Annotated in this window: 47 protein-coding genes, 1 tRNA gene and 1 pseudogene (1 of these 49 running past the window's edge); 33 read left to right on the top strand and 16 right to left on the bottom strand. The window is 70.4% G+C overall.

From position 1 onward, the window contains the following. Positions 1–806, bottom strand: partial view of a transglycosylase domain-containing protein gene (locus ACWCP8_RS35915; protein WP_352268729.1) — the beginning only. 1,441 nt of this gene lie to the left of the window's left edge; the window shows 806 of its 2,247 coding nt (coding positions 1–806); its start codon is at positions 804–806; its stop codon lies beyond the left edge, outside the window. Positions 807–1,204: 398 nt separating this feature from the next. On the opposite strand from ACWCP8_RS35915, the gene ACWCP8_RS35910 reads away from it, so the two are divergent. Further along, positions 1,205–1,555 (top strand): WhiB family transcriptional regulator, encoded by a 351-nt coding sequence (locus ACWCP8_RS35910; RefSeq protein WP_451120515.1) that lies wholly within the window; start codon positions 1,205–1,207, stop codon positions 1,553–1,555. A gap of 30 nt (positions 1,556–1,585) precedes the next feature. On the opposite strand, the gene ACWCP8_RS35905 is transcribed toward ACWCP8_RS35910, so the two are convergent. Both ACWCP8_RS35905 and ACWCP8_RS35900 read right to left on the bottom strand, forming a co-directional pair. Beyond that, complete coding sequence (locus ACWCP8_RS35905; protein ID WP_451120513.1) at positions 1,586–2,971, bottom strand: ArsA family ATPase; 1,386 nt, start codon at positions 2,969–2,971, stop codon at positions 1,586–1,588. Next, a complete protein-coding gene (locus tag ACWCP8_RS35900; protein WP_352268727.1) occupies positions 2,968–3,954 on the bottom strand; it encodes an ArsA family ATPase in 987 nt (328 codons plus the stop codon). The genes ACWCP8_RS35905 and ACWCP8_RS35900 overlap by 4 nt, the downstream gene beginning before the upstream one ends. Before the next feature lie 71 nt (positions 3,955–4,025). On the opposite strand from ACWCP8_RS35900, the gene ACWCP8_RS35895 reads away from it, so the two are divergent. From ACWCP8_RS35895 to ACWCP8_RS35880, 4 genes are all read left to right on the top strand, one after another. Next, positions 4,026–4,184 (top strand): DUF4177 domain-containing protein, encoded by a 159-nt coding sequence (locus ACWCP8_RS35895; RefSeq protein ID WP_003967454.1) that lies wholly within the window; start codon positions 4,026–4,028, stop codon positions 4,182–4,184. Then, positions 4,184–4,654, top strand: coding sequence for a RidA family protein (locus ACWCP8_RS35890; RefSeq protein ID WP_030925105.1), 471 nt, complete (start codon positions 4,184–4,186; stop codon positions 4,652–4,654). The genes ACWCP8_RS35895 and ACWCP8_RS35890 overlap by 1 nt, the downstream gene beginning before the upstream one ends. Positions 4,655–4,860: 206 nt before the next feature. Beyond that, a complete protein-coding gene (locus ACWCP8_RS35885) occupies positions 4,861–5,751 on the top strand; it encodes an NUDIX hydrolase (protein WP_352268725.1) in 891 nt (296 codons plus the stop codon). Further along, positions 5,748–6,578 carry an MBL fold metallo-hydrolase gene (locus ACWCP8_RS35880; RefSeq protein ID WP_352268723.1) on the top strand — a complete coding sequence of 277 codons (831 nt, stop codon included), beginning with the start codon at positions 5,748–5,750 and terminating at the stop codon, positions 6,576–6,578. Before ACWCP8_RS35885 ends, ACWCP8_RS35880 begins: the two co-directional genes overlap by 4 nt. A gap of 108 nt (positions 6,579–6,686) precedes the next feature. On the opposite strand, the gene ACWCP8_RS35875 is transcribed toward ACWCP8_RS35880, so the two are convergent. Next, positions 6,687–7,361 (bottom strand): Crp/Fnr family transcriptional regulator, encoded by a 675-nt coding sequence (locus ACWCP8_RS35875; protein ID WP_030925113.1) that lies wholly within the window; start codon positions 7,359–7,361, stop codon positions 6,687–6,689. A 331-nt stretch (positions 7,362–7,692) separates the two neighbouring features. Between ACWCP8_RS35875 and nth the strand changes: the two genes are divergently transcribed. From nth to ACWCP8_RS35860, 3 genes are all read left to right on the top strand, one after another. Continuing rightward, positions 7,693–8,517, top strand: a complete 825-nt coding sequence (gene nth / locus ACWCP8_RS35870; RefSeq protein ID WP_352268824.1) for an endonuclease III — start codon at positions 7,693–7,695, stop codon at positions 8,515–8,517. Between the two features lie 84 nt (positions 8,518–8,601). Next, complete coding sequence (locus ACWCP8_RS35865; protein WP_382837871.1) at positions 8,602–9,375, top strand: NUDIX hydrolase; 774 nt, start codon at positions 8,602–8,604, stop codon at positions 9,373–9,375. A gap of 89 nt (positions 9,376–9,464) precedes the next feature. After that, the gene (locus ACWCP8_RS35860; protein ID WP_352268720.1) at positions 9,465–10,670 is read left to right on the top strand and encodes a MarP family serine protease; all 1,206 of its coding nucleotides are present in this window, start codon (positions 9,465–9,467) and stop codon (positions 10,668–10,670) included. Positions 10,671–10,756: 86 nt separating this feature from the next. Here ACWCP8_RS35860 and ACWCP8_RS35855 read toward each other — a convergent pair whose 3' ends face one another. From ACWCP8_RS35855 to ACWCP8_RS35825, 7 genes are all read right to left on the bottom strand, one after another. Next, positions 10,757–10,957 carry a hypothetical protein gene (locus tag ACWCP8_RS35855; protein WP_352268719.1) on the bottom strand — a complete coding sequence of 67 codons (201 nt, stop codon included), beginning with the start codon at positions 10,955–10,957 and terminating at the stop codon, positions 10,757–10,759. Between the two features lie 172 nt (positions 10,958–11,129). Next, the gene (locus ACWCP8_RS35850) at positions 11,130–12,092 is read right to left on the bottom strand and encodes an alpha/beta fold hydrolase (RefSeq protein ID WP_352268717.1); all 963 of its coding nucleotides are present in this window, start codon (positions 12,090–12,092) and stop codon (positions 11,130–11,132) included. Next, positions 12,089–12,628, bottom strand: coding sequence for a phage holin family protein (locus tag ACWCP8_RS35845; RefSeq protein WP_356001231.1), 540 nt, complete (start codon positions 12,626–12,628; stop codon positions 12,089–12,091). Before ACWCP8_RS35845 ends, ACWCP8_RS35850 begins: the two co-directional genes overlap by 4 nt. Positions 12,629–12,673: 45 nt before the next feature. Beyond that, complete coding sequence (nhaA, locus tag ACWCP8_RS35840; protein ID WP_352268715.1) at positions 12,674–14,083, bottom strand: Na+/H+ antiporter NhaA; 1,410 nt, start codon at positions 14,081–14,083, stop codon at positions 12,674–12,676. Between the two features lie 227 nt (positions 14,084–14,310). Beyond that, entirely contained in the window at positions 14,311–16,308 is a 1,998-nt protein-coding gene (gene acs, locus ACWCP8_RS35835; RefSeq protein ID WP_352268714.1) for an acetate--CoA ligase, read from the bottom strand. Positions 16,309–16,436: 128 nt separating this feature from the next. Then, the gene (locus ACWCP8_RS35830; RefSeq protein ID WP_451120507.1) at positions 16,437–19,142 is read right to left on the bottom strand and encodes a bifunctional SulP family inorganic anion transporter/carbonic anhydrase; all 2,706 of its coding nucleotides are present in this window, start codon (positions 19,140–19,142) and stop codon (positions 16,437–16,439) included. Positions 19,143–19,843: 701 nt separating this feature from the next. Beyond that, positions 19,844–20,839 carry an ATP-binding protein gene (locus tag ACWCP8_RS35825; protein WP_352268711.1) on the bottom strand — a complete coding sequence of 332 codons (996 nt, stop codon included), beginning with the start codon at positions 20,837–20,839 and terminating at the stop codon, positions 19,844–19,846. 102 nt (positions 20,840–20,941) lie between these two features. On the opposite strand from ACWCP8_RS35825, the gene ACWCP8_RS35820 reads away from it, so the two are divergent. Further along, a complete protein-coding gene (locus ACWCP8_RS35820) occupies positions 20,942–21,766 on the top strand; it encodes an oxidoreductase (protein ID WP_451120505.1) in 825 nt (274 codons plus the stop codon). Between the two features lie 565 nt (positions 21,767–22,331). Here the strand turns inward: ACWCP8_RS35820 and ACWCP8_RS35815 are convergent. Further along, positions 22,332–23,171: an HAD family hydrolase gene (locus ACWCP8_RS35815; protein WP_326604532.1), complete on the bottom strand. Its 840-nt coding sequence runs from the start codon at positions 23,169–23,171 to the stop codon at positions 22,332–22,334. Positions 23,172–23,740: 569 nt separating this feature from the next. Here ACWCP8_RS35815 and ssd point away from each other — a divergent pair. The 7 genes and pseudogenes from ssd to ACWCP8_RS35780 all read left to right on the top strand — a co-directional run. Next, complete coding sequence (gene ssd, locus ACWCP8_RS35810) at positions 23,741–24,790, top strand: septum site-determining protein Ssd (protein WP_451120522.1); 1,050 nt, start codon at positions 23,741–23,743, stop codon at positions 24,788–24,790. Then, positions 24,787–25,935: a TadA family conjugal transfer-associated ATPase gene (locus ACWCP8_RS35805; protein WP_383924879.1), complete on the top strand. Its 1,149-nt coding sequence runs from the start codon at positions 24,787–24,789 to the stop codon at positions 25,933–25,935. Before ssd ends, ACWCP8_RS35805 begins: the two co-directional genes overlap by 4 nt. After that, positions 25,932–26,813: a type II secretion system F family protein gene (locus ACWCP8_RS35800; RefSeq protein WP_451120503.1), complete on the top strand. Its 882-nt coding sequence runs from the start codon at positions 25,932–25,934 to the stop codon at positions 26,811–26,813. Before ACWCP8_RS35805 ends, ACWCP8_RS35800 begins: the two co-directional genes overlap by 4 nt. Continuing rightward, positions 26,810–27,613, top strand: a complete 804-nt coding sequence (locus ACWCP8_RS35795; RefSeq protein WP_352268817.1) for a type II secretion system F family protein — start codon at positions 26,810–26,812, stop codon at positions 27,611–27,613. Before ACWCP8_RS35800 ends, ACWCP8_RS35795 begins: the two co-directional genes overlap by 4 nt. A 58-nt stretch (positions 27,614–27,671) precedes the next feature. Beyond that, positions 27,672–27,872: a DUF4244 domain-containing protein gene (locus tag ACWCP8_RS35790; protein ID WP_267004449.1), complete on the top strand. Its 201-nt coding sequence runs from the start codon at positions 27,672–27,674 to the stop codon at positions 27,870–27,872. Further along, positions 27,859–28,269, top strand: coding sequence for a TadE family type IV pilus minor pilin (locus ACWCP8_RS35785; RefSeq protein WP_352268818.1), 411 nt, complete (start codon positions 27,859–27,861; stop codon positions 28,267–28,269). The genes ACWCP8_RS35790 and ACWCP8_RS35785 overlap by 14 nt, the downstream gene beginning before the upstream one ends. Positions 28,270–28,310: 41 nt before the next feature. Further along, positions 28,311–28,637: pseudogene (locus ACWCP8_RS35780) on the top strand (Rv3654c family TadE-like protein); the annotation flags it as partial. Positions 28,638–28,677: 40 nt separating this feature from the next. Here ACWCP8_RS35780 and ACWCP8_RS35775 read toward each other — a convergent pair. Further along, positions 28,678–31,236 carry a DEAD/DEAH box helicase gene (locus ACWCP8_RS35775; RefSeq protein ID WP_352268819.1) on the bottom strand — a complete coding sequence of 853 codons (2,559 nt, stop codon included), beginning with the start codon at positions 31,234–31,236 and terminating at the stop codon, positions 28,678–28,680. Between the two features lie 78 nt (positions 31,237–31,314). Between ACWCP8_RS35775 and ACWCP8_RS35770 the strand changes: the two genes are divergently transcribed. The 15 genes from ACWCP8_RS35770 (at position 31,315) to ACWCP8_RS35700 (ending at position 51,800) form a co-directional block, all read left to right on the top strand. Next, a complete protein-coding gene (locus tag ACWCP8_RS35770; protein ID WP_003967428.1) occupies positions 31,315–31,668 on the top strand; it encodes an STAS domain-containing protein in 354 nt (117 codons plus the stop codon). Between the two features lie 259 nt (positions 31,669–31,927). Next, the gene (locus tag ACWCP8_RS35765; RefSeq protein WP_328627252.1) at positions 31,928–32,401 is read left to right on the top strand and encodes an ATP-binding protein; all 474 of its coding nucleotides are present in this window, start codon (positions 31,928–31,930) and stop codon (positions 32,399–32,401) included. Positions 32,402–32,685: 284 nt separating this feature from the next. Continuing rightward, the gene (locus tag ACWCP8_RS35760; RefSeq protein WP_352268820.1) at positions 32,686–35,130 is read left to right on the top strand and encodes a sodium-translocating pyrophosphatase; all 2,445 of its coding nucleotides are present in this window, start codon (positions 32,686–32,688) and stop codon (positions 35,128–35,130) included. Between the two features lie 312 nt (positions 35,131–35,442). Next, positions 35,443–36,048 carry a small secreted protein gene (locus ACWCP8_RS35755; RefSeq protein ID WP_352268416.1) on the top strand — a complete coding sequence of 202 codons (606 nt, stop codon included), beginning with the start codon at positions 35,443–35,445 and terminating at the stop codon, positions 36,046–36,048. An 82-nt stretch (positions 36,049–36,130) separates the two neighbouring features. Then, complete coding sequence (locus ACWCP8_RS35750) at positions 36,131–37,639, top strand: DUF7059 domain-containing protein (protein WP_451120499.1); 1,509 nt, start codon at positions 36,131–36,133, stop codon at positions 37,637–37,639. 60 nt (positions 37,640–37,699) lie between these two features. Continuing rightward, positions 37,700–38,707 carry an ArsR/SmtB family transcription factor gene (locus ACWCP8_RS35745; RefSeq protein WP_352268419.1) on the top strand — a complete coding sequence of 336 codons (1,008 nt, stop codon included), beginning with the start codon at positions 37,700–37,702 and terminating at the stop codon, positions 38,705–38,707. Between the two features lie 80 nt (positions 38,708–38,787). Beyond that, positions 38,788–39,873, top strand: coding sequence for an ATP-binding cassette domain-containing protein (locus ACWCP8_RS35740; protein WP_451120497.1), 1,086 nt, complete (start codon positions 38,788–38,790; stop codon positions 39,871–39,873). Further along, the gene (locus ACWCP8_RS35735) at positions 39,870–40,661 is read left to right on the top strand and encodes an ABC transporter permease (RefSeq protein ID WP_352268421.1); all 792 of its coding nucleotides are present in this window, start codon (positions 39,870–39,872) and stop codon (positions 40,659–40,661) included. The genes ACWCP8_RS35740 and ACWCP8_RS35735 overlap by 4 nt, the downstream gene beginning before the upstream one ends. A gap of 19 nt (positions 40,662–40,680) precedes the next feature. After that, positions 40,681–41,496, top strand: a complete 816-nt coding sequence (locus tag ACWCP8_RS35730; RefSeq protein ID WP_451120495.1) for an ABC transporter permease — start codon at positions 40,681–40,683, stop codon at positions 41,494–41,496. Positions 41,497–41,754: 258 nt separating this feature from the next. Then, positions 41,755–41,952 (top strand): hypothetical protein, encoded by a 198-nt coding sequence (locus tag ACWCP8_RS35725; RefSeq protein WP_267004460.1) that lies wholly within the window; start codon positions 41,755–41,757, stop codon positions 41,950–41,952. Positions 41,953–42,298: 346 nt separating this feature from the next. Continuing rightward, the gene (topA, locus tag ACWCP8_RS35720) at positions 42,299–45,214 is read left to right on the top strand and encodes a type I DNA topoisomerase (RefSeq protein WP_451120493.1); all 2,916 of its coding nucleotides are present in this window, start codon (positions 42,299–42,301) and stop codon (positions 45,212–45,214) included. Positions 45,215–45,460: 246 nt separating this feature from the next. Beyond that, positions 45,461–48,592 carry a dTMP kinase gene (gene tmk / locus ACWCP8_RS35715; protein WP_451120491.1) on the top strand — a complete coding sequence of 1,044 codons (3,132 nt, stop codon included), beginning with the start codon at positions 45,461–45,463 and terminating at the stop codon, positions 48,590–48,592. Positions 48,593–48,754: 162 nt separating this feature from the next. Then, positions 48,755–49,960 carry a DNA polymerase III subunit delta' gene (locus ACWCP8_RS35710; RefSeq protein WP_352268427.1) on the top strand — a complete coding sequence of 402 codons (1,206 nt, stop codon included), beginning with the start codon at positions 48,755–48,757 and terminating at the stop codon, positions 49,958–49,960. 109 nt (positions 49,961–50,069) lie between these two features. After that, complete coding sequence (locus ACWCP8_RS35705; protein WP_451120489.1) at positions 50,070–51,599, top strand: alpha/beta hydrolase; 1,530 nt, start codon at positions 50,070–50,072, stop codon at positions 51,597–51,599. 127 nt (positions 51,600–51,726) lie between these two features. Beyond that, positions 51,727–51,800: transfer RNA gene (locus ACWCP8_RS35700), tRNA-Thr, on the top strand. Between the two features lie 343 nt (positions 51,801–52,143). On the opposite strand, the gene ACWCP8_RS35695 is transcribed toward ACWCP8_RS35700, so the two are convergent. After that, on the bottom strand, positions 52,144–52,491 hold the full coding sequence (locus ACWCP8_RS35695; RefSeq protein ID WP_352268456.1) for a YidH family protein: 348 nt from the start codon (positions 52,489–52,491) through the stop codon (positions 52,144–52,146). 108 nt (positions 52,492–52,599) lie between these two features. On the opposite strand from ACWCP8_RS35695, the gene ACWCP8_RS35690 reads away from it, so the two are divergent. Continuing rightward, positions 52,600–53,685 carry a sulfite oxidase gene (locus ACWCP8_RS35690; protein ID WP_451120487.1) on the top strand — a complete coding sequence of 362 codons (1,086 nt, stop codon included), beginning with the start codon at positions 52,600–52,602 and terminating at the stop codon, positions 53,683–53,685. A gap of 762 nt (positions 53,686–54,447) precedes the next feature. On the opposite strand, the gene ACWCP8_RS35685 is transcribed toward ACWCP8_RS35690, so the two are convergent. Then, positions 54,448–55,146 carry a phosphotransferase gene (locus tag ACWCP8_RS35685; protein ID WP_451120485.1) on the bottom strand — a complete coding sequence of 233 codons (699 nt, stop codon included), beginning with the start codon at positions 55,144–55,146 and terminating at the stop codon, positions 54,448–54,450. Positions 55,147–55,531: 385 nt separating this feature from the next. On the opposite strand from ACWCP8_RS35685, the gene ACWCP8_RS35680 reads away from it, so the two are divergent. After that, on the top strand, positions 55,532–55,801 hold the full coding sequence (locus ACWCP8_RS35680; protein WP_352268460.1) for a hypothetical protein: 270 nt from the start codon (positions 55,532–55,534) through the stop codon (positions 55,799–55,801). A gap of 16 nt (positions 55,802–55,817) precedes the next feature. Here ACWCP8_RS35680 and ACWCP8_RS35675 read toward each other — a convergent pair whose 3' ends face one another. After that, positions 55,818–57,512, bottom strand: coding sequence for a bifunctional 3'-5' exonuclease/DNA polymerase (locus ACWCP8_RS35675; RefSeq protein WP_451120483.1), 1,695 nt, complete (start codon positions 57,510–57,512; stop codon positions 55,818–55,820). Positions 57,513–57,671 lie beyond the last annotated feature (159 nt).

Here is a 57,671-nt window from a genome sequence, read left to right as displayed (position 1 = left end):
CGCGAGATGTCCCCAACATCCGCCATGCGCTGGAGCACGGTGTTGCGACGCTTGGTCGCCTCCTCCGTGTCATTGACCGGGTCGTAGCGGCTCGGCGACTGCACGAGGCCGGCCAGCAGCGCGGCCTCCTCCAGCTTCAGGTCCTTCGCCGACTTGGAGAAGTACCGGTGGGAGGCGGCCTCGATGCCGTACGCCTGCTGCCCGAAGAAGGTGATGTTGAGGTAGTTCTCCAGGATCTTCTTCTTGCCGAGCTCTTCCTCGACCTGGATCGCGTACTTCAGCTCCTGGACCTTGCGGCCGATCGTCTGCTGGGTGGCCTGTGCGACCTTGTCCGGGTCGTCGCCCGCCTCCTCGACGAAGACGTTCTTCACGTACTGCTGGGTGAGGGTCGACGCGCCCTGCGCGGTCCCGCCCGACTGCACGTTGCGGTTCATCGCGCGCAGGATGCCCTTGAGGTCGACCGCCCCGTGCTGGTAGAAGCGCGCGTCCTCGATCGCGACGATCGCCTTCTGCATGTACGGGGAGATGTTCTTCAGCGGGACGACGGTGCGGTCGCGCGAGTAGACCGTGGCGATCGCGCCGCCCTTGTTGTCCAGGATCGTGGTGCGCTGGCTCAGCGGCGGCGTCTTGAGATTGGCCGGGATCTCGTCGAATCCCTCGACCGTCCCCTTGGCGGCGAGCCCCAGAGCCCCGGCGGCCGGCAGCGCGATGCCCGCGAGCACGACTCCGGAGAGTGCGGCGACACCGAGAAACTTGGCGGCCTGCTGGGTCGCGGTGAGACCCCCGCCCGAGCGGTTCTTTGGCATGGGGGCAGCCTACGTTCTCATTCGCCGGACAGGCGTATATGCGTTGGCCTAAGCTGCTCCCAACTGTCACAGCAGTCCCGTTCCGTATCAACCCCCGCGCATGACCCGGCGTTGGTCCGTTCGCGACCCGAGGCGCTCCCCGAATTCGCCTGGTGTGTCATCGAACGTCCGTTGTGACCCAGGCGAACTGTCCCGATTTTGACGGGATAGTCACGGATGTCGCCACCTCACTCCCCTGGGTGATCTGCCGCGTACGCATAGTCCGTTCGGGCCATTCAAGATTGGGCCCGAAGGGGGTGTTGTGCTGTCACCACTTTCCGTAACGTCCTCAACTGGCAGCGGTGAATATGCCGCTACCGCCGTGGGGGAGCCTCGATTCGGGAGAGGACGGCGCCGTGATGGGCTGGGTAACCGACTGGAGTGCGCAGGCAGCCTGCCGCACTACCGATCCGGATGAACTGTTCGTACAAGGGGCAGCGCAGAACAGGGCCAAGGCAGTGTGCACCGGATGCCCGGTGCGGACCGAATGCCTGGCCGATGCGCTGGACAATCGCGTCGAGTTCGGCGTGTGGGGCGGAATGACCGAGCGGGAGCGTCGCGCACTGTTGCGCAGACGGCCCACCGTCACGTCCTGGCGCCGGCTGCTGGAGACCGCTCGCAGTGAGTACGAGCGGTCCACGGGCATCCTGCCGGTGGCCATCGGTCTGGATAACGACGAACTGCACGAGACGTACGCCGCCGTGGGGTAGTCGACGAGGGCGGATAGGCCTTTCAGGTGGTCATGCAGCTCCGGCCGGGACGGAACCGGTCGCGAGCCGGTCCCCGATGGCCCGCAACCCTGCGAGGTCATGGACATCACCGGGCAGCGCGCCGACCTCGGTCACGGCGACCTCGGGGTGCAGTGCGGTGAAGCGGTCGCGGGTGCGCTGCTCGCGTGCGACGACCTGCATGCGTTCAGCATGCAGTCGCAGCAGACCTGCGGTCAGCTGCTCCACGGAGACGGCTTCAGCCTCGGGCTCGGGTTCGGACTCGGGGGCGTGCTCAGGGGCTTCGGTGTGCGCGGAACGGGCGGGGGAGGGCGGCGACTCGGGGTCTTCGGGAGAGGTGACTGCCGAGTCGGCCGGGTCACGAAGTCCAGCCTTCCCGGCCGTCTGATCCACAATGCCGATGTCATCAAGATTTTCTGCGGCCGCCAGGGCGCGCTCGGCGGAGAGCCGGGCGGCATCGCTGCCATGGACCCGGTTGAGGACCAGACCGGCCAGCGGCATCTCCTCCGCGGCCAGCCGTTCCACGAAGTACGCGGCCTCTCGCAGCGCATCGCGTTCCGGTGTCGCGACGACGAGGAACGCCGTGCCGGGAGCCTGCAGCAGTTTGTACGTGGCATCGGCCCGGGTCCGGAAGCCGCCGAACATGGTGTCCATCGCCGCGACGAACGTCTGTACGTCACGCAGGAACTGACCGCCCAGCAGCTTGCCGAGGGTGCCGGTCATCATCGACATGCCGACGTTGAGGAACTTCATCCCGGCCCGGCCGCCCATCTTCGCCGGAGCCATCAGCAGCTTGATGAACTTCCCGTCCAGGAACGAGCCGAGCCGTCTCGGCGCATCCAGGAAGTCCAGTGCGGAACGCGACGGCGGAGTGTCGACGATGATCAGGTCCCACTCGTTGCGCGCCCTCAGTTGCCCGAGCTTCTCCATCGCCATGTACTCCTGCGTGCCCGCGAAACCGGCCGACAGGGACTGGTAGAAGGGGTTCTCCAGGATCGCGCGGGCTCGCTCGCCGTCCGCGTGCGCCTCGACGATCTCGTCGAAGGTCCGCTTCATGTCGAGCATCATGGCGTGCAGTTCCCCGGCGCCCTCGCCGTCGATGCCCGGCACCCGGCGGGGGATGTTGTCCAGCGAGTCGATGCCCATGGACTGGGCGAGCCTGCGGGCCGGGTCGATGGTGAGGACGACGACCTTCCGGCCGCGCTCGGCCGCCCGTACGCCCAGCGCCGCCGCGGTCGTGGTCTTGCCCACTCCGCCCGAACCGCAGCAGACGACGATCCGGATGTCCTGGTCGTCGAGCAGCGCGTCGGCGTCCAGGGCGGGAGCGGCCGGAACGGGCGCGGCGGCTGTGCCGGTGTCCGTGCCCTTGACGGCACCCGTCTTCGTGCTCGCTGTCATGAACCCACCCCTTGCCCCGCCCCTTCGCCCACGCCCTGTTTGCGGAGTTCGACCGCCAGGTCGTACAGCCCGGGCAGGTCCACGCCTTCTCCGATCAGCGGGAGTTCGTTCGTCGGCAGATCGAGATCCGCGAGCACCGCACGTTGCTCGCGCTCCAGCTCCACCCGCTGGGCATGCTCGGCGGCCTGCTCGACCAACGGCCTCACGAGCGCCGCGGAACCGGTCACACCGGCCCGGGTCAGCGCCTTCGCGATCTCCCTGCGGCGGCCGCCCGACGCGGTACGCAGTGCATCCTCGTCCAGCAGGTGCGGCCGCACCATGTTCACGATGACCCTGCCCACCGGCAGTTCGGCCGCCCGTAGCTCCGCGATGCCGTCCGCGGTCTCCTGGACCGGCATCTCCTCCAGCAGCGTCACCAGATGGACCGCCGTCTCGGGAGACTTCAGCACCCGCATCACGGCCTGCGCCTGATTGTGTATCGGGCCGATCCGGGCCAGCCCCGCCACCTCGTCGTTCACGTTGAGGAAGCGCGTGATGCGACCGGTCGGCGGCGCATCCATGATCACGTAGTCGTAGCTGTACCGCCCCTGCTTGTCCTTGCGGCGTACGGCTTCGCAAGCCTTGCCGGTCAGCAGCACGTCCCGCACACCGGGCGCGATGGTGGTGGCGAAGTCGATCGCGCCGAGCTTCTTGAGCGCCCGCCCCGCGCTGCCGAGTTTGTAGAACATCTGGAGGTAGTCGAGGAGCGCGCGCTCCGCGTCGATGGCGAGGGCGTACACCTCGCCGCCGCCCGGTGCGACGGCGATCTTGCGCTCCTCGTACGGAAGGGACTCCGCCTCGAAGAGCTGGGCGATGCCCTGCCTGCCCTCGACCTCGACGAGGAGGGTGCGCCTGCCCTCGGTCGCGAGGGCGAGCGCGAGTGCGGCGGCGACCGTGGTCTTACCGGTACCACCCTTGCCGCTGACGACCTGGAACCTGCTCACGTATTCGAGCCTAACCAGTCGAGCCGTGGGCTACGCACGAGGCCGTGTGTGCAAGGCATTACAGTCGCCCTATGACCAAGTGGGAATACGCGACCGTGCCCCTTCTCGTGCACGCGACCAAGCAGATTCTGGACACCTGGGGCGAGGACGGCTGGGAGCTGGTCCAGGTCGTTCCCGGCCCGAACAACCCCGAGCAGCTCGTGGCGTACCTGAAGCGGGAGAAGGCGTAGTGGCGAGCGCCGTAGAGGCGAAGCTCGCCGAACTCGGACTGACGCTGCCGGACGTCGTTCCGCCGCTCGCCTCGTACCAGCCGGCCGTCCAGTCCGGGGTGTATGTGTACACATCGGGCCAGCTGCCCATGGTGGACGGCAAGCTTTCGGTCACCGGCAAGGTCGGTGCGGAGGTCACGCCGGACGAGGCCAAGGAGCTGGCGAAGACCTGCGCGCTCAACGCGCTGGCCGCCGTGAAGTCGGTCGCCGGCGACCTGGACCGGATCAAGCGGGTCGTGAAGGTCGTGGGCTTCGTCGCCTCGGCCGCCGACTTCACCGGGCAGCCCGCCGTGATCAACGGTGCGAGTGAGCTGCTGGGTGCGGTGCTCGGCGACAAGGGCGTGCACGCGCGCAGCGCGGTGGGCGTCGCGGTGCTGCCGTTGGACGCACCGGTCGAGGTCGAGGTCCAGGTCGAGTTGACCGGGGCCTGAGCGGCAGCCACAGCGTGGGACGAGCGTTTCCGTGATCCCGTCCGGTCGATGCGACCGGGCGGGATCGTACGTAGGGGCCGGATCGTGGGCGGTGCGCGTACGGGGCAGGGATGTGCCGGGCCGGAATGCGGGCCTGCCCGGGGGGATCGCGGGATGCGTGATCGGCACCTCTCGAACATCGGCGCGGTTCCGGATAGCCTCCGGCCATGTCCAATGGTCAGTGGTACCCACCGGAATGGCCCGATCGGATCCGGGCGCTCGCCGCGGGCGAGCTGACGGCCACGACTCCCCGGCGGGCCGCCACCGTGATGCTGCTCCGGGACCCCGCTGACACCGGCGGCCGGCCCGACGTCCACATGCTGCGTCGCCGCGCCTCCATGGCTTTTGCCGGGGGTGCGTACGCCTATCCGGGGGGCGGGGTCGACCCGCGCGACGACGACCGCCTCGTCGAGTGGGCCGGACCCGCACTGGAGAGCTGGGCCGAGCGGCTCGGCGTCGGCTCGGCGGCCGAGGCACAGGCCATCGTCTGTGCGGCCGTTCGAGAGACGTACGAGGAGGCAGGCGTCCTCCTCGCCGGGCCGACCGCCGACACGGTCGTCAGCGACACCACGGGCGCCGACTGGGAGGCCGACCGCGAGGCCCTGGTCGCCCGCGAGCTGTCCTTCGCCGAGTTCCTGGACCGGCGGGGTCTGGTGCTGCGGTCCGATCTGCTCGGGGCGTGGGCGCGCTGGATCACACCCGAGTTCGAGCCGCGCCGCTACGACACCTGGTTCTTCGTCGCCGCGCTCCCCGAGGGCCAGCGCACCCGCAACGCGTCCACTGAGGCCGACCGAACGGTGTGGATCGCCGCCGGGGACGCCGCCGACGGGTACGACCGGGGCGAGCTGCTGATGATGCCGCCGACCGTGTCGACGCTGCGTCAGCTGCGGCCGTACTGGACCGCCGCCGAGGCCCTGAAGGCCGCGTCCTCCCAGGACCTCACCCCCGTACTCGCACAGGCCCGGCTCCACGGCGACGAGTTGGTGCTGAGCTGGCCGGGGCACGACGAGTTCACCAAACACATTCCGACCGGCAGCGCGGGTGGTGAGGCCGTATGAGCGAGGCAGCAGCCCTTCCAGGACAGCCGCGCGGCGGGGTCCTGTCCGGCCCCGCCACCACCCGTACCGTCAACGTCCTCGCCCCCAACGCATCGGCGATGACGCTCGACGGAACCAACACCTGGATCGTCGCCGAACCCGACTCCGACCTCGCGGTCGTCATCGATCCGGGCCCGCTGGACGACGGCCATCTGCGGGCCGTCATCGACTACGCCGAGCGCGCGGGCCGGCGGATCGCGCTCACCCTGCTCACCCACGGACACCCCGACCATGCCGAGGGCGCGGCGCGCTTCGCCGAGCTGACACGCACGAAGGTGCGCGCCTTGGACCCGGCGCTGCGCCTCGGCGACGAGGGCCTGTCCACCGGCGATGTGATCACGGTCGGCGGCCTGGAGATGCACGTCGTGCCGACCCCCGGGCACACCGCGGACTCGCTCTCCTTCCATCTGCCCGCCGACCGGGCGGTACTGACGGGCGACACCATCCTCGGGCGAGGCACGACGGTCGTCGCGCATCCGGACGGGCGGCTCGGGGACTACCTCGACTCGCTGCGGCGGCTGCGCTCGCTGACGGTCGACGACGGGGTGCACACGGTGCTGCCGGGGCACGGGCCGGTGCTGGACGACGCGCAGGGCGCGGTCGAGTTCTACCTGGCGCACCGTGCGCACCGGCTGGCGCAGGTGGAGACGGCGGTGGAGGCGGGGCACCGTACGGCGTCGGAGGTGGTGGCGCAGGTCTACGCGGACGTGGACCGGACGCTGTGGCCGGCGGCGGAGCTCTCGGTGCTGGCTCAGCTGGAGTACCTGGGCGAGCACGGGCTGATCTGACGCGCGGTTGCGATGCGGTCGTACGCGGGCCCGATACGCGGCCCTGATACGCGTGGAGGGCCCCGCCGGGCGGCGGGGCCCTCCACGTCGTGAGGAGATGGTGTCCGGCTAGCGCGAACGCTTCGCCAGGCGCTCCACGTCCAGCAGGATCACGGCGCGCGCCTCCAGGCGCAGCCAGCCGCGGCCCGCGAAGTCGGCGAGCGCCTTGTTGACCGTCTCGCGGGAGGCGCCGACCAGCTGGGCCAGCTCTTCCTGGGTCAGGTCGTGGACGACGTGGATGCCTTCCTCCGACTGGACGCCGAACCGGCGCGACAGGTCGAGGAGGGCGCGGGCGACACGGCCCGGCACGTCGGAGAAGACCAGGTCGGACATCTGGTCGTTGGTCTTGCGCAGTCGGCGGGCGACCGCGCGCAGCAGGGCCGTGGCCACCTCGGGGCGGGCGTTCAGCCAGGGCTGCAGGTCGCCGTGGCCGAGGCCGAGGAGCTTGACCTCTGTCAGCGCGGTGGCGGTGGCGGTGCGAGGGCCCGGGTCGAAGAGCGACAGCTCGCCGATCAGCTCGCCGGGGCCGAGGACCGCGAGCATGTTCTCGCGTCCGTCGGGGGACGTGCGGTGGAGCTTCACCTTGCCCTCGGTGACCACATACAGCCGGTCACCCTGGTCGCCCTCGTGGAAGAGAGCGTCGCCGCGTGCGAGGGTCACCTCACTCATCGAGGCGCGGAGCTCCGCGGCCTGCTCATCATCGAGCGCCGCGAAAAGCGGGGCGCGCCGCAGAACGTCGTCCACGAGTTCTCTCCTTGTCGGCCTGTTCAGGGAACCGTGGTCCCCATCATGCCGGACGGTAAAACAGTGCGATCAATCACAAACCAGTTTGACGCACGGGCGCAGCTCACCGTGCGGCAGGGGGCCGATTGGGGGTGGATCCGCAGTGACCGGGGCGGATGTCAGTGCCTGGCTCTAGGCTGGCCGGGTGTCCAAATCGCCGGTGAGAGCGCAGGCCAAGGGGGCTGATGGGGTGCCGGAAGGCCGTAATTCCGCTGTGGGCGAACAGGGTATCAGTCGCCCGGCAAAAGCGACAAAACGTCCCTCGGGGGAGCCGGTGAAACAGGGGGAGCCGGTGAAGTCGGGGAAGCCCGCGAAGGCAGCCGAGGCGGCGAAGTCGGGGAAGCCCGGGAAGCCGGAATCCCACCTCGCGATGGTCCGCCGTGCCCGCCGGATCAACCGCGAGCTCGCCGAGATCTACCCGTACGCCCACCCGGAGCTGGACTTCAGGAACCCCTTCGAGCTCCTCGTCGCCACGGTCCTGTCCGCCCAGACCACCGACCTGAGGGTCAACCAGACCACCCCCGCATTGTTCGCCGCCTACCCCACCCCCGAGGACATGGCGGCGGCCGTTCCGGAGGAGCTGGAGGAGCTCATCCGGCCGACCGGCTTCTTCCGGGCCAAGGCCAAGTCGCTGATAGGCCTCTCCGCGTCGATCAGGGACAACTTCGGCGGTGAGGTGCCGGGCCGGCTGGCGGATCTCGTCACGCTGCCCGGCGTGGGCCGCAAGACCGCCAACGTCGTCCTCGGCAATGCCTTCGGCGTCCCCGGCATCACGGTCGACACCCACTTCGGCCGGCTGGTCCGCCGCTGGAAGTGGACGGAGCAGGAGGACCCGGAGAAGGTCGAGGCGGAGATCGCGGCGATCTTCCCCAAGAGCGAGTGGACGATGCTCTCGCACCGCGTCGTCTTCCACGGCCGCCGCATCTGCCACGCCCGCAGGCCCGCCTGCGGCGCCTGTCCGATCGCCCCGCTCTGCCCCTCGTACGGTGAGGGCGAGACGGACCCGGAGAAGGCGCGGAAGCTCCTGAAGTACGAGATGGGCGGCCAGCCGGGCCAGCGGCTCAGCCCGCCGCCGGACTACCCGGGCAGGCCCGCGCCCGCGCTGGGAGCCGGGTGACGGAGGCGGGGGCCGGCTGACAGGGGCGCCCGCTCCGGAACGAAATGCGTGGCGACAGGCGTTGTGGGACGACGAGGGGTGCCTATGAAGACGCACGAGCAGAGCCACGTCCGGACGGACGGGCAGACGCCCGACCGGAGCGACGTGGAGAAGCGCGAACACAACCACACCGCCGCCGCGGGCCGTGACGAAGCGATCGCCGTCACGACCGACGGGCTGCCCGGCTGGCTCGACCCTGTCGTCCGCGCCGCGCGGACCATCGAGCCCCGTCAGCTCAGCCGCTTCCTGCCGCCCGAGAACGGCGCCGGGCGCCAGTCCGCGGTGCTGATCCTGTTCGGCGAGGGCGAGCGCGGCCCCGAGCTGCTCCTGATGGAGCGCTCCGGATCCCTGCGTTCCCACGCGGGGCAGCCTTCCTTCCCCGGTGGCGCCCTGGACCCCGAGGACGGCGATCAGGCGACCACAGGGCCGCTGAGGGCCGCTCTGCGGGAGGCCGAGGAGGAGACAGGCCTCGATCCGGGCGGCGTCCAGCTCTTCGGTGTGCTGCCCCGGCTCTACATCCCGGTGAGCAGCTTCGTGGTGACGCCGGTGCTCGGCTGGTGGCGGGCGCCGAGCCCGGTCGGAGTCGTCGATCCGGCGGAGACGGCCCGGGTCTTCACGGTTCCCGTGGCGGATCTCACGGATCCGGCCAATAGAGTGACGACGGTGCACCCCAGCGGTCACCTTGGCCCGGCATTTCTGGTCGAATCCGCCCTGGTCTGGGGTTTCACGGCCGGGGTCATCGACCGCATTCTGCACTTCGCAGGGTGGGAGCGCCCCTGGGACAGGTCCAGACGGGTGCCGCTCGACTGGCGCGCATGACAGGCTGACGTCCGTGCCGGGCCTTCCGGGCCCGCCCGGCCCCAGCCGAACGAACGGGTCCGGCGACGAATCTGCGAGGGCAATAGACGGTGAACGTGCTGGACATCCTGCTGCTGGCCGGCGCCGTGTGGTTCGCAGTGATCGGCTACCGCCAGGGCTTCGTCGTCGGCATCCTGTCGGTGATCGGGTTCCTCGGCGGCGGCCTTGTCGCCGTCTATCTGCTGCCGGTCCTGTGGGACCAGTTGACGGACAGCTCCGAAGTGTCGTCGACCGCCGCGGTCGTCGCGGTCATAATCGTGATCGTGTGCGCGTCCGTCGGTCAGGCCTTTACTACGCATCTCGGCAACAAACTCCGCCGCTACATCACGTGGTCGCCTGCGCGCGCACTCGACGCGACCGGCGGCGCGCTGGTCAATGTGGTCGCGATGCTGCTGGTGGCGTGGCTGATCGGGTCTGCCCTCGCGGGTACGTCGCTGCCGACGCTGGGCAAGGAGGTCCGTAACTCCTCGGTGCTGCTCGGCGTCTCCCGGGTGATGCCCTCCCAGGCCTCCACCTGGTTCACGGACTTCTCCTCGGTCCTCGCGCAGAACGGCTTCCCGCAGGTCTTCAGCCCCTTCGCCAACGAGCCGATCACCGAGGTCAGGGCCCCGGACCCGGCTCTGGCCGGCAGCCCGGTCGCGAAGCGCGCCAAGCAGTCCATCGTCAAGGTCGTCGGTACGGCTCCGAGCTGCGGCAAGGTCCTCGAGGGCACCGGCTTCGTCTTCTCCGACCGCCGGGTGATGACCAACGCGCATGTCGTCGGCGGCGTCGACGAGCCGACCGTCCAGATCGGCGGCCAGGGGCGGCTGTACGACGCGAAGGTCGTCCTCTACGACTGGCAGCGCGACATCGCCGTACTCGACGTTCCGGGCCTCGACGTGAAGCCGCTGAAGTTCACCGACACCAACCATGACGCGGCCTCGGGGAACAGCGCCATCGTCGCGGGCTTCCCGGAGAACGGCTCCTACGACGTACGCGCCGCGCGCGTCCGCGGCCGTATCGATGCCAACGGCCCGGACATCTACCACCGGGGCACGGTCCGCCGTGACGTGTACTCGCTCTACGCGACGGTCCGTCAGGGCAACTCCGGCGGCCCGCTGCTGACCCCCGACGGCAAGGTGTACGGAGTCGTGTTCGCCAAGTCGCTGGACGACCCCCAGACGGGATACGCCCTGACGGCCGACGAGATCCGCCAGGACATCACGACCGGTCGCACCGCCAACCAGCAGGTCGACAGCCAGGCGTGCGCGCTGTAGGCCACGGAGAAGGCGAGGGAGTGCGGGGCAGCCGCCCCGCACTCACCCCCTGAGGTCTTTCTCCGGGTGATCGGGTGAGAGGCGCGTCATCCGCGGGGATGCCGCAGCCGCGCCGAGACCCAGCGGGCCCGGCGGCGGAGGATGCGCGGAATGCCCAGCCGGGGATCATGCAGATCATGCGCACTACGCACCCGACCCTGGGGGCCGTCCCCCTCATGAGTGCTCGGATCCGCCGTAGCGGTCGAGCGTCGATTGCGTGCGTCACCGAAGTCGTGCGTCCAGCCCATACCCCGACGTCTGCCCGTGCCTCATGGTCGGTAATCGCCCATGCCTCAGCCAATTGGCCTATGCGCCGGGCAATTGGCTGTTCGTCGGACAACTGTGCTCTTCCGGCCACCGGTTGGCCGCGCCGGGGCACCGGCCCGGCCGCCCGCAGAGCCGGGCGCGGGGCTGCCGGGGCTACCGGTCAGGCTCAGGATCCTTGAGCCAGTTGATGAGCTCGGTCGAGAACCCGACCGGATCCTCCTCGTGCGGGAAGTGTCCCAGACCATCGAAAAGTCGCCAACGGTACGGCGCTTCGACATACTCGCCGGACCCCGCTGCACTCCGTGTACGGACCGCCGGATCGAGCGAACCGTGCAGATGCAGCGTGGGCACCCGCACCGGACGCTTCATCCTGCGGTTGAACTGGATGCCGTCCGGGCGCGCCATGGACCGCACCATCCAGCGGTACGGCTCGATCGAGCAGTGCGCCGTCGACGGGATGCACATTGCGCGCCGGTAGACGTCCACCGCCGCGTCGTCGGGGAACTCCGCCGCCCGCGGGCCCGACCAGTCGCGGATCAGTCGGCCCACCAACGCCGCTTCGTCCGCGACGAGTTGACGCTCCGGCACCCACGGCCGCTGGAAGCCCCAGATGTACGAGCCCGCCCGGGACTGTGCGAAGTCGGAGAGCATGGAGGACCGCCAACGACGCGGATGCGGCATCGAGGAGACCACCAGCCGGCGCACCAGCTTCGGCCGCATCACCGCGGCCGTCCAGGCGAGGTAGCCGCCCATGTCGTGGCCGACCAGCGCCGCGTCCGGCTCCCCGAGCGAGCGGATCACGCCGGTGATGTCGAGGGCCAGGTTGGCGGGGTCGTAACCCCGCGGCGTACGGTCGCTGCCGCCCACCCCGCGCAGATCCATCGCGACGGCACGGAAACCGGCGTCGGCGAGCGCGGTCAGCTGATGGCGCCAGGTCCACCAGAACTGCGGGAAGCCGTGCAGCAGCAGTACGAGCGGCCCGTCACCCAGCTCGGCGATGTGGAAGCGCGCTCCGTTGGCCGCCACGTCGCGGTGGGTCCAGGGACCGTCGAGGCGTACAGGACTGCCTGAGCCGGGGCCTGTGGGGCCGAATGCGCTGGAATCGGGGACGGTCATGTGGACGAGCGTGCCACAGCGGACGCCTTGTCCTGGACCGCGGACTTCACCACGGCCTTGTCCGCCGGGGTGCTGACCGAGGCCGTGACGGCCGGACGGCTCGCACCCGCGGTGACGGCGGGCCGCGGATGCGGCTTGACGCCTTGCAGCACGGCCGCCGTCTGCTTGGCCGACGCGATGGACTTCTCCGGCGGCTTGACCTTCTTGAACTTGGCGATGGCGATCAGCGCGAGCACGATCGCCAGCAGAATGAACGCGGCGCCCACGATCAGGAACGACCACGCGAGCCCGAGTCCCAGGTTGTGGATTCCGTACGCCGCCGCGAAGCTCAGCACCGGCAGCGCGAACAGAATCAGCACGCCTGCGACGATGAACGCCACACTGCCGGTCACGCCCCGCTTGACGTCCTGCCGCACCTCTGCCTTGGCCAGGGCGATCTCGTCGTGCACCAGTGCGGACACCTCGGCGGTCGCCGAGGCGACCAGCTGCCCGAGACTGCGGTCGGCGCTGCCCGCGTAGTTGCCGGGGTCGCTCATCCCTGACTCCCTCTTCTGCTCCTGCTCAACACATCTGGTGTCAGATCATGCCGGACTGTCCGGCTTGCTGCGCGCTGCCCCCGCCAGTTCGGCAAGACGGCGGTGTTCCGCGGCCTTCTTCTCGTAGATCGCGGCCATTCGAAGGTGGTACGCCGGATCGTCCTGCTCGTAGATGTCGGGAACGCCGTCCTGGTCCTCGTCGAGCTCCTCCGCCTCGTAGAGCGTCCGGTATCTGCGTACCCGGAGTTTGAGCAATGCACCGGAGAACACGGCCGCGATCAATGAGCCCATCAGCACCGCGGCCTTGATCTCGTTGGTGAGGGTGGCGTTCCCTTCGAACGCGAGCTCGCCGATGAGCAGCGAGACGGTGAAGCCGATCCCGGCGAGCGCGGCGACCGCGAAGACGTCCGCCCATGCCAGGTCCTTGTTCAGTTCCGCCTTGGTGAAGCGGGCGGCCAGCCACGTGCCGCCGAAGATGCCGATCGTCTTGCCGGCGACGAGCCCCAGTACGACACCGAGTGTCTCGGGCCGGGTGAAGACCCCCGCCAGCGCGTGGCCGGAGAGCGAGACCCCGGCCGAGAAGAGCGCGAACAGCGGCACGGCGAGACCGGCCGACAGCGGGCGTATCAGGTGTTCGATGTGCTCGCCGGGGGAGTGCTGCTCGCCCTCGCGCCGGGTGCAGCGCAGCATCAGGCCCATGGCGACACCGGCGATGGTGGCGTGGATGCCGCTGTTGTACATCAGTCCCCAGACGACCAGGGCGAGCGGTACGTAGACATACCAGCCGCGTACGTTCTTGCGCAGCAGCAGATAGAAGACGGCGAGGCCGACGACGGCGCCGATGAGCGCCATGAAGTCGATGTCCTCGGTGAAGAAGACGGCGATGATCAGGATCGCGAAGAGGTCGTCGACGACGGCAAGGGTGAGCAGGAAGGCGCGGAGCGCGGACGGCAGCGAGGTGCCGATCACCGCGAGGACGGCGAGCGCGAAGGCGATGTCGGTGGCGATGGGGACGGCCCAGCCGTCCGTGGAACCGCCGCCGACCACAGTCACCAGCGTGTAGACGATCGCAGGCGCGGCCATGCCGCAGAGGGCGGCGATGACGGGCAGAACGGCCGCCTTGGGGTCGCGCAGGTCACCCGCTACCAGTTCTCGCTTGAGCTCGACACCCGCGACGAAGAAGAAGATCGCGAGCAGCCCGTCGGCCGCCCAGTGCTGCACGGAGAGGTCCAGCCCCAGGGAGTGCGGCCCGAGGTGGAAGTCGCTGACGGCGCGGTAACTGGACCCGAAAGTGTTCGCCCAGGTCAGCGCGGCGACAGCGGCCACCAGCAGGATGACTCCGCCGACGGTCTCGGTGCGCAGGGCGTCCGCGAGGTAGTTCCGCTCAGGGAGGGAGAGACGCCCGAGAAAGGTGCGGCGGGAGGGAGAGGGGGGTGTGGGGGCGGGCGCGGCCACGAGTGGAGACCTCCGGGTCGGTACGGCAGCAATGGCATGGCTGATGCACTTGCCGACCAGACTTCCCGGCACACCCTGTGGAGATTTTTTGATGAGTTATTGATGCAGCTGCCACTGTACCCGGGGTGTGCGGGGCCGTATCAGGCGATCTTCACTTTAAATGCCCGAGGGGCACCCGGCTCGTTGCCGGATGCCCCTCGGGGTCGTATCTGCTCGTGCCTATTGCCTCAGTCCTCGGAGGACGACGACGGCAGCTGTGTCTGGATGAGGTCCATCACCGAGGAGTCGGTGAGCGTGGTGACATCACCCAGCTCGCGGTTCTCCGCGACATCGCGCAGCAGGCGGCGCATGATCTTGCCGGAGCGCGTCTTCGGCAGCTCGGCGACCGGCAGGATCCGCTTGGGCTTGGCGATCGGGCCGAGTGTGGCGCCGACGTGGTTGCGCAGATCGGCGACGAGGTTGTCGGAGGCGGACGCCGAACCGCGCAGTATCACGAACGCGACAATGGCCTGGCCGGTCGTCTCGTCGGCCGCGCCGACCACGGCGGCCTCGGCGACCGACGGGTGCGACACGAGCGCCGACTCCACCTCGGTGGTCGAGATGTTGTGCCCGGACACGAGCATCACGTCGTCGACCCGGCCGAGCAGCCAGATGTCGCCGTCCTCGTCCTTCTTGGCGCCGTCGCCCGCGAAGTACTTGCCCTCGAAGCGCGACCAGTAGGTGTCGAGGAAGCGCTGGTCGTCACCCCAGATGGTGCGGAGCATCGACGGCCACGGCTCGGTGAGGACGAGGTAGCCGCCCCCGCCGTTCGCCACCTCGTTGGCCTCGTCGTCGACAACGGTGGCAGAGATACCGGGCAGGGCGCGCTGGGCCGAACCGGGCTTGGTCTCCGTGACACCGGGAAGCGGCGAGATCATCATCGCGCCGGTCTCGGTCTGCCACCAGGTGTCCACGATCGGGCACCTGTCGGCGCCGATGTGCTTGCGATACCACATCCACGCCTCGGGGTTGATCGGCTCACCGACCGAACCGAGAATCCGCAGCGACGACAGGTCGAACTTGGCGGGGATGTCGTCGCCCCACTTCATGAACGTACGGATCGCGGTCGGCGCGGTGTAGAGGATCGTGACGCCGTACTTCTGGATGATCTCCCAGAAGCGCCCCTGGTGAGGGGTATCGGGCGTGCCCTCGTACATCACCTGCGTCGCGCCGTTGGCCAGCGGTCCGTACACGATGTACGAGTGTCCGGTCACCCAGCCGATGTCGGCGGTGCACCAGTAGACGTCGGTCTCCGGCTTGAGGTCGAAGACGGCGTGGTGGGTGTACGCCGCCTGCGTGAGGTAGCCGCCGGAGGTGTGCAGGATGCCCTTCGGCTTACCCGTCGTACCCGAGGTGTAGAGGATGAAGAGCGGGTGCTCGGCGTCGAACGCCTCGGGGGCGTGCTCGGCGGACTGGCGGCCGGTGATCTCGTGCCACCAGACGTCACGGCCTTCGGTCCACGGGGTGTCCTGGCCGGTGCGCCGCACCACGAGGACATGCTCGACGGTGTCGAGACGGGAGACGGCGTCGTCCACGGCGGGCTTCAGCGCGGACGGCTTGCCGCGGCGGTAGCCACCGTCGGCGGTGATGACGACCTTGGCGTCCGCGTCCTGGATGCGGGTGGCGATGGCGTCGGCGGAGAAGCCGCCGAAGACCACCGAGTGCGCGGCGCCGATGCGGGCGCAGGCCAGCATCGCGACGGCGGCCTCGGGGATCATCGGCAGATAGACGGCGACCCTGTCGCCCTTGCCGACACCGAGCTCGGCGAGGGCGTTGGCCGCGCGGGAGACCTCGTCCTTCAGTTCCGCGTACGTGATTGCGCGGCTGTCGCCGGGCTCGCCCTCGAAGTGGATGGCGACACGGTCGCCGTGGCCCGCTTCGACGTGACGGTCCACGCAGTTGTACGCGACGTTCAGCTTGCCGTCCGCGAACCACTTGGCGAAGGGCGGGTTGCTCCAGTCGAGCGTCTCGGTCGGCTCCGTGGCCCAGGTCAGGCGCCGGGCCTGATCGGCCCAGAAGCCCAGCCGGTCCGCCTCGGCCTGCTCGTACGCCTCGGCTGTGACGTTGGCGTCGGCGGCCAGATCGGCGGGTGGTGCGAACCGACGATCTTCCCGAAGCAGATTGGCCAAGCTTTCGTTGCTCACGACATCTCCCATTCCCAGGGTGTCCGTTGTGTCCCGGGGCATAGCTCATCAGGCCAAGGGCCGGGTGACAAGTGTCTGCCGGGAATTGGTTTAGACCTGTGTTTCGTGTATGGAGGAACGACCACAAGGTCTCACGGACCCAAGGTGCAAGTGGTTCAGGCGTACGTGGTTCAGGCGCTCGTACGTTCCAACTCGCCGGACCCAGAGGGATCGGCGGGGTCGGCCGCAGCGGTGGGGGCGGAAACAGCTGCGTGATCACCGGGATCACTGAGACTGGCGGGATCACTGAGGTCGGTGATGTCGTACGGGCGGGCGTGGTTCGGGTCGCCGGGGCCCACCCGGTCGAAGACCTCGTCGATCCCGCTACCGGCACTCGCACCCTCGGCCAGCAGATACGCCTGCGCCTCGCCGACATGGAAGTACATCCCGTGCAACTGGAGTGCACCCTCGGCGAGTCTCCGCGCCACCGATTCATGGGCCCGCAGATGGTCCAACTGCTGGACCACGTTGGTGAGGCAGAGCTGCTCCACCTCATCGGCGGGCAGCCGGCCGGAGATCCGCGCCCAGGCATGATTCCGGGACCTCATCCGTTCCAGGCTCGGCAGGCCGTGTCGCAGCCAGCGCCACAGGGACGTCTGCGGGGTGTCCGGCCTGGTGCTCATCAGCGCCTGCATCGCGCCGCAGCCGGAGTGGCCGCAGACGGTGATGGACTCGACCTTGAGCACATCCACCGCGTACTCGATCGCGGCGCCCACCGAGTCGTCACCGGCCTCCGCGCCCGGCGGGGGCACGAGGTTGCCGACGTTCCGAACGGTGAACAGGTCGCCCGGGCCGCTCGCCGTGATCATGCTGGTGACCAGGCGGGAGTCCGCGCAGGTGATGAAGAGCTGAGAGGGACGCTGACCCTCACGGGCCAGCCGGGCCAGCTCGTCGCGCACCAGCGGAGCCGTATTGCGCTGGAACGAACTGAGCCCGCTGGCCAGCCGGTGCGCGCCGGTCCTGCGCGGAGCGGCGGCTCCATCGCCGGGGGTGTCGAACCGGCCGGTGGGGCCGGCGGTGGCGGCGGCATTGGCCCCCGGGGCGGCCTCGGCGCGGCCTGAGCCCGTGGGTTCCTGGTCGGCGGTGGGGTGGTCGCCGGAGGGGAAGGTCGCCCAGGTGGCGGCGGCACGGCGGGCGTCGACCGGCCGGCCGGGCTGGTCGTGGCAGTGATGGTTGCGCCACGGTGTCCAGGGGCGGCAGCAGGAGTGGGCCGCCGAGGCGGGCTCGGCGATCCGGCCACCGGATCTGCCGGTGAAAACGACCCGGCCGCCCTGCGCGGTCTGGGCATCGCTCCAGTGCTGGATCGTCTCGTACGCCGCGTGGTCCATGAAGAATCCGTCCAACTCGACCACCGCGTCCCCGCCTCGGGGCAACTGGCCGAGCGCCCGGCTGAGCCGCGGCACCGCGAGGAACGTCAGCTGCCCTCGTACGACCACCAGATGCTGGCCGTTCTGATCGGTCACCGTGATCCTGGTGCGGGCCAGCCGGTGCAGGGCGACGGCAACGGCCACGGCGATACCGATGGCCACACCCTCCAGCACGCCGAAGAGCACCACCCCGGTGATCGTCGCCCCGTACACCAGAAATTCGCGATGCCTGTGGACATTGCGGATGTGGGCGAAGCTCACCATCTGGAAGCCGACCACCATCACCAGAGCGGCCAGCGCGGCCAGCGGGATCCACTCCAGGGCCGTGACCAGCAGTCCGGCGGCGAGCAGCACCCAGACGCCGTGCAGCACGGTGGCGGCTCGGCCGGTGGCCCCGGCCCGTACGTTCGCCGAACTCCGCACCGCGCCACCGGACACCGGCAGCCCGCCGAGCAACCCGGACACTACGTTGGCGATGCCCTGGCCGCGCAGTTCGCGGTCGAGATCGGAGCGCTGGACCGGCGGGGCGGCAGGGATGGCCGGGGCAGTAGTGGCGGAGTCGGCGGTTCGCCCGCTGGCACGGCCGGCGGTCAGCTTGTCCACCGCCACCGCGGCGAGCAGCGATTCGAGGCTGGCCACCAGCAGCACCGTGAACACGGCGGTGGCCAGGGCCAGGACGGGTCCCTGCGGCAGCTCGGGCAGGGCGTGCGAGCGCCAGGAGGGCAGGTCCACCCGGGCGATCCCGGGCGCCGCGACCGCGGCCACCGCCGTTGCGATCGCCACCGAGGCGAGGGCGGCAGGCAGCCGTCGCACCGCTCGCCCGATCCGCCCGGGGAGCCGCGGCCACACCACCAGTACGGCGATGGTCAGTGCACCGATCAGCGGCGCGGCCGGGCTCAGCCGACCCAACTGTTCCGGAAGCGCAAGGGCGTTGGCGGCCGCCGAGCTCAGGGGCGAGCCGCCGAGCACGATGTGCAACTGGGCGAGCGCGATGGCCACGCCGATACCGGCGAGGGTGCCGTGCACGATGGCGGGACTGACAGCGAGGGCGCCGCGCGCCGCTCGCAGCGAGCCCAGCAGGATCTGCAGAAGTCCGGCGCCGATGGTGATCGCGCAGGTGGTGCGCCAGCCGTAGATCTGGATCAACTCGGCTGTGACCACGGTCAGACCGGCGGACGGGCCGCTGACCTGGAGGGGGGTGCCGCCGAGCAGCCCGGCGACGATGCCGCCGACCGCGGCGGAGATGAGTCCGGCTTCCAGCGGGGCGTCCATGGCGACGGCCAGGCCGAGCGACATGGGGACGGCGATGAGAAAGACAGTGATCGATGCGGACAGGTCGGCGCCCGCGATGCGGAATCGCCCGCCGCGGCGCGGCGGTGGAGGGCTGTGTGGTCGCTTGATTCCCGAGGCCGGGGAAGGTGGTGAACTGCGGGCTGTGTGGTCATGACGGATGCGGACGCAAGCAGACATGTTCCCGTCTCCTCCGGGGCAGCGCGGTCGCGGAACGTGGGGACGCGGCCGTGGGTCACGGCGTGCAGCGGCGGGATCTCTCAACTCTCAGTAAATGAATCGTAATGGAGAGTAAAGATTTGTGTCCATGATTTAGGGCAAATGGGCTATTCAATCACTCATTCAAGTGAATAGGCAGCTTTTTGCACGGTCTGTCATGCCGATGCTTTCGGGCTGCATGCGACCTCGGCCGCGTTGCGTCGACAGATTCCGTACAAATTATCTGAAAAGAAGAAGGTGGGCGGATGATGGTCGCCATGAAAGGGACTGCCGGGCCCGAGCGGAACGCGCCCCGAAACCGCCCCAGGAGTCGCTTCCGCCTCGCCGGCGACGGCTCCACCACATCTTCGCCGAAGTCGGCCGAAGCGGCCCAGGCCGGAGCGCCTGTCGCCTGGTCAGAAGCCGCCGCAGTGCGTGGTGTTCTCCTGGGTCGGCGCGAGCGAGGGCGCACTCGGCGTCGGCGGGACGCCGTGGGGAGGGGCGGGCGGCCCGCCTCGCCCCCGGGTCCCGGACGAGTCCGACGGCAAGTGGGCGGAGCGCCGGGGGTGACCGGCCCCGTCACCGCGCCGGTCGCCGGGTGGTGGGCGACCGGTTGGATCGCAGATCAGGGGCCGGGCGGATCAAGGGGCCGAGCGAGGAGGGGGTGCGGCGTCGCAACCCGTTCACACGGGCTGAGCGGCGCCGGCCTGCGCGCTCCGCTCGTCGAGCACGAAGGAGGGGTCGACCTGGGCAGCCAGGTCGGCGCCCGTCTTCGCGTTGCCCCAGCTCTCTGCGTTCTTCAGGTGGAAGTGCACCATCTGCTGCGTGTAGCGCTCCCAGTCGCGCTGCCCGTACGAATCCTCCGCCGCGTCCTGCAGAGCCTGCAAGGCCATCCGGTTGTCCGCCTCCAGTAGCTCGAAGCGGGCCGGCCGGCCCTTTTCCATCGCCCGCACCCAGTCGGAGTGACCGATGCCGACCAGCAGGTCGTCACCGACCTCGGCCCGCAGGAAGTCCAGGTCGTCCTGGCCCTGCACCTTGTTGCCGACGACCGTCAGGGCGACCCCGAAGTCCCGTGCGTACTCCTTGTACTGGCGGTAGACCGAGACACCCTTGCGGGTCGGCTCGGCAACCAGGAACGTCATGTCGAAGCGGGTGAACATTCCTGACGCGAAGGAGTCCGAACCGGCGGTCATGTCGACGACCACGTACTCGTCGGGACCGTCGACGAGATGGTTGAGGCAGAGCTCGACCGCGCCGACCTTGGAGTGGTAGCACGCCACCCCCAGATCCGATTCGGTGAACGGTCCGGTGGTCATCAGCCGGATGTCCCCGTCGTCCAGCGTGATCGTGCGGGCGCACGCGTCGTAGACCGGGTTGTCCTCGCGGACGCGCAGCAGCCGCGAGCCCTCGCCGGGTGGAGTCGTCTTGATCATTGTCTCGGCAGAGGCGATACGGGAGTTGCTGCCTCGCAGATACTCCTTGATCAGTGGCAGTTGCGCACCCATGGCAGGCAGCGCCGCCGCCTCCTCGTCATCGAGGCCGAGTGCGGCCCCCAGATGCTGGTTGATGTCGGCGTCCACCGCGACGACATGGGCTTCATTGGCGGCAAGGTGGCGGATGAAGAGCGAGGACAGCGTGGTCTTGCCGCTGCCGCCCTTCCCTACGAAAGCGATCTTCATGTTCACCTAGGGTAGCTGTACAACTGCGCTCCGCTGTCGAACTTCGTGAAGAAGGCCACTCCGGGGCGGTATGGGTGTAGGGGGCGCGTAGCCTCGCTACCTATGAGTACGACTGCCCCAGACCCGCTTGCCGCCCTGGGCGCCCTGCCGGGGGTTGCCGACGCGGTGGACTCCGTACGCAAGGCCGTCGACCGCGTCTACGGCCACCGAGTCATGCGGCGCCGCAGCAACGAGGTCACCGCGGAGGCGGCGCTGCGCGGCGCCCGCGGATCCGCCGCGCTCTCCGGCGCCGACTGGAACCTGGAGGAGGTGCGCCGGCGCACCGACTTCAGCGGCGACGACGAGTCGCAGGTGATCGGAGCCGCCCTCCGGCTCGCCGCGGAAGCAGGTCAACTGCTCTCCATCTGGCGGCAGTCGCCGCTGCGGGTCCTTGCCCGGCTGCATCTCGTGGCGGCCGGCGGGGCCGCGCCCGATGACACGGTCGGCCGGCCTCGGCTGGCGGGCGAGCCGGTGGACGAGCCGCTGATCGAAGCGCCGCTGCCGGACGCGGACGAGGTCGCCGGGCGGCTGGAAGGTCTCTCCGGACTGATCCTCGCAGGGAGTGCGGCGCCCGCGCTGGTGACGGCCGCGGTCGTACACGGAGAACTGCTGGCGCTGCGCCCCTTCGGTTCGTACAACGGGCTGGTCGCGCGGACCGCCGAACGGATCGTGCTGATCGGGAGCGGGCTGGACCCGAAGTCCATCTGCCCCGCCGAGGTCGGCCATGCGGAACAGGGCCGGGCGGCGTACGTCGGAGCATTCGAGGGCTATCTGTCGGGGACGCCGGACGGCATGGCCACCTGGATCGCGCACTGCGGGCGCGCGGTGGAGCTCGGTGTCAGGGAGTCGACGGCGGTCTGTGAGGCGCTGCAGCGCGGGGCCGCTTAGCTCCCGCCCGGCGGCTCGTCCGTCAGAGGTCGTCCATCAGCTCGGCCACCAACTCCCCGGCCCGACTGCTGACTTCACTGCCCGATCAAAGGGTTGCGGCGGTACCGTCCTCGGTACCGCCGCTGGCACGTCCACCCAGTTACCATGCGTCCTCGATACATGCCCATCAGGTCGGGAACTCAGCCCGTACCTGGTGCGGCTGGCCCGTAATCGACGGGTCGACGTCGCGTGGGTGCTCGGTTTTCATGCTCGGTCCGTGGGGCCTTCTCTGCGTTACAGGTAATCCTCTCGGATGTCCTTGGTCTCGCGGGCCGTTGACTCCTTTGTACTCCACACCTGGGGTAAGCGGTAGTGCTGGCCATGCTTCTTTACTTTTGGGTTCAAATATGGACGATCCGAACATGCTGGTCGGGGCCGGAATTCGGCATACGACGGAGCCGTTCGACGCGGACCGGGACCGCCGTCCGGAGGCAGGCTCCGGGCAGCGGTCGGGTGGTGCCCCGGGCGGCGGGCTTCGCGCGGCGAGGGCCGAGGTCCCCCGGTGCGCGGGTGCAGGTGCAGGGTCTCAGGCGGTCGTCGCGGCCGCGCGCCGGCGCGAGGTGTACCAGACGAGTCCCGCGGTGACGGCTGCTGCGCCCACTGCTGCGGCGGCGACCAGCGCCGGGCGGGGTGGCATCGAGAACGCGGGCAGCCGCTGCTTGAGCCGAACCGGGCGGTCGAAGACGAGAATCGGCCATTCCCGGAGCGCTGCTTCACGCCGCAGCGCGCGGTCCGGGTTGACCGCGTGCGGGTGGCCGACGGCCGCCAGCATCGGCACATCGGTCGCGGAATCGCTGTAGGCGTAACAGCGCGAGAGGTCGTATCCCTCCGAGACGGCGAGTGCCTGCACCGCCTCGGCCTTCGTCGGCCCGTATGCGTAGTACTCCACCTCGCCGGTGAAACAGCCGTCGTCGCCGACGACCATTCGGGTGGCGACAACCCGGTCGGCGCCCAGCAGCTCGCCGATCGGCTCGACGACTTCTGCGCCCGAGGTGGAAACGATGACGACATCGCGTCCGGCGGTGTGGTGCTCCTCGATGAGGGTCGCCGCCTCGTCGTAGATGATGGGGTCGATCAGATCGTGCAAGGTCTCGGCGACGATTTCCTTCACCTGCTGGACGTTCCAGCCCTTGCAGAGCGCGGAGAGATATTCGCGCATCCGCTCCATCTGGTCGTGATCGGCGCCCCCGGCGAGGAACACGAACTGTGCGTACGCGGTCCGCAGTACGGCACGGCGGTTGATCAGTCCGCCTTGGTAGAAGGACTTGCTGAAGGTCAGAGTCGAAGACTTCGCAATGACCGTCTTGTCCAGGTCAAAGAAGGCTGCTGTGCGCGGCAAGGAGTGGTTTTCCACAAGGCAGAGCATAGGGGCCCACCATTCGGCGTAAACTCTGGTGCGTGGGTTTGCCTGAGAAGGCTCTCGGGTACACCATGGAAGTCACGGATCGTTCGCGACCGTGCTAACCCGGTCCGACTCCTCCCCCCCCGAGTCGGCCGTGGGGACGACCCCCGCTCTCCCCCCCGGCGGGGGTCGTCGCATGTCCGGACGCATTTCTGGCGCTCGGAATCAAGCATTCTGTCTCCTTCTCGGCCGCGACGGCCCGTTTTTTTCCGCGCTCTCGAACCACCATGACTCGTCACAGTGTGTAGCGGAAGCGCTGCTCTCCGGAAGTCGCCGGTATGGGTGACGGAGATATTCACAGCGGTGGAGTTGTCCACAGTTTTTGAGCAAGATCCACACGATTTCCCGAAGCGTTGCACGGTGATTCCACCCGCGAAGTCCGCGGGTTCCGGATATCGCCGATCTCGGAAGGATCCGAGATCGCCGCGAAACCGCGGTGAAGGTGCAGGGAGAAGGGGGCGGAGATCGTGGCCGAATCCATCGCACGGGATCGTCTGCCGGTCGCCGAAGAGCGGAGCGGCGGACCGCTGATCGTGACCGAGGATGTGGAACTGCTCGACGATCTGCTGCGGCTGTGCGCGGCCGCCGGAGCGGAGCCTGAGGTTCACCACACGCCGCCGGAAGGCAGAGGCGGCTGGGAGCGGGCTCCGATGGTTCTGGTGGGCGACGACGCGGCCCCGCGATGCCGTGGAGTCGCGCGCAGACAGGGCGTGATGCTCGTGGGGCGAGACCAGGACGCCCCGGACGTCTGGCGGCGGGGCGTGGAGATCGGGGCGGAATATGTGCTGCGGTTGCCCGACGCGGAGAGCTGGCTCGTCGATCAGATCGCCAATGCGGCGGAGGGCGTGGGCAGGCCCGCGCTCACCGTCGGAGTGATCGGCGGGCGGGGCGGAGCCGGCGCGTCGACACTGGCCTGCGCGCTGGCCGTCGCCGCGGCCAGGAGCGGGCGGCGGACCATGCTGATCGACGGCGATCCGCTGGGTGGCGGCATCGATGTGTTGCTCGGCGGCGAGCGCGCCGAGGGGATGAGGTGGCCGGATTTCGCCCATTCCAAAGGGCGGGTGGGCGGCGGCGCCCTGGAGGAGTCGCTGCCCGCATTGCACGGGTTGCGGGTGCTCAGCTGGGGCCGCGACGACTGGGTGGTCGTTCCGCCACCGGCCATGGCGGCGGTGCTGGCGGCCGCGCGCCGGCTCGGTGGGGTGGTGGTTGTCGACCTGCCGCGCCGGGTCGACGAGTCGGTGGCCGAGGCGCTTGCCCAGCTGGACCTCGGGCTGCTGATCGTCCCCGGCGAGTTGCGGGCGGTCGCGGCGGCGAAGCGGGTGGCTTCTATGGCCGGGATGATCCTGGGCGATCTGAGGGTGATGGCACGCGGTCCGTACGCGGCGGGTCTGGACGAGCGCTGGGTGGCGGATGCGCTGGGGCTGCCGCTCGTCGGCGAACTCCCGCTGGAGCCGGGGCTGCTCGCTGCTCAGGACGGTGGGACGCCGCCCGGCGGCAGCGCCCGCTCCCCACTGGCCAGGTTCTGTACGGCGTTCTGGGAGCGGGCGCTTGCCGGAGGCGTCGCCGGGGGAGCGGTGTCATGACCGACGCACTGCTCGACGCCGTGCGGCAGCGGCTGGCGCAGAGCGGCGCCGCACCGACCCCGGCCGGGGTGGCGGCCGCGCTGCGGGCACAGGGAAGGCTGCTCGGCGATGCCGAAGTGCTCGGAGCCGCAGAGGAGTTGCGCGGCGAACTGGTCGGCACCGGGGTGCTGGAACCGCTGCTCGCCGATCCCGCGGTCACGGACGTGCTGGTGTCCGCGCCGGACCGGGTGTGGGTGGACCGGGGAGGCGGGCTCGAACTCACCGGGGTGACCTTCCGGGACGCCCCGGCAGTGCGCAGGCTGGCGCAGCGGCTCGCCGCGGTCGCCGGGCGGCGGCTGGACGACGCCCGGCCCTGGGTGGACGCCCGGCTGCCGGACGGGACGCGGATGCACGCGGTGCTGCCGCCGGTGTCCGTCGGTTCCACGTGCCTGTCGCTGCGGGTGGTGCGCCCCAGGGCCTTCTCGCTGGCGGAGCTGGTTGCGGCGGGGACCGTACCGCCGGGCGGGGACCGGGTGTTGCGGGCGCTGGTGGAGGCCCGGGTCTCGTATCTGATCAGTGGCGGCACGGGCGCGGGGAAGACCACGCTGCTGTCGAGCCTGCTGGGCGCCGTCGGGGAGCGGGAGCGGATCGTGCTCGCCGAGGACTCGGCCGAGCTGCGGCCGGACCACCCGCATGTGGTGCGCCTGGAGTCGCGTCCTGCAAACCAGGAAGGGGCGGGCCGGGTGACCCTGCAGGACCTGGTGCGTCAGGCGCTGCGGATGCGGCCGGACCGGCTGGTGGTGGGGGAGGTGCGTGGTTCCGAGGTGACGGTGTTGCTGGCCGCGTTGAACACGGGCCACGAGGGCGGTTGCGGCACGGTCCACGCGAACGCCGCCGAGCATGTCCCCGCCCGTCTGGAGGCCCTCGGCACGGCGGCCGGACTCGACCGGGTGGCGCTGCACAGTCAGTTGGCGGCGGCACTGTCGGTGGTGGTCCATCTTGTACGGGACCGGGCCGGGCTGCGAAAAATCGCCGAGGTGCATGTGCTGGAGCGGGATGCGGCCGGTCTGGTGGTAACGGTACCCGCGTTGCGCTGGGGCGCCGACGGTTTCGTCCGGGAGCGGGGCTGGGAGCGACTGCGGTCGCTGATCGGGGGTGCGATGTGACCGGTGGGTTGTCGGCGGGGGCGGCGGAGTACGCGACGTACACGATGGCCGTGTGTGTGGGGGCGGCTGCCTGGTTGGCGGTGGGGCAGGACCAAGGGCTGCGGCGGGCCAGGGTGTTGTTCGTCGACGGGGTGGGTGAGCCGGCGTCGCGGAGCTGCTGGGAGCGGGTCCTGGAGCGGTGCGGCGGGATGTTCCGGGGGCGCACGGAGTGGCTCTGTCTGCCGGTGGCGCTCGTGCTTGCCGTGCTGGGGGAGTCCCTGCTGCCGGTGGTCGCGGGGGCGGTGGCGGTGCCGCTGGTACGGCGGTGGCTGCGCAGGCGGGCCGGGCGGCGGGAGCGCGAGCGCCGGGCCGACGCGGTGGTGGCGCTGTGCGGTGCGGTGGTGGGTGAGCTGCGGGCCGGGCGCGAGCCGGGGCAGGCGCTGTTGGTCGCCGTGCGCAGCACCGGCGCGATGGGTACGGCGGAGGCCGCCGTGTCGGCTGCTGCACGGTTCGGTGGCGATGTGCCGGCGGCGCTCGGGCAGGCGGCGCGTGAGCCGGGCCTGGAAGGGCTCGCCGGGGTGGCGGTGTGCTGGCGGGTCGCGGTGGACGGAGGGGCCGGGTTGGCGGCCGGTCTGGACCGCCTGGAGGGAGCGCTACGGGCCGAGCGGCGCCGGCGGGAGGAGTTGCGGGCGCAGCTGGCGGGTGCCTGGTCGACGGTGGCCGTGCTGGCGCTGCTGCCGGTGCTGGGTCTGGGGCTGGGGGCGGCGCTCGGGGCCGACCCGCTGCGGGTGCTCCTGCACGGTCCGGCCGGGCTGGTCTGCCTGGCGGTCGGCGGCCTGCTGGAGACGGCCGGTCTCCTCTGGGCCGGCCGGATCGTTCGGGCGGGGGAAGCCGCATGAGCCGGGTGGCAGGCGAGGTTGTGCACCTTGTTCACGGGTTGGGTCTGCTGGGGGTGGTCCTGGGCGCGGTCGCGTATCCGGCTCTCGCCCTGGCCGGGCGGCGGCGAGAGCGGACGGTGCTTCGCCGGGGCGCGTTGCTGCTGGCGGTCGACCCTGGGAAGCGGCGGCGCTGGCGGTCGGTGTCCGGGGCCCGGGTCAGGGATCTGACCGCGCTGCTGGGTGCTGTGGTGACCGGCTGGATTCTGGTCGGCGGTCCGCTGGGGGGCGCGGCCGGCCTGGCGGCCGCGTACGGCACCTGGCGGTGGCAGCGGACGCGCGATCGGCGCAGACCCGGCGTGCCCGCAGCGGAGGCGGCGGAGACCGCACAGCAGCTCCCGCTGGCAGCCGATCTGCTGGCGGCCTGCATCTCGGCCGGAGCCGGGCCGCGTGAGGCGGCCGAGGCGGTGGGGGAGTCGCTGGGCGGTCCGGTCGGCGAGCGGCTGGCGCGGACGGCCGCGGAGATCCGGCTGGGCGGCGAACCGGCCGTCTCCTGGGGGAGGTTCGGCGAGATACCGGGCGCCGGTGCACTGGCCCGCTGTCTGGAGCGGGCGGGCTCGACCGGGGCTCCCGCGGCGGAGCCGGTCTCCCGCCTGGCCGAGGCGATGCGGGCGGAACGGTCGAGTGCGGCCGTGGCGCGCGCCCAGCGGGCCGGCGTACTGATCACGGCACCCGTGGGGCTCTGCTTTCTGCCCGCCTTTCTGGCGGTCGGGGTGGCGCCGGTGGTCATCGGCCTGGCGACCGGACTGCTGCACACCGGCTGAGACAAAGGTGGCAATAGGTATTCATTCGATTCAAATCGAACAATTCTCGGGGGTTGAAATGGCACAGCGAATCAGGAGCTGGGTGCGGGGCATGGTGCGCCGAGCCCGGTCGGACGGCGGAATGACGACGTCCGAATATGCGGTGGGGACGATCGCGGCCTGCGCGTTCGCGGCGGTGCTCTACAAGGTGGTCACCAGTCCGCCTGTCATGACGGCGCTGCAGTCGCTTCTCAAGGACGCGCTCGATGCGAAGTTCTGAGAGGCGACGTCCCGGCAGCGGGAACGGCGAGGCCAGGGGTGGCGGAGGGGGAGGCGACCGGGGCGCGGTGACGGCGGAGGCGGCCATGGTGATTCCGGTACTGGCGCTGTTCGCCCTGGCCCTTGTCTGGGCGCTGATGGCCGCCTCCGCCCAGATCCGGTGTGTGGATGCGGCGAGGGCCGGGGCTCGGGCGGCGGCCCGCTCCGAACCGGAGGCGCAGGTGTTGGCAGCCGCCCGTTCGGCGGCACCCGACCGGGCTCGGGTCGATCTGGAACGGGCCGGGGAGCTGTGGCGGGTACGGGTCGCTGCACAGACGCCCGGACCCGGCTCGCTGACCCTGACGCTGAGCGCGGAGGCGGCAGCGCTGGCCGAGGACACGGTGGGGGTGGCGCCGTGACTAGGGAGGATGCCGGTTCGGGGCAGGCGGCCCGGCGGCGGATGCGGGAGGCGTGGCGGGCATGGCAGATGCGGCGGGTGCGGCGCTTGTCGGGGTCGCGGCGGTGCGGGGGAGGGGACCGGGGAGTGGCGACTGTGTGGGTTGCGATGACCACGGCCGCGCTGTGTGCGGTCTTCGCGATCGTGCTTGCTCTCGGACAAGTGGTGGTCGCCCGGCACCGGGCCGGTGGGGCGGCGGACCTGGCGGCCCTGGCAGCCGCCGACCGGGCCCTGCGGGGGACGGAGGCGGCGTGCCGGGCGGCCGAGGAGGTGGCCGGGGCTCAGGGGGCGGTGCTGGTGCGGTGTGCAGTGCAGGGGGAGATCGCCGATGTGGCGGCCCGGGTGCGGTTCGGGCCTTACACGCCGACGGTCAGGTCCCGGGCGGGCCCTCCGGAGGCCGTTCCGGATCCGTTCGGCTCTCCGTGGACCGCTCCGGGGTCAGGTTCTCCGGCTCCCCCGGCTCCCCCGGCTCTTCCGGGTCCGCTGGGGCGGACCTGAGGAGTTCGCCGAGGAGGCGGACGGCGCCTCGCTTGTGCAGCGGATCGTTGCCGTTGCCGCACTTGGGGGACTGGATGCAGGACGGGCAGCCCGCCTCGCACTCGCAGGACGCGATGGCCTGGCGGGTGGCGGTGAGCCAGCCACGGGCGGTGTGGAAGGCCCGCTCGGCGAATCCGGCACCGCCGGGATGGCCGTCGTACACGAAGACGGTCGGCAGCAGCGTGTCCGGATGGAGCGGCACGGAGACACCGCCGATGTCCCAGCGGTCGCAGGTGGCGAAGAGGGGCAGCATTCCGATCGACGCGTGCTCGGCGGCATGGAGCGCTCCGCCCAGGATCTCCGGGTTGATGCGGGCGGCGTCCAACTGGTCCTGGGTGACCGTCCACCACACGGCGCGGGTGCGCAGCGTGCGGGGCGGCAGGTCCAGCTTGGTCTCGCCGAGGACCTCGCCGGTGATCAGTTTGCGACGCAGGAAGGAGACGACCTGGTTGGTGACTTCGACGGAGCCGTAACAGAGCCGTCCGTCACCCCACGGGATCTCGGTGTCGGTCTCCAGGACGGCGATGGAGGTGGTGTCTCGGGCGGTTGTCGAGTACGGCGGGTCGGCCTGTTCGACCAGGGCAACCGAGTCTTCCAGATCCAGTTTCCGGACCAGATAGGTGCGGCCCTGGTGGAGGTGGACGGCTCCGTCGTGGACGGCGGTGTGTGCGGCCGATTCGTCGACGGTGCCCAACAGCCGGCCGGTTCCCTCCTCGACGATCTGGACCGGGCGGCCGCCCTCGCCACGGATGTCGGTGAGATCGGCGGCCCGCTCGCGGCGGGTCCAGTGCCAGCCCGACGCCCGCTTGCGGAGCAGTTTCGCGGCCTCCAGCTGCGGCAACAGCTCGCCCACGGCGGGCCCGAACAGCTCCAGGTCGGTCTCGGTGAGCGGAAGCTCCGCGGCTGCCGCGCACAGATGGGGGGCGAGGACGTACGGGTTGTCCGGGTCGAGGACGGTCGACTCCACAGGCTGCTGGAACAGCGCCTCGGGGTGGTGGACGAGGAAGGTGTCCAGCGGGTCGTCGCGGGCCACCAGGATGGCCAGAGCGCCCTGCCCGGCGCGTCCGGCTCGGCCGGCCTGCTGCCACAGCGACGCCCTGGTGCCGGGATAGCCGGCGATGACGACGGCATCCAGGCCCGAGACATCGATGCCGAGCTCGAGGGCGGTGGTGGCGGCCAGGCCCAGCAGCTGGCCGGAGTGCAGGGCGCGCTCCAGGGCGCGGCGTTCCTCGGGGAGGTATCCCCCGCGGTAGGCGGCGACCCGGGCGGGCAGTGAGCGGTCCACCTCGGCGAGTCGCTCCTTGGCGATGACGGAGATGAGCTCGGCGCCGCGCCGGGAGCGTACGAAGGCGACGGAGCGGACGCCCTGGACGGTCAGATCGGTGAGGAGGTCGGCGGTCTCGGCGGTGGCCGTACGGCGTACGGGGGCGCCCTTCTCGCCGTGCAGCTCGGTCAGCGGTGGCTCCCACAGGGCGAAGACCATTTCGCCGCGGGGCGAGGCGTCGTCGGCGATCTCCCTGACAGGGAGACCGGTGAGACGGCCCGCAGCCACCGAGGGCTGCGCCGCAGTGGCCGAGGCGAGCAGGAAGACCGGATCGGCCCCGTAGCGGGCGCAGAGGCGGCGGAGCCGGCGCACCACCTGGGCGACATGCGAGCCGAAGACGCCGCGGTAGGTGTGGCACTCATCGATGACGACGAAGCGCAGGGCACGCAGGAACGAGGACCAGCGGGGGTGGGACGGCAGAATCCCGCGGTGCAGCATGTCGGGGTTGGTCAGGACGTAGTTGGCGTACTGGCGTACCCACTCGCGTTCCTCGACCGGGGTGTCGCCGTCGTAGACCGCTGGCCTGATCCCGTTGGAGAGCGGCGCCGCGAGTTCCTTGACCGAACGTCGCTGATCGGCGGCCAGGGCCTTGGTGGGTGCGAGATACAGGGCGGTCGCGCCGCGGCCGTTGGGGGCCTCCGAGCCGTCGAGCAGGGCACTGAGAACCGGGGCGAGGTAGGCGAGCGACTTGCCGGAGGCCGTTCCGGTGGCGATCACGACGGATTCGCCGTCCAGGGCGTGCTCCGCAGCGGCCGCCTGATGCGCCCACGGGTGGTCGATGCCGGCTTTCTGGATGGCGGCGATCACTTCTGGCCGGATGCGATCCGGCCAGATGGCATGGGTTCCCGTGCGCGGGGGCAAGTGCTCCGTATGAGTGATGCGCGCGGACCGGCCCGCCCCTGCGGCGAGCCGGTGGAGGATCATGGCGGGAGAGGGGCGGGAGTCCCCGCTCACGGGTGGTCGACTGGGGCGGTGATTCTTGGCCATCAGCACCGAGTGTGTCACCGCCGTGACGGACAATGGTCCCAAGGCGTCGTGCATGGCTGCTGGTAAGTGATTGAATGCCATCGCGGCTGGCGATCCGTCCCCTGGCTCCGTCGGGGAGACCGAGGGGCGACCGCTCGATAGCAAGGTGCTGGAGGATCCGTGGACCTGTCCTTGTCGACTCGCAATGTGTCCGGCCCTGGTGGCGACCGTACGGTCGTCGAGGTCGGTGGCGAGATTGATGTGTATACCGCGCCCAAGCTGCGCGAGCAGTTGGTCGAGTTGGTGAATGACGGCAGCTACCACCTGGTTGTCGACATGGAAGGTGTCGACTTTCTCGACTCCACCGGCCTCGGCGTGCTTGTGGGCGGCCTGAAGCGTGTCCGGGCCCATGAGGGCTCGCTGCGCCTGGTCTGCAACCAGGAGCGCATTCTCAAGATCTTCCGGATTACTGGTCTGACCAAGGTGTTCCCGATTCACACCACGGTCGACGAGGCTGTCGCGGCCACCGACTGAGGTCGGTCCGCGGCCGGATCGGCCGAAGGTCGGTCCGGCAGGCAGCCCGTTCGGCGGACAGGCGGTCCACTGGGCCGTCGGTCCGCCGGGCCGGGCCGTCGGCTGCCGTTGGCCGGTGGCCGGACCGGGGCTTCGGCGGCAAGCTGTCGGCTGTTGGTCGGCCGGTGGCTCCGCCGGGTCCCGGAGGAAGAGAGCCAAGGGTACCGGGCGGCACGCCCGGGCCCTTGAGATGCACGCCCGTACGTCTGAGGGGGATCACATGGCCACCGTTGAACTCCGCTTCAGTGCCCAGCCGGAACACGTCAGAACGGCCCGCCTCGTGGCGGCCGCAGTGGCGCGCCGGGCCGGGGTCGACGAGGCAGCGCTCGACGAGGTCAGACTCGCCGTAGGTGAGGCCTGCAGCCGCGCTGTCGGGCTGCACCGCAGTCATGGCATCACCGCTCCGATCAAGGTTGTCCTGACCGAGGAGGAGAAGTCCTTCTCCATCGAGGTCGGCGACGAGGTGCCCGGCCCGGGCGGCGAAGCCGGGTCCGCCACAGCGTCCGGGACACGCGGCGCCACGCCCGGCGGGGGGCTCGATGAGCCGGAATCCGAGGTTGACGCGGACGGCGAGGACGAGATGGGTCTCGCGGTCATCAGCGGCCTCGTCGATGATGTGGAAGTCAGATCGGCAGCCGACGGCGGAGTGATCCGGATGAGCTGGCCGAAGACGCCCGCACCGCTGACTCCCTGAGGCGCCGCAGGCGCGACGGCCGGTCGGCCCGTCCCGGCCCACCCGGTGCGCAACGCTTGATCCGTTCTTCGAGGCCCTGCTGAGCAGGGCCTTTTTCATTTGTGATCGATAAACGATCAACGGACAATGTGTCTGCCCCATTACTGCATTCGGCTCAATCTGAGAATGCGATCTTTTGCCGATCTGGGGTAGAAGGTCAATTAGATTTACCGCGCACTGTTTTGATCAGGTTCCGCTCCCTACAATCCGTCCACGTCTTGAGCGCTGAGCGTCGAGGAGGACGTATGGCGGGGTTCTTCAACACATCACTGGCAGAACTGCCCGAAGTTTCCGCACTTTCCGACCGGCCCACCTCACTCGCGGCCGCGGTACTGACCGATGACAACCGCGTCATCGTGATCGTCGTTGCCGCCGTGGCCGTCGCCGCACTGATCGTTGCCAGGCTGCTGGTACGCCAGGTGCTGGCGGCCGGTGAGGGCACCGACCGTATGAAGGAGATCGCGGCAGCCGTCCAGGAAGGCGCAAATGCCTATCTGGCCCGGCAGCTGCGGACCGTCGGCGTCTTTGCCGTCGTGGTCTTCTTCCTGCTCCTGCTGCTGCCGGCCGACAACTGGTCGCAGCGTGCAGGCCGTTCGGTGTTCTTCCTGGTGGGTGCGCTTTTCTCGGCGGCCACCGGATACATCGGCATGCGTCTTGCCGTACGCAGCAATGTGCGAGTGGCCGCCGCGGCCCGCGAGGCGACGCCGGCTGAAGGTGAACCGGAAAAGGATCTCACCGCCGTGTCGCACCGGGCGATGAAGATTGCTTTCCGTACGGGCGGCGTAGTCGGCATGATCACGGTGGGGCTCGGGCTGCTCGGTGCCTCCTGCGTGGTCCTCGCCTATGCCGCCGACGCGCCCAAGGTGCTGGAGGGCTTCGGTCTCGGTGCCGCGCTCATCGCCATGTTCATGAGGGTCGGCGGCGGCATCTTCACCAAGGCCGCCGACGTCGGTGCCGACCTCGTCGGCAAGGTCGAGCAGGGCATCCCGGAGGACGACCCGCGCAACGCCGCCACCATCGCGGACAACGTGGGCGACAACGTCGGGGACTGCGCGGGCATGGCGGCCGACCTCTTCGAGTCGTACGCCGTGACCCTCGTCGCCGCGCTGATCCTCGGCAAGGCCGCCTTCGGCGACGCCGGACTGGCCTTCCCGCTGATCGTGCCGGCGATCGGTGTGATCACCGCCATGATCGGGATCTTCGCGGTCGCCCCGCGGCGCGCCGACCGCAGCGGGATGACCGCCATCAACCGCGGCTTCTTCATCTCCGCGGTGATCTCGCTCGTCCTGGTGGCGGTGGGCGTCTTCGTCTATCTGCCGTCCTCGTACGCCGACCTGAACGGCGTCACCGACCGCGCCATCACCTCGCACGGCGGCGACCCGCGGATCTTCGCCCTGGTCGCCGTTGCCATCGGCATCGTGCTGGCCGCGCTGATCCAGCAGCTCACCGGCTACTTCACCGAGACCAACCGGCGCCCTGTCCGGGACATCGGCAAGTCCTCGCTGACCGGACCGGCGACCGTTGTGCTCGCCGGTATCTCCATCGGTCTGGAGTCCGCCGTCTACACCGCGCTGCTGATCGGCCTCGGTGTCTACGGGGCGTTCCTGCTCGGCGGTACGTCGATCATGCTGGCGCTCTTCGCGGTGGCCCTCGCCGGCACCGGGCTGCTCACCACCGTCGGGGTGATCGTGGCCATGGACACCTTCGGTCCGGTCTCCGACAACGCCCAGGGCATTGCCGAGATGTCCGGTGATGTCACCGGCGCCGGTGCCCAGGTCCTCACCGACCTGGACGCCGTCGGCAACACCACGAAGGCGATCACCAAGGGCATCGCCATCGCCACCGCCGTTCTCGCGGCGTCGGCGCTGTTCGGCTCGTACCGCGACGCCATCGCCACGGCGGTCGACGACGTCGGGGCCAATGCCGGAGCGATGGGGCTGAGCCTCGACATCTCGCAGCCCAACAACCTGGTGGGGCTGATCCTCGGTGCCGCGGTCGTCTTCCTCTTCTCCGGTCTGGCCATCAACGCGGTGTCCCGGTCCGCGGGGGCCGTGGTCTACGAGGTGCGGCGGCAGTTCCGCGAGCACCCCGGGATCATGAACTACACCGAGAAGCCTGAGTACGGACGCGTCGTCGACATTTGCACCAAGGACGCGCTGCGTGAGCTCGCCACGCCCGGACTGCTCGCGGTGCTCGCACCGATCGCGGTCGGCTTCACCCTCGGCGTCGGGGCGCTCGGTTCGTATCTCGCGGGCGCCATCGGCACCGGGACGCTGATGGCGGTCTTCCTCGCCAATTCCGGAGGCGCCTGGGACAACGCCAAGAAGCTCGTGGAGGACGGTCATTACGGCGGCAAGGGCAGCGACGCCCACGCCGCGACGGTGATCGGCGACACGGTCGGCGACCCGTTCAAGGACACGGCGGGACCGGCGATCAACCCGCTGCTCAAGGTGATGAACCTGGTGGCGCTGCTCATCGCCCCCGCGGTGGTGCAGTTCAGCTACGGGGCGGACGCGAGTGCGGGTGTGCGGACGGTGGTGGCGGTGCTCGCCATCGCGGTCATCGTCGGCGCGGTCTATGTCTCCAAGCGCCGTGGGATCGCCGTGGGCGAGGAGGGTGATTCCGGCGGCGACGACGACGAGGACGGCGGCAGGACCGCCGAGACGACCGACCCGGCGGCCGTTTCGTGAGGCGGACGCCGGAAACGGCGCGGCAGCCCGCAGGCAGCGGCTGATCGGTAGCCGATCAGTCCGTCGGCGGCAGCTGGCCGAGGGATGAGGGATGGAGGGGCGGGCGGCACATCGGATGTGCCGCCCGCCCCTCCATCTGTTCGTGGCGTTCGCCTGTTCGACTTGTTCACCCGTTCGCATGCGAGTGGTATCTCCCTCATTTCCCTTGGTGCAAATGGCTGCAAAAGGTCATGCACTGGACGCTCGGCACCCGGATGGAGGTCTTCCGGCGTGTAAGTTCCGGGGCCGAGAGCCTTGGAAGGGACCGATCCGGTGAACAAGAAGCTTGCAGCCGCACTGTCCGGCGGTGCGGTACTCGTACTCGCGCTGTCGGGCTGCAGCGACGACAGCAGCAGCGACAACAAGGTCAACGACTGGGCCAAGAAAGTCTGTGACCAGGTCAAGCCCCAGCTGCAGAAGATCGCGAACGCCAACGCCGCCATCCAGCAGCAGACCGCCGACAACAGCAAGCCCGCCGACGTCCAGGAGACCGACTCGGCCGCCTTCCAGCAGATCTCGCAGGCGTACAAGGCGCTGGGCGCAGCGGTGGAATCCGCGGGCGCACCGCCGGTCGATGGCGGCGAGGCCACGCAGAAGGAGGCCGTGAAGGAGCTCAACGCCTCCTCGGCGGCGTACGCGAACCTGCAGAAGAAGGTCGATGAGCTCAACACGAAGGACCAGGCGAAGTTCGCCGACGGTCTGAAGGGCATCGCCGACGAGCTGAACAAGATCAGCACCAGCGGTGACGAGGCGCTGAGGAAGCTCCAGTCCGGCGAGGTCGGCACCGCGATGGCCAAGCAGCCCGGCTGCCAGAAGCCGAAGGCTTCGGTCGCGCCGACCGCTCCTGCGCCATCCGCCTCGCCCAGCAAGAAGTCGTAACCGGCAGCCGTACGACCGGCCCGGCGGCCCAGGTGGCTGCCGGGCCGGTGCCGTTGTCAGCGGGAGCGGCCACAATGGGCGGGTGAGTACGACCAGCCTCCCCGCGCCCGACCGTTCGCCCCGGCTCCGCGAAGCCCTGCTTGCCGCCGCCTTCACCGCCGACGGGCTCCTCGACCTGCTCGGTGCGCCCGCCTACGCCGCGCTCGCCCGCAGCGAGACGGTTCCGGCGCTGCGTGCCACCCGTGGCGACTCGCCGCTCGACACGCTGGTGCGGCTCTTCCTGCTCCAGCGCCCCGTCCCGTACGAGCGGGCCCGCACCGCGCTCCCGCTGGCCGAGTGCGTCGAGGACGGCTGGGTGATCCGCGAGGGCGACGAGGTGCGGGCCACCGTCGATGTGCGGCCGTACAGCGGACCGGAGGGCCAGGACTGGTTCATCGTCTCCGATCTTGGCTGTGCGGTCGGCGGTGCCGGTGGCATCGGTTCGCACGAGGAGGGGGTCGTCCTCGGTGTCGGTGGGGCGTCCAGCACACTCGCCGGGATCACCGTCCGTACGCCGGTCGCCTCCGCGCTCGACGTCGGTGCGGGCTCCGGCATCCAGGCGCTGTACGCCTCGCAGCACGCCACCCGGGTCACGGCCACGGACCTCAACCCCCGAGCCCTCGTCTTCACCCGGCTGACCCTCGCCCTGTCCGGTGCCGCCCCGGCCGATCTGCGCGAGGGTTCCCTCTTCGAGCCGGTCGGCACCGAGACGTACGACCTGATCGTCTCCAATCCGCCGTTCGTCATCTCGCCCGGCGCCCGCCTCACGTACCGCGACGGTGGCATGGGAGGCGACGACCTGTGCCGGACGCTGGTGCAGCAGGCCGGCGACCGGCTGAACGACGGGGGGTACGCACACTTCCTCGCCAACTGGCAGCACGTCGACGGCGAGGAGTGGCATGACCGGCTGCGTTCCTGGGTGCCGCGCGGCTGCGACGCCTGGATCGTCCAGCGCGAGATGCAGGACATCACGCAGTACGCGGAGCTGTGGCTGCGCGACAGCGGCGACCACCGTACGGACCCCGCGCAGTACGCCGCGCGGTACGACGCCTGGCTGGACGAGTTCGAGGCCCGCAAGACCAAGGGGGTCGGCTTCGGCTGGATCACGCTGCGGAAGTCGGAATCGACCGCGGAGAACCCGTCGATCGTGATCGAGGAGTGGCCGCATCCGGTGGAGCAGCCGCTCGGCGAGGCGGTGGAGGCCCACTTCGCGCGCCAGGACTATCTGCGGACCCACGACGACGCGGCTCTCCTCGCCGATCACTTCACTCTGGCGCCGGAGGTGATGCAGGAGCAGGTCGGGCTGCCCGGCGCGGAGGACCCCGAGCATGTGGTGCTGCGTCAGAACCGCGGTATGCGGCGCGCGACGAAGGTCGACGCGGTCGGTGCGGGCTTCGCGGGCGTCTGTGACGGGACACTGCCCGCGGGCCGGATCCTGGACGCGATCGCCCAGTTGATGAACGAGGACCCGGTGCTGCTGCGCGATCGCACCCCGCAGGCGATCCGCCTGCTGGTGGGGGAGGGGTTCCTGGAACCGGCGGGGCAGGCCTGATCGGGTGCACGTCGACGGGTGGGGAGAATCGATGAGGCCGGAAGGGACGGTGGGGGCGCGGTGATCCGGATCGAACTGGACGAGGCGACGCTCGGCGCGACCCGGATCGCCATCAGCCCGCTGTGGGAGGCCTTCTGCAGCCTGCATCTGGCCCGGCCGCACCGCACGCCCTCCTGGCCGTACGAGGAGTGGGCCGTACGGGCCCGCGAGGTGCTGCGTGAGGACGACCGGACCGCGGCACTGCAGTTGCTGGTCGACGGTCCGGCGAACTTCCCGGACTTCCTGCTTCCGCTTCCGGTCGGGGCCTCGTCCGTCGAGACGGAGCTGGACACCATCCGGGCGACGCCGCCCGAGGTTGTACGGGCCGGGGTCGAGGAGCACTACCCGGGGCTGGAGGACCATCCCCGTGTCCGCCCCTACCTGGACGACCCCGAGGCGGCCTGCGCCGCACTCGCCGATGCGTACGCCGCGTACTGGGAAGGCGCACTGGAGCAGCACTGGCCGACCATGCGCCGCCTGGTCGAGGACGAAGTCCTCATCCGCGCCCGGACCTTCGCGACCGAGGGGATCGACGCACTCTTCACCGGGCTGGAGGCACGGGCCAAGTGGACGCCGCCCGTCCTTGAACTGACGAAGCACATCGACGCCGAGTACCGGGCGGGCGAGCGGCGGCTCCTGCTCGTGCCGCTCGTCTTCGCCGAGGGCTGCCGGCTCTACTCCACCGACGATCCCGAGGTCCTCGCCGTCTCCTTCCAGGCCCGGGGTACGGGTGCGCTGCGCGAGCGGGCCGCGGCCGGGCCGGAGCCCACCGACCGGCTCGGTGTGCTGCTCGGACGGGGCCGGGCATCGGTCCTGCGCCAGCTCGGCGGACCGCTCACGACTGCAGGGATAGCCGACCGGCTCGGCCTCGCACCGAGTACGGTCTCGGAACATCTGTCCGTCCTCGCCGACGCGGACGTCGTCACCCGTCACCGGGTCGGACGCAGCGTCTACTACCAGCTCACCGACACCGGCCGGGCGTTGCTCGCGCTGCTGTCGGGCGAGGACGTGCTGCGCGCCGTGTCCTGACCGGACCGGTACGGGAACGACGATTCGGCAGCCCCCGAATTGATGGCGGGTGCGGTGCGGGCGGGCCTAGCGTCCCCGCCATGCTTGCGATCGAGGCGAAGAATCTCCGCCGCACCTACACCAGCCGCACCGGCTTTCTGCGCCCCCGCCGCACCGCGACCGAGGCCGTGCGCGGCGTCAGTTTCGAGGTGGTGCGCGGCGAGCTGTTCGGACTGCTCGGCCCCAACGGCGCGGGCAAGACCACGACCATCAAGATGCTCAACACCCTGCTGCTGCCCACCTCCGGCACGGCTCGTGTCCTCGGCCATGACGTGGCGTCCGACCCCGTGGCAGTACGCCGCAGGATCGGTTACGTCTTCGGCGGCGACCGGGGCCTGTACGACCGGCTCTCCGCTCTCGACAACCTGCGCTACTTCGCCGAGTTGTACGGGGTCGAGCCACGCGAGCAGAAGCGCCGGATCGCCGAACTCCTCGACCTGGTCGGCCTGGCCGGCCGGGAGAGGGAACGCGTCGAGGGCTACTCGCGCGGGATGAGGCAGCGTCTGCACATCGCCCGCGGTCTGCTGCACAAGCCCGACGTCCTCTTCCTCGACGAGCCGTCCATCGGTGTCGACCCGGTGGCGGCGCGCGATCTGCGCCGTACGGTCGCCGATCTGCGGACGGGTGGCACCACCGTCCTGCTCACCACCCATTACATGGCCGAGGCCGACGAGTTGTGCGACCGGATCGCGGTGATCGCGGGCGGCACGATCCGGGCGCTCGGCACCCCGGACCGGCTCAAGTCCCGGGTGCAGGAGCGCGACATCCTGGAGATCGAGGCGTACGGGGCGGCCGACGAGCACCTCGACCGCATCCGGGAACTGCCGGGAGTGCGCGGGGTGGCGGCCGAGGACCGGGGCAGCCGGCAGGCCGTCATGGTGCAGACGGAACGCGGGGCGGAGCTGCACGCGCAGGTCCTGACGGCGCTCGACGGGATCCGGATCGGACGGGTCGTCACCCGGGAACCCACCCTGGAGGACGCGTACATTGCGATCGTCGAGGAGGCTGAGCAAGCCGAGGTGGCGGGGATCGGTACGGCCGGTGGCGCGGACGCCGGTACGGACGGCAGTGCGAGCGACGACTCCTGCGCCGCGACGGCCGGCCGGGTCGAGGAGGCCGCCGCATGACCGTGTCGCGGGCCCTTCGCCTGACCGTCGTCGGGGTGCGGACCCATGTCTCGTACATGAGCCGCTCACCGCTCGAAATCACCTTCGCCGTCCTCGTGCCCCTGGTGTACGCGACCCTCGCCGTCTACCTCTTCCGCGCCGCCGACGACCCCGGCCAGCCGCTCACCGCAGTCGTCGGCGCGGGGCTGATGGGCATCTGGTCCTCGGTGCTCTTCGGGTCGGGCGGAGCTGTACAGAACCAGCGCTGGCTCGGCACGCTGGAGACGCTGGTCAGTTCGCCCACACCGCTCTCCCTCGTCCTTCTGCCCATCACCCTGGCCACGGCCGTCATCGGTACGTACGCGATGGGCGCGACCGTGGTCTGGGGCGTCGTGCTCTTCGACGTGCCCCTCGACTTCGCGCACCCGCTGCTCTTTCTGGTGGCCGTACCGGTGTGCGTCCTGTCGCTCGGGATGATGGGGCTGCTGCTCGCCGCCACGTTCGTCCTGCTGCGCAACGCCAACGCGCTCGCCAACCCGCTCGACGCGCCCGTGTGGCTGCTGTCCGGGCTGCTCGTGCCCGTCACCGTGCTCCCGGACTGGACGCGTCCGGTCTCCTGGGCGCTGCCCACCACTTGGGGTGCGCGGGCCGTGCACGCGGCGACATCGGGTGGTGCGGCCGTCGGTGAGGTACTGACCCCGATGGCCGTCGCCCTCGCCCTCGGCGCGGTCTACGCGCTGGCTGCCGTGCTCGTCCTGGGGCGGGTCGAACGCCGTGCGCGGGCCGCTGCCACCCTCTCCCTCGCCTGAAGTCCAGGAGTTTCGACGCATGCTCTACCGGATTCCCCACCTCGCTCGACGCATCGTCCGCGCGTTGCGACTCGTCGTGATCGGTGGTGCCCTCTCGTACCGGGCACTGTTCAACTGGACGACACCGCCCATGTTCATCGGCACGCTGCTGGTCGGCCCGCTGCTGCAACTGCTGTTCTTCGTCTTCCTCGGGCGACAGCTCGGTGTCGCCGACGACCGCTTCTACCTGCTGGGCAACGCCGTTGTCGCCGCCTCCACGGCCTGCGTCTACGGCGGCACGATGGCCATCGCCAACGAGCGCCGCTACGGCACCCTCGGAGCGGTGTTGCTGAGCCCTCGGCACCGGGCTCCGCTCTGGTTCGGGCGCGCCCTGCCCTATGTACTGAACGGCCTCCTCATCAGCGTCTTCACGCTCACTGCCGCCTGCCTCCTGCTGGGACTGCGGATTCCGGTTGGCTCGCTGCCCGGCCTCGGCGCGGTGCTCGTCGCCGCCGCGGCCGGCTGCTCCGCCTTCGGGCTCGCCCTGGGGGCGCTCGGCCTGCGGTTCCGTGATGTGTTCCTGGTGTCCAACGTGGCGAGCTCCGTACTCCTTCTGCTCACCGGCGCCAATGTGCCGCGCGAGACCCTGCCGGGGTGGATGCGGGCCTTCGGGGACGTACTCCCGCTGACCCATGCCACCGAGGCCGCCCGGCAGTTGTCCACGGGGGGCGGGCTCGACCGGGGGCGGCTCGGTGCCGAGCTGGCGACGGGGGCCGGGTATGCGGTGCTCGCCGTCGTCCTGCTGGCGCTCTTCGAACGCGGCAGCAGACGACGCGCGACGCTCGACGTGATGTGAATCCGGCCATCACGCACGGCCACGACGCACGGCCACGACGCACGACTGTCACACACGGCCGTCACGCAGGGCCGTCGGGTGCGGCTGCGGCTGCGACCGTTGCCGCGGCCGCACCCGACGGCCACCGATACGGGCGGCGGTGCTGGAGTTCACCCGGGGTTCGTGTCGACGACGCCCGTGCGTGGCAGCCTCCCCTGGCGAGGCGACTCGACGCGGGCACCGGCTGCGCGCCGGGCGCAGACAGAGAGGCGTACGGACATGGAGAGCGGACCTGCGATCTTCGCCGGGACGGCGTTTGCGCTGTTCGGGGCCGCGCTGCTGGTATGGACGGGGGCGCGCGTCGTCCATCGCGCGCCGGTCGCGCACGGGGTGAGCCCCGTCGTCTCCACCGCACTCGCCACTTTGTTCGGTGTACTTTTCCTCGCCCTCGGCGTGTGGTGCTTCACTCACATCTGATCCATTCCCCCGCCCGGCGCCACCGGGTTCCCACCGCCCCCTCGACCGTGCGGCCACCGGGTCCGGACCCGCGAACACGCCCGGCGCACCGCCTCTCTCCCTCGGCGATCACAGCGCGGCCACCGGGCCCCTAAACCCGCAGGCAGCGACCGTGCGCACCGCGTAACGGGCACTCCGGGCGGCAGGAATGGCGGAAGTCGGGTTACCGTTCGAGTGGCCGTTGCGGGCTTTTGCCGTTTGACACGGGGGCGGGTTGTACCGTCACACTCCGCAGCGACAGCACCGTCGGCAGCGCTATCGCGCTGCCCGGATGCCCACTGAGTGTCGACCGGAGAGAAGAGCGAAGTTGTCCCCGACCAGCGAGACCGCACAGGGCGGCCGCCGACTCGTCATCGTCGAGTCGCCTGCCAAGGCGAAGACGATCAAGGGCTACCTCGGCCCCGGATACGTCGTCGAGGCGAGCGTCGGGCACATCCGTGACCTGCCGAACGGCGCCGCAGAGGTGCCGGACGAGTACACCGGCGAGGTCCGTCGGCTCGGCGTCGACGTCGAGCATGACTTCCAGCCCATCTACGTCGTCAACGCGGACAAGAAGGCGCAGGTCAGGAAGCTCAAGCAGCTGCTGGCCGAGTCCGACGAACTCTTCCTCGCCACCGATGAGGACCGCGAGGGCGAAGCCATCGCGTGGCACCTGCAGGAAGTGCTCAAGCCGAAGGTTCCGGTCCACCGGATGGTCTTCCACGAGATCACCAAGGACGCGATCCGGGAGGCGGTGGCCAACCCGCGCGAGCTCAATCAGCGCATGGTCGACGCCCAGGAGACCCGCCGTATCCTCGACCGCCTCTATGGCTACGAGGTCTCGCCGGTCCTGTGGAAGAAGGTCATGCCGCGGCTGTCGGCCGGCCGCGTCCAGTCCGTCGCCACCCGCCTCGTCGTCGAGCGGGAGCGCGAGCGCATCGCCTTCCGCTCCGCCGAGTACTGGGACCTGACCGGCACGTTCGCCACCGGCCGAACCGGTGACGCCTCGGACCCGTCGACGCTGACCGCCCGCCTGAGCGCGGTCGACGGCCGCCGGATCGCCCAGGGCCGCGACTTCGGTCCGGACGGGCAGCTGAAGTCCGGCTCCGGCCAGGTGCTGCACCTGGACGAGACGAACGCCCGGGCCCTGGCCGCCGCGCTCGCCGACTCCGCGTTCGCCGTACGGTCCGTCGAGTCGAAGCCCTACCGCCGCTCCCCGTACGCCCCGTTCCGTACGACGACCCTCCAGCAGGAGGCGAGCCGCAAGCTGGGCTTCGGGGCCAAGGCCACCATGCAGGTCGCGCAGAAGCTGTACGAGAACGGCTTCATCACCTACATGCGTACCGACTCCACGACCCTCTCCGACACCGCGATCTCCGCGGCGAGGGCGCAGGTCACGCAGTTGTACGGCGCCGACTACCTGCCGGACAAGCCGCGTACGTACGCCGGGAAGGTCAAGAACGCGCAGGAGGCGCACGAGGCGATCCGCCCCTCCGGCGACCGCTTCCGCACGCCCGCCGAGACCGGCCTGACCGGCGACCAGTTCCGGCTCTACGAGCTGATCTGGAAGCGGACCGTCGCCTCCCAGATGAAGGACGCGGTCGGTAATTCCGTCACCGTGAAGATCGGTGGCCGGGCGAGCGACGGCCGGGACGCCGAGTTCTCCGCGTCCGGCAAGACGATCACCTTCCACGGCTTCATGAAGGCGTACGTCGAAGGCGCCGACGACCCGAACGCCGAGCTCGACGACCGTGAGCGGCGGCTGCCGCAGGTCGCCGAGGGCGACGCGCTGTCCGCCGAGGAGATCTCGGTCGACGGCCACGCGACCAAGCCGCCGGCCCGTTATACCGAGGCCTCGCTGGTCAAGGAACTGGAAGAGCGCGAGATCGGCCGCCCGTCGACGTACGCCTCGATCATCGGCACCATCCTCGACCGCGGCTATGTCTTCAAGAAGGGCACGGCGCTCGTCCCGTCGTTCCTCTCCTTCGCCGTGGTCAACCTGCTGGAGAAGCACTTCGGCCGGCTCGTCGACTACGACTTCACCGCGCGGATGGAGGACGACCTCGACCGCATCGCGCGGGGCGAGGCCCAGTCCGTGCCGTGGCTGAGGCGCTTCTACTTCGGCAAGGGCGACGACGCCGTCAGCGGCGCGGCCTCCGCCGCGGGCAACGGCGACGGCGACCACCTCGGCGGTCTGAAGGAGCTCGTCACCGACCTCGGCGCGATCGACGCCCGGGAGATCTCCTCCTTCCCTGTCGGCAACGACATCACGCTCCGCGTCGGGCGGTACGGCCCGTACATCGAGCGTGGTGAGAAGGACGCCGAGGGCCACCAGCGCGCGGATGTGCCGGAGGAGCTGGCGCCCGACGAGCTGTCCGTCGAGTACGCGGAGGAGCTGCTGGCCAAGCCGAGCGGCGACTACGAGCTCGGCGCGGACCCGGTGACCGGGAACCAGATCATCGCGAAGGACGGCCGGTACGGTCCGTACGTCACCGAGGTGCTGCCCGAGGGGACGCCGAAGACCGGCAAGAGCGCGGTGAAGCCGCGGACCGCGTCGCTCTTCAAGTCGATGTCGCTGGACACGGTGACGCTGGCCGACGCGCTCAGGCTGATGTCGTTGCCGCGGGTCGTCGGCGAGGACGCCGAAGGCGTCGAGATCACCGCACAGAACGGCCGCTACGGCCCGTACCTGAAGAAGGGCACGGACTCGCGTTCGCTCACCTCCGAGGACCAGCTCTTCGACATCACGCTCGAAGAGGCCCTCGCGATCTACGCCCAGCCGAAGCAGCGCGGACGGGCCGCCGCCAAGCCGCCGCTGAAGGAGCTGGGCACCGACCCGGTGAGCGGTGCTCCGGTCGTCGTCAAGGACGGGCGCTTCGGTGCGTACGTCACCGACGGCGAGACGAATGCGACGCTGCGCACCGACGACAGCGTCGAGGACATCACGCCGGAGCGCGGTTACGAGCTCCTCGCGGAGAAGCGCGCCAAGGGACCCGCCAAGAAGAAGACGGCGAAGAAGGCCCCGGCGAAGAAGACGGCAGCGAAGAAGACGACGACCGCGAAGAAGACGACTGCGACGGCGGCCAAGAAGACCGCGGCGAAGAAGACGACGACCGCGAAGAAGACGACTGCGACGGCGGCCAAGAAGACCGCGGCGAAGAAGACGACGACCGCGAAGAAGGCGACGACGGCGAAGAAGGCCGTGGCCAAGAATGCGACTGCGGCGTCCCCCGCCGAGGACTGATGGCACTCGGCTGACGGCCGAGCACGTCTGAGCGCCAGGGCCCGGCACCTCTCCAGGTGCCGGGTCCTGCGTTTTTCGGTCCCTCCGGCGTCCGAGGAGCGGGGGCGGAGCCCCGGTTTCGGGAAGGGGCGAGTGGGGGAACAAGCCCGCCGCAGGCGCCCGAACCCCGCCCCACCCCCTGCGCCCGGCGCCCATATGTTCGGATGGGGTCACCGGTGACCGCGCCGCTGCGGATAGGCTGGGCGGATGACGCGAGCCGAGCAGCCAACGGTCGTGAGCCCCACCTCCGACACACTTGCCGCAGACTCACGCGAGCGCGCCGTACGAGCCCTGTTGCATGTTCCCCCGCTGAAGCGGTTGTGGAGCGCGCAGCTCGTCGGCGGAATCGGCGATGCACTCGCCCTTCTCGTGCTGGTGCTGCTGTCGCTGCAAGCGGCGGTCCTTGAGGGCTCATTCGGATCCGGATACCGCGGGGCGGCCTTTGCCGTCGCCGCTGTCTTCGGTGCCCGAATCCTTGCCACGCTCCTCTTCGGAGCCGTACTCCTGGGGCCGCTGACGACGCTCACCGCGCCCGGCGGACCGCTGGACCGGCGGTGGCTGATGATCGGAGCGGACGGGCTGCGGCTCGCACTGCTCGTCGTCGCACCGCTGTGGATCGACTGGATGCCCGACAAGGCGCTCATGATGATCCTCATCACAGTCTTCGTCACCGGCGTCGGCGAACGGCTGTGGACCATCGCCAAGGAGAGCGCCGCGCCCGCGCTGCTGCCCGCCCCGCCCGCGGAGGGTGCCGCGGTACGCCCGCTGCCGGACCACCTCGACGCGCTGCGCCGGCTCTCCCTCCGTACGGACTTCGCCGCCATTCCCGCCGCGGCCGCCGTCCTGCTGATCGCCACGCTCATCGGCAATCTGCTGGGTTCGGGGCTGGAGTGGTTCTCCTTCCATCAGGCGGCCCTCGGCTCGTACGTCGCGGCCGGGCTGTTCTCCGCCTCGATCTCCACCCTGTACTTCCTCGAACTGCCCGGTTCGCCGACGCCCCGCCCGCGCTCGCCCCTAGAAGGCCTGCGCCGGCCGTCCACGGCCGGCGGCCCGGACAGGGGTCGTACCGGCGCCGTCCCGCTGATCGTCGGCGCCTGCGCCGCGGTTGCCGGAGCGATCGCCGCCGCGGCCGCCGTCGCCGTACTGCACGCGGCCGACCTCGGTGGCGGCCCCGTCACCTTCGCCCTGCTGATCCTCGCTCTGACCGGCGCCACCGGGACCGGCATCCGAACCGCCGAGAAGGTGCTGCCCACCCTGTCGCGTCGCCGGCTGCTCGCCCTCGCCACAGCTGTCACCGGGGTCGCGCTCCTCGCGATGGGCCTCGTGCCGGACACGGCGACCGTGGTGTTCATCGCGGTTCTCGCCGGATACGCGGCGGGTGTCGCCGCGTACACCGGGCACACTCTCGTGGACCAGGAGACCGAGGAGGTCCGCCGGGCCAGGACCACCGAGCACCTCCAGGCCCTCGTCCGGGTCCTGATCGCGCTCGGCGCGGTCGGGGGCCCGCTGCTGGCTGCTGCCATCGGCACGCACCGGCTGACCGCCGGTGACTTCGTCTTCGCGCACGGCGGCGCCGCCTTCGCCCTGATGCTCATCGGCGCCCTGCTGCTGCCGGTCGCCGCGATCGTCCTCGCCAGGACGGACGACCGGTCCGGAGTGCCGCTGCGCCGCGATCTGCGCGAGGCCCTGCGCGGCGGCGAACCGGCCGTGGCGCCCGCAGCCACGGGCTTTTTCCTGGTCCTGGAGGGCGGCGACGGGGCCGGCAAGTCCACCCAGGTCGAGGCGCTCGCCGAGTGGATCCGCGCCAAGGGCCACGAGGTCGTCGTCACCCGCGAGCCGGGGGCGACCCCGGTCGGCAAGCGGCTGCGTTCCATCCTGCTCGACGTGTCGTCGGCCGGTCTTTCGAACCGGGCCGAGGCCCTGCTGTACGCCGCCGACCGCGCCGAGCACGTCGACTCGCTGGTCCGTCCGGCGCTGGAGCGCGGCGCGATCGTCATCTCCGACCGTTACATCGACTCGTCCGTCGCCTACCAGGGCGCCGGCCGCGACCTGTCCCCGACCGAGATCGCCCGGATCTCGCGATGGGCGACGAGCGGCCTCGTACCGCATCTGACGGTGCTGCTCGATGTCGACCCGGAGACCGCGCGGGAACGGTTCACCGAGGCGCCCGACCGGCTGGAGTCCGAGCCGCCCGAGTTCCACGCCCGGGTGCGGTCCGGCTTCCTGACCCTGGCCGCGGCCGACCCGACCCGCTATCTGGTGGTGGACGCAGGCCAGGAACCGGATTCGATCACCACCGTCGTACGCCACCGGCTCGACCAGCTCCTGCCGCTCTCCGAGGCCGAGATCAAGGCCCAGGCGGAGGCGCGCAAGGCGGCCGAGGACGAGGCCCGGCGCAAGGCCGAGGAAGAGGCCGCCCGCAAGGCGGAGGAGGAGCGACTGGAGCGCGAGCGCCAGGAACAGCTCGCCAAGCTCCGCGCCGAGGAGGAGGAGCGTCAGCGCCGCGAGCTGGAGGAGGCGCGGCAGCGCGAGGCCGAACGACAGGCGGAGGAAGCCCGTCGGCAGGCCGAGGAGGAGCGGGTCAGGCGGGAGGCCGAGGAGCAGGCCCGCGAGGCCGAGCAGGCCCGGCTGCGCCGGCAGGCCGAGGAGGAGGCCAGGCTTCGCAAGGAGACCGAGGCGCGGCGGCTGGAGAAGCAGCGCAAGGCCGAGGAGGCTCTGCTGCGGGCCGAGGCGGCCCGGCGGCAGGCGGAGGCCGAGGCGGCTTCGGCTGCGGCGGCGCAGGCTGCCCGAGCGGGGTCCGCGTCCGTCCCGGACAACGAGCTGACGGTGCCGACGCCGGTGGTCGGCCCGAACGAGGTGACCCAGGCGGTGCCGTCGCCGGTTGCCACACCGTCGCCCGAGGCCGAGACGGCGATGCTCCCGGAGATCTCCGACGCGACAGACCGTTCCCAGCGGTCGGAGCGACCTTCGGCATGGGACGCTGCGGGCGCCGCGGACGAGACCACGGTGCTTCCGCCGGTCAGGGACGTACGGGAGGCTCGTGACGAGCACCCGGCGGACCGGGTTCCGCGCGGCATCTTCCGTGACGAGCGCCCGGCCGGCGCCGCAGCGGAGCGGGAGAACGAGCGCACCCGGGAGCTGCCGCAGGTCAGCGGCCGGCATGCCGCCCCGCACGCCGCCGAGGACCGGCGGCCGCGCGGTCGGCGTTCTCGTCCGGACTGGGCCGAGGAGACCCCGCTGGACGATCTGCCGACACTGGCGGACGAGCTGCTCGGCGATCACGACAGTGACGACGAGGACCCCGGCACCTCCGGACACGGCCGCCGCCCGCGCCGTTGAGCGGAGCCTGCTGACGGGCCCCGGCCGGATCCCCGGCCGGGGGTCCGGGTCCCGGTGTCCGGGTCCCGGGACCGGGGACGGACCGGATCGCCGGGATTGTCAGACCCCTCCCCCACAATGGGAAGCCGGAGCCGTACACGACCACCGGAAGGGCGGTGACCCATGTCCGTATGGGACGACCTGGTCGGCCAGGACCGAGTGCAGGAGCAGCTCGGTGCCGCCGCTCAGGACGCCGATGCGCTGGTCACCGCAGTCTCTGCGGGGGAGCGGGTGCCGCCGGGGTCGAGGATGACCCACGCCTGGCTGTTCACCGGACCGCCGGGCTCCGGGCGGTCCACCGCCGCCCGCGCCTTCGCCGCCGCCCTCCAGTGCACCAGCCCGGACCGCGCCCTGGGCGGCGCACCGGGGTGCGGCTTCTGCGACGGCTGTCACACGAGTCTCGTCGGTACGCATGCCGATGTCGAGGTGGTCCGCACGGACCTGCTCTCCATCGGTGTGAAGGAGACCCGCGAGCTGGTCCGCCGCGCCCAGCTCTCCCCGGCCGTGGGCCGCTGGCAGGTGATCATCCTGGAGGACGCCGACCGGCTTACGGAGGGCGCGGGGAACGTGCTGCTGAAGGCGGTCGAGGAGCCCGCGCCGCGCACGGTGTGGCTGCTCTGCGCCCCCTCCCTCGAAGATGTGCTGCCCACCATCCGGTCCCGCTGCCGTCACCTCACGCTGCGCACCCCGTCGGTCGACGCCGTCGCCGATGTGCTGATCCGGCGCGACGGCATCGATCCGGAGCGGGCCGCGTCCGCCGCGCGCGCCACGCAGGGGCACATCGGCCGGGCCCGCCGCCTCGCCACCGACGAGAAGGCCCGCGCGCGCCGCGCGGCTGTGCTCAAGCTTCCGCTCAGGATCGAGGACATCGGCGGCTGTCTGAAGGCGGCCCAGGAGCTGATCGACACCGCTGCCGACGATGCGAGGCAGGTCTCCGAAGAGGTCGACGTCAAGGAGACTGAGGACATGAAGGCCGCGCTCGGCGCGGCCGCCGGAGGCCGGATGCCGCGCGGCACGGCGGGGGTGATGAAGGAGCTGGAGGACAGGCAGAAGCGCCGCAAGACCCGCACCCAGCGCGACAGCCTGGATCTGGCGCTCACCGATCTGACCGGCTTCTACCGCGACGTACTGGCGCTCCAACTGGGTTCGCAGATCGCGCTCTCCAATGTCGATGTCCGGGACGCAGTCGACCGGATCGCCCGGTCCTCCACACCCGAGCGCACCCTGCGCCGGATAGAGGCAGTGATTGCCTGCCGCCGGGCGTTGGACCGCAATGTGGCGCCGCTGCTCGCGGTGGAGGCGATGACGATGGCACTACGCGCAGGCTGACACGGATTTCTGATACGAAGCTCCGACATGGATCGCCGACACGGATCGCTGATTCACCCGATTGGGTAACGAATCGGGCGAGTCGTCGCATGGCGGCTACGCTCCGGGGATGGATACCAGGCGCCTGCTCCGTACCTTCGGCACCCTGCTCGGCACTGCCGGCCTACTCATCTCCGGCTGCAGCAGCGGCAGTTCGACGACGAGTGCGTCGAGTTCCGCGCCATCCGTGCCCCCGGAGCTTGTGCCGTACTACGCACAGCATCTGAGCTGGCGGGACTGCGGCGTCTCCGGATTCCAGTGCGCCACCATGAAGGCGCCGCTCGACTACGCGAAGCCGGGTGCCGGCGACATCAAGCTGGCCGTCTCCCGCAAGAAGGCCACCGGCCCGGGCAAGCGGATCGGCTCCCTCCTGGTGAACCCGGGCGGCCCCGGCGGCTCGGCCATCGGCTACCTCCAGAGCTACGCGGCCGCGGGCTACCCCGCCCCGGTCCGTGCCCGCTACGACATGGTCGCCGTCGACCCGCGCGGCGTCGCCCGCAGTGAACCCGTCGAATGCCTCACCGGACCGCAGATGGACGCGTACACCCAGGTCGATCAGACCCCCGACGACGACGCCGAGGTCACGCAGCTGAGCGACTCCTTCCAGAAGTTCGCGGACGGTTGCGAGCAGCGCTCCGGCAAGATCCTCCCGCACGTCTCCACCGTCGAAGCGGCCCGCGACATGGACATCCTGCGGTCCCTGCTCGGTGACGAGAAGCTGACGTATGTCGGGGCGTCGTACGGCACCTTCCTGGGTGCGACGTACGCCGAGCTCTTCCCTGCCCGGACCGGCCGCCTCGTCCTCGACGGTGCGATGGACCCGTCGCTCTCGTCGATCGAGATGAACCGCGACCAGACCGCGGGCTTCGAGACCGCATTCCAGTCCTTCGCCGCTGACTGCGTGAAGAAGTCGGACTGCCCGCTCGGCACCACCTCCACCGCCGATGCCGCCACCCACCTCGAGCAGCTCTTCGCCGACCTCGACGCCAAGCCCATCCCCACCGGCGAGACCCGCAAGCTCGGCGAGTCCCTCGCCACCATGGGCGTCGTTGCCGCCATGTACGACGAATCGACCTGGCCCCAGCTCCGTGAAGCCATCGCGGGCGCCCAGGCGGGCGACGGTTCCGGCCTGCTCGCCCTCGCCGACAGCTACTACGAGCGTCAGCCGAACGGCACGTACGCGAACCTGATGTCTGCCAACGCAGCCGTGAACTGCCTCGACTCGCCCCCGGCCTTCACCGGCCCGAGCGTCGTCATGCAGGCCCTCCCGAGCTTCGAGAAGGCGTCCCCGGTCTTCGGCAAACCTCTCGCCTGGGCCTCCCTGAACTGCGCCGACTGGCCCGTCGGCGCCACCGGCACCCCGCACCGCATCACTGCGAAGGGCGCCTCCCCGATCGTCGTGGTCGGCACCATCCGCGACCCGGCCACCCCGTACAAGTGGGCCCAGTCCCTGGCCGGCCAGCTCTCCTCCGGAAGGCTCCTCACCTACGAGGGTGACGGCCACACGGCGTACGGCCGCGGCAGCGACTGCATCGACACGGCGATCAACACGTACCTCCTGAACGGCACCCCGCCTGCCGCCGACAAGAGGTGCTCCTGACTCCCCGATCCGCCGAACCTCCCCCTTGACCAGCGGATACGGCTCCGGGGGAGGGCGGTACGGAGCACTCTCCGAAACTGTGTAGACTTGGCGACGCCGCTGATCGCACCATGGTGCGACGGGGCGTGCCGCCTTAGCTCAGTTGGCCAGAGCAACGCACTCGTAATGCGTAGGTCTCGGGTTCGAATCCCGAAGGCGGCTCTGTAGAAGCCTCAGGACTCACTCGCCGTGACCTGGGGCTTTTGCTTTTGTCGGACGCGGCGGCGACGTCGGACGCGGTCGCGCTGTACGAGTCGCGTCCCGGAGCGACGATCCGGTCGGTCGCCACTGATCTGGGAATCCACCCGGAGACGCTGCGGAACCGGGTGCGGGCGGCCGGGGCCAGCCGGCCCCAGGGGCGCCGGACGGAGGTGGGGATCGCGCGGCACCTACACGGTGGCGGGTGCCGTGTTCACGTAACACCTCGGACCATCAGCAAACGCGCGGTGTCGTAGGTGGGCCCGAGGCCATCCGCGGGCCGTCATTCGGCCCGGCCGTACTGGCGTCACCAGAGCAGCAATAGGGCGACAGCGAGTGCGACGGTCAGTACGGCGCCTGCGGCCAGTGGTCCTCCGGTTCGGCCGGCGGCGCGAAGCCGTTCGTGCCTGATATCGGCTGCGGCGTGCCGGTAGCGCACTGCGGAGTAAGCCGGCCCAGCCGCTCCGACAGCCATCAGCAGAGCGCCTGCGGCCAGTGAACGGGTACGGCTGGCTTCGACGAACTTGGCCACGGCCAGCCCCAGCGCCATCACGTTCGCGGATGTGCGCAGCCATGCGAGGTAGGTGCGCTCGTTCGCCAGATGATCTCGGGCGTGGGATGGATCTGTGTCATCCCCGGGGCGTTCCTTGCCCATGACTCGCTCTCCTGCTGGAGGCCGCCCGCGATGCGCATTCTGCCGCCGTCGCCGAAACCGAGCGGGATCGAAAGTGCCGCTTGGGAGGACTTTGAGCATAGTGGCGGTATGGGCATATGGGATAAACGAGACGACATGATCGTGCACCAGACCGAGCCCTACAACGCTGAACCACCTCCCGGCGCGCTCGTGGACCCGGTCACCCCTCTGGACACCTTCTATGGCCGCAACCATGCCCCGATCCCCCGCGTGGACGGGGCGAGCTGGCGGCTGCGGGTGAACGGCATGGTCGATCGCCCGCTGGAATTGTCGCTGGACGAACTGCGGCGCCGCTTCCCCGAACGGAAAGTGCTCGCCACTTTGCAGTGCGCGGGCAACCGCCGCGCCGACCTCGTGGAGTTCCGCGACATACCCGGCCAGGTCCCCTGGGGCCCCGGCGCCATATCCACGGCATGGTGGACCGGTGTGAGCCTGGCGGATGTACTGACCGAGGCAGGGCTGCAGGCAGAAGCGGCCCACATCACCTTCACCGGCGCCGACGTGTCACAGGACGCCGACCCGCCACAGCCCTTCGGCGCCTCCGTACCGGCGGCGAAGGCCACCTCCAGCGAGGTGCTCCTGGCCTGGGCGATGAACGATCAGGCTCTTCCCGTCGCACACGGCGCCCCGCTGCGCGCCGTCGTCCCGGGCTACATCGGCGCCCGCAGCGTCAAATGGCTCCAGCGCATCACCGCACAGACCGAACCGTCCGACAACTACTTCCAGTGGGAGTACAGCCTCCTGCCTCCCGAGGCCGACCCCCACAAGGCAGGACCAGGCGACGGCATCACGCTCGGGCCGGTCGTCATTCACAGCGCCATCCTGCGGCCCGGCAAAGGCGCTCGACTGCCGTCCGGGCCTACCGAGGTCACCGGCGTGGCCTTCGCCGGCGACGACCGCACGGTGACACGCGTGGACGTGTCCGCCGACGGCGGCACCACGTGGGTCCACGCCGATCTGAACGCACCGGACAACCCATGGACGTGGCAGCACTGGCGCACCTCGCTCATCCTCCCGGCAGGGGAGACGGAACTCCTCGCCCGCGCCTGGGACTCCGCCGCAGCCGTACAGCCCGAGTCCCCAGCGACGGTCTGGAACCCCAAGGGCTACGCCAACAACGCCTGGGCCCGCCTCCACGTCACCTGCGACCGCTGAAAGCCGGGCGGTCAGGCCGCAGGCGACGATGACTGGTCACGCTTTGCAGTTCCTCGTCACCGACCAGGAAGTACGCGCCTCGCTCACCGCGATCCACGACATGGCGTCAAGGAGGACGTGTCGCGTTCGAGCCGCGCCATCCCCAAGCACGGGCCCGGGAGGAGTGGACTCCGTCCTACCCGGACGATCTCGTCGACGGTGTCGGCCGTCACATTCCGGTCCGGCGCGAGGTCGACTCTGTCATCGGCGATGTGGTGACGTTCGACGGGACGACGGCCGAGCCTGACGGCACGGCTCTCCGCGTCCATCGCGTGAGTGTGCGCTTCCTCGACGCTGCCGCTCTCGACGCGTTTCTCACCGACGCAAGGGCGGCTCAGAGAAACTTCAGGACTCACTCGCCGTGACCTGGGGTTTTTCCTTTTTTGGACCCGACGTCGGCGTCCGGCTCGCTTGTGGCCGCCGCAAGGGGACGAAAGCGACTGATTCTTACCCGCTTCTTCTCTTGACTACGGACAAATAAGGAGGAAGCTAGCTAATACACCAGGCAACCGGTGAGAGCCGCACCGCCGATGAAGACGTTCATCGACCCGAGTGACACCCACCTCGGCCACTGGCTAGGCTCCCGGTAGAGCTACGTATCGGCATCGGAGTCGTCAGCGACGACTGACGCTTACGTACCGATATGGGGCACCGGGGGCCACCGTTTGTGCGGTCCGGATCACCAGCAGCCCCCAGAACTCACTCGCCGTGATCCGGGCTTTTTCATGCCCGGGGTCGGCCGCCGGGATCCAGTTCGCTGATCAGGTCCGCCGCTTCGTCGATGAGGGCCAGTTCGTCCGGGCTCAGGTTCGAGTCCGTCGCGCGGCGCCGCTTGGCCTGGGCGAGGTGGGGAGTGGGGATACCTCCCTGGTCGGCGAGGTGCGGGAGCAGGGCCTTGAGCAGTGAGCGGGCGCCCGCTGCCGACGGCGATGCGGGGTCCACCGCCACCTGGGCCAGGATCAGCGACGACATGGCCCGGTCCAGGGCCGGCGGACCTTCCGCGGTGGTCCGCCAGTCGATCACCACCGGGCCGTCGGGTGTCAGCATCACATTGTCCGGGTGCAGATCGAGGTGGAGGATCCGGTCCTCCGGGTCCTGGGAGACCCTGGCCGGGATCGTGTGCAGGTCGGTGAGGAGTCCGGCGAGTATGGCGCCGCCCTCGTCCTCGGCGAGCGCACCGGAGAGCAGCGACTCCAGCATCGTCGGGCCGGTCAGACGTTGCAGTACCAGGTCGGAGGGGGTGGCGGTGGCCGGGTTCGGGCCGAGGCGGGGGACGGGGTAGCCGCACGCCGAGAGGTAGGACATGACGGCGAGCTCCGGTGTGGCATCGCTGCTGTCGCGGTACCGGCGCAGGACCCAGGCCTCGTCGATCGCGTACACGTCGGCAGATCGTCCCGTACCCAGCAGTTGGCCTATTCGCATGAGGGGAACCTACTGGTGCGGTCCTCGGCCGGGGAGATCTCGCACGCATATCGGAGGGGCCCATGAGGCGAAGTGAGGGGCGGCCGAGATCTCCTGAAGGTGTCGGGTGCGTGGCTGCCGTGTCGGCAATTCCCCCGGCCGCCTCGACCGCCGCCGACGCGCTTGTGCTTGCCGGGCTGACGTCACGTCCGGCATCGCGTCCGCCGACCCCGCTATCCCGCCTCTTCCATGTCCCGGCGCCGGGACAAAAGCGTTCCCGGCCCGGGCTTTTTCCGCGGAGTAGCCTGGAAATGTCGAGAACGTTCCGTACGCCGGTTCGTCGGTCTGCGTCGTTCCCGGCGCTTCTTGTTCTTTCGGCCTGCGCGTTCGAAGGGGGCCGTCTCTTATGGACACCTTGATCATGGCGGCGGTCGTCCTGGCGATGATCGCGCTGACCGCGTTCTTGATTCATCTGCTCAACAGGCGGCACCGGCATCAGCATCTGCGAGCGGTGCATTACGACCACGGTCTGGCCGGGTTCGGCGGGTTCGGGGGGCCGGGTGCAGGTACCGGGCGTGTCGTTCCGCCGGTGGAGACCGTGCAGCCCACGCAGTCCTTGCGGAAGGGCGAGTCCCGGGCGGCCGATCGGCCCGGTGGTTCCGGTTCCGGGGAGTGACCTCTCCTGATTGGCCCTACTTGGCGTCGGAGTAGCGTTCCACGATCGCCGTCGTGAAAGGGAAACGCACCGGCGTCTCGCCGAAGGCGGTCCGCCCGGCCCGTTCCCCTGCCGCCCGGATCGCCTCCACCACCGCATTCGCCTCCTCATGGGGGCAGTGCACCATCACCTCGTCGTGCTGGAAGAAGACCAGCTCGGCCCGGAGACCGGCGGCCGTCAGGGACTGGCGCAGCGCGGCCAGGAACAGCAGTGCCCAGTCCGCGGCACTGCCCTGCACCACGAAGTTACGGGTGAAGCGGCCCCGCGCGCGGGCGTTCGACGAGGCATAGCCGGGGGTGAAGTCGCCGTCGCCGGACGACTGCTCGTCGCTCTCCTGCGGGATACCCGCCTCGTCGTCGTCCCCGGTTCCGGCGGCCGGCGGGCTGGTCCTGCCCAGCCATGTCCGTACGAGACGGCCCTCTTCGCCCTCCTTCGCCGCGTCGTCGACATACGCCACGGCCAGCGGGAACCGGCGCCGCAGCGCCGCCAGATTCTTCAGGCCGTCGCCCGATGTCTGGCCGTAGATCGCACCCAGCAGCGCGAGCTTGGCATGGTCGCGGTCGCCATGGAACGCGCGGTCCGACAGTGCCGTATAGAGGTCGCCGCCGTGGCCCGCCACCTCCATCAGGCCGCGGTCGCGGGAGATTGCGGCCAGGACCCTCGGCTCCATCTGATCGGCGTCCGCGACGACCAGCCGCCAGCCGTCGTCGGCGACGACCGCCTGCCGGATCACCTTGGGGATCTGCAGCGCCCCGCCGCCGTTGGTCGTCCAGCGGCCGCTGACCGTGCCGCCCGGCTGGTACTCGGGGCGGAACCGGCCGTCCCGCACCCAGTCCTGGAGCCAGCTCCAGCCGTGCGCCGTCCAGATCCGGTACAGCTTCTTGTACTGGATCAGTGGCTCCACCGCCGGATGGTCCAGCTCCTCCAGCTCCCAGCGGCGGGTCGACTTCACCTTGATGCCGGCCTGGGCGAACGCCTTCACCACGTCGGCGGGGAGGTCCGGGCGGACACGGCGGCCGAACGCCGCCGACACCTCGTCGGCCAGCTCGGCCAGTCTGCGGGGTTCGCCGCCGCCGGCATAGCGGTCGCCCAGCAGGTCGTGCAGCACTTCCCGGTGAACGTCGGCCCGCCAGGGCAGGCCGGCCCAGTTCATCTCCGCGGCGACCAGCATGCCGGCCGACTCGGCGGCCGTCAGCAGGCGCATCCTGCCGGGGTGCGCGGTGGCGTCGTGGCGGCGCAGCTGTTCCGCGTAGACCTGGAGGAGCGCCTCGAATGGGATGTCCGTGCCGGACGGCGGCTCGAAAAGGGAGGACTGGGAGCCGGGTTCGGCGGACCGGGACGGGGGATCCGGAGGCACGGGGGCGTTACGGAGGCGGGCATGGGCGGCCGCGGCGGAGCGGGGCTCGCCCAGCCGGCCCTCGTGTGCGAGGAGGAGCGACTCGGCGACCTCGATGTCGTAGCAGCGGCTGACCCGTACACCCGCTGTGAGCAGGCGTGGGTAGATCTCGGCGGTCGACCGCCACACCCAGCGGGTGACGTCCGGGCGGGAGCGGACGGCCTCCACCAGGTCGGGCTCGGTGTGGAACGGGGCCGCGGGCAGGCCCGTGGGGGCCAGCGGGGCGAGGTGGGCTCCGCCGGTCTCTGTGGCGGTCAGAGCCCAGCGCTCGGTCATGCGTTTGAGTTTGGCAGGTGGGACTGACAGTGGGGGTGGGGCCGTGCGGGGGGGGGGGGGGGGGGGGGGCCCCCCCCCCCCCCCCCCCCCCCCCCCCCCGGGGGGGGCCCCCCCCCCCCCCCCCCCCCGGCCCGGGGGCGGGGCCCCCCCCCCGCCCCG

Source organism: Streptomyces sp. NPDC002206 (assembly GCF_053593595.1).
Note: the sequence above shows the minus strand (reverse complement) of the source record. Positions and strands in the feature narration are given on the sequence as shown.

Bases quoted from the DNA above. Each gene is read 5' to 3' on its own strand.
- ACWCP8_RS35805 (WP_383924879.1), top strand. From the start codon at position 24,787: ATGACCGACGCACTGCTCGACGCCGTGCGGCAGCGGCTGGCGCAGAGC.
- ACWCP8_RS35855 (WP_352268719.1), bottom strand. From the start codon at position 10,957: ATGGGCTGGACGCACGACTTCGGTGACGCACGCAATCGACGCTCGACC.
- ACWCP8_RS35705 (WP_451120489.1), top strand. From the start codon at position 50,070: ATGGATACCAGGCGCCTGCTCCGTACCTTCGGCACCCTGCTCGGCACT.
- ACWCP8_RS35815 (WP_326604532.1), bottom strand. From the start codon at position 23,171: ATGCTCTGCCTTGTGGAAAACCACTCCTTGCCGCGCACAGCAGCCTTC.
- ACWCP8_RS35725 (WP_267004460.1), top strand. From the start codon at position 41,755: ATGGAGAGCGGACCTGCGATCTTCGCCGGGACGGCGTTTGCGCTGTTC.
- ACWCP8_RS35910 (WP_451120515.1), top strand. From the start codon at position 1,205: ATGGGCTGGGTAACCGACTGGAGTGCGCAGGCAGCCTGCCGCACTACC.
- ACWCP8_RS35865 (WP_382837871.1), top strand. From the start codon at position 8,602: ATGAAGACGCACGAGCAGAGCCACGTCCGGACGGACGGGCAGACGCCC.
- acs (WP_352268714.1), bottom strand. From the start codon at position 16,308: ATGCCCCGGGACACAACGGACACCCTGGGAATGGGAGATGTCGTGAGC.
- ACWCP8_RS35680 (WP_352268460.1), top strand. From the start codon at position 55,532: ATGGACACCTTGATCATGGCGGCGGTCGTCCTGGCGATGATCGCGCTG.
- ACWCP8_RS35730 (WP_451120495.1), top strand. From the start codon at position 40,681: ATGCTCTACCGGATTCCCCACCTCGCTCGACGCATCGTCCGCGCGTTG.
- ACWCP8_RS35675 (WP_451120483.1), bottom strand. From the start codon at position 57,512: ATGACCGAGCGCTGGGCTCTGACCGCCACAGAGACCGGCGGAGCCCAC.
- ACWCP8_RS35905 (WP_451120513.1), bottom strand. From the start codon at position 2,971: ATGACAGCGAGCACGAAGACGGGTGCCGTCAAGGGCACGGACACCGGC.
- ACWCP8_RS35790 (WP_267004449.1), top strand. From the start codon at position 27,672: ATGGCACAGCGAATCAGGAGCTGGGTGCGGGGCATGGTGCGCCGAGCC.
- ACWCP8_RS35845 (WP_356001231.1), bottom strand. From the start codon at position 12,628: ATGAGCGACCCCGGCAACTACGCGGGCAGCGCCGACCGCAGTCTCGGG.
- ACWCP8_RS35895 (WP_003967454.1), top strand. From the start codon at position 4,026: ATGACCAAGTGGGAATACGCGACCGTGCCCCTTCTCGTGCACGCGACC.
- ACWCP8_RS35880 (WP_352268723.1), top strand. From the start codon at position 5,748: ATGAGCGAGGCAGCAGCCCTTCCAGGACAGCCGCGCGGCGGGGTCCTG.
- ACWCP8_RS35685 (WP_451120485.1), bottom strand. From the start codon at position 55,146: ATGCGAATAGGCCAACTGCTGGGTACGGGACGATCTGCCGACGTGTAC.
- ACWCP8_RS35690 (WP_451120487.1), top strand. From the start codon at position 52,600: ATGGGCATATGGGATAAACGAGACGACATGATCGTGCACCAGACCGAG.
- ACWCP8_RS35785 (WP_352268818.1), top strand. From the start codon at position 27,859: ATGCGAAGTTCTGAGAGGCGACGTCCCGGCAGCGGGAACGGCGAGGCC.
- ACWCP8_RS35775 (WP_352268819.1), bottom strand. From the start codon at position 31,236: ATGGCATTCAATCACTTACCAGCAGCCATGCACGACGCCTTGGGACCA.
- ACWCP8_RS35695 (WP_352268456.1), bottom strand. From the start codon at position 52,491: ATGGGCAAGGAACGCCCCGGGGATGACACAGATCCATCCCACGCCCGA.
- ACWCP8_RS35760 (WP_352268820.1), top strand. From the start codon at position 32,686: ATGGCGGGGTTCTTCAACACATCACTGGCAGAACTGCCCGAAGTTTCC.
- ACWCP8_RS35735 (WP_352268421.1), top strand. From the start codon at position 39,870: ATGACCGTGTCGCGGGCCCTTCGCCTGACCGTCGTCGGGGTGCGGACC.
- ACWCP8_RS35795 (WP_352268817.1), top strand. From the start codon at position 26,810: ATGAGCCGGGTGGCAGGCGAGGTTGTGCACCTTGTTCACGGGTTGGGT.
- ACWCP8_RS35885 (WP_352268725.1), top strand. From the start codon at position 4,861: ATGTCCAATGGTCAGTGGTACCCACCGGAATGGCCCGATCGGATCCGG.
- ACWCP8_RS35825 (WP_352268711.1), bottom strand. From the start codon at position 20,839: ATGAAGATCGCTTTCGTAGGGAAGGGCGGCAGCGGCAAGACCACGCTG.
- ACWCP8_RS35820 (WP_451120505.1), top strand. From the start codon at position 20,942: ATGAGTACGACTGCCCCAGACCCGCTTGCCGCCCTGGGCGCCCTGCCG.
- tmk (WP_451120491.1), top strand. From the start codon at position 45,461: ATGACGCGAGCCGAGCAGCCAACGGTCGTGAGCCCCACCTCCGACACA.
- ACWCP8_RS35710 (WP_352268427.1), top strand. From the start codon at position 48,755: ATGTCCGTATGGGACGACCTGGTCGGCCAGGACCGAGTGCAGGAGCAG.
- ACWCP8_RS35830 (WP_451120507.1), bottom strand. From the start codon at position 19,142: ATGTCTGCTTGCGTCCGCATCCGTCATGACCACACAGCCCGCAGTTCA.
- ACWCP8_RS35850 (WP_352268717.1), bottom strand. From the start codon at position 12,092: ATGACCGTCCCCGATTCCAGCGCATTCGGCCCCACAGGCCCCGGCTCA.
- ACWCP8_RS35765 (WP_328627252.1), top strand. From the start codon at position 31,928: ATGGCCACCGTTGAACTCCGCTTCAGTGCCCAGCCGGAACACGTCAGA.
- ACWCP8_RS35740 (WP_451120497.1), top strand. From the start codon at position 38,788: ATGCTTGCGATCGAGGCGAAGAATCTCCGCCGCACCTACACCAGCCGC.